Consider the following 56860-nt stretch of genomic DNA (forward strand, 5'->3'; position numbering starts at 1 on the left):
ATTTTGCACGCGAGTTGATGCTTTCAGAACAACCGACGCTGTGGACATGCAAGGCGATCGCGCATGCGCGAGATGGTTCCATCCGAAATGCTGAAGAACGAGTTCCGGTGCTGCTTGGACTGCCTGCGATGGATACACCACGGAAATGGAAGCCCGGGGATGTCTTCTTCATGCTGGATTCTGCCTGGGAGAAGCCTGAGCGTTTCGATGGAACCATCAAATCCGTCCATGATGCCGGGGGGCGCGTGAGTGCTTTCGTACACGATTTAATTCCATTGCGATATCCGCATTATTGTGTTGACTACATGCCGACGGTATTCGGGCACTGGTTGAGATATGTTGTATCAAATTGTGATCTCATCGTTTGCAACTCGAAGGCGACGGCAGATGATCTATGTGCCTGGATAGAGGAGACTGGCATTGGGGGCAGCAGCTGCCCGCGTATCGAATCCGTGCAGCTCGGATGTGATTTACGGGAGCCTGCTGTTGACTCCTTCGTGAATGAAAATGTCAAACATGCCATGGAGGGCCAGCACAGGGCTTTTGTCATGGTCGGCACAATAGAACCACGGAAAGGCTACGACACTGCGCTGGATGCCTTTGATCTTGCTTGGAATTCTGGTGCGGATGTCCGCTTGGTGATTTTTGGAAAGCAGGGATGGAATACCGAAAACATTCGCGATCGTATTCGGAAGCACAGGGAATTTGGTAAACGCCTGTTTTGGTTTGAAAAGGCCAGCGATGGCGATTTGACCCATGGCTATCGAAATGCGGCATGTCTGATCCAAGCGTCACACTGTGAGGGCTTTGGACTGCCAATCGTGGAGGCAGCGCAATGGCGAGTGCCTCTGATCTTGTCAGATATTCCGGTATTTAGAGAATTGGCTGGTAGGGGAGCCCGTTACTTCACTCCGGGTAGCTCAGACGCACTATTTAGGCTTCTGGCTGACGATTCTCCTTGCGATATCGAAAATATCGTCAATGTCGATTGGTCATGGCAATCTGCCGCGCTGAAGTTGGGGAATTTTCTTCGTGGAAAATCGGCGCCATGAAATTCCGGATCACTACATACACGTTGACTGGGTGATAGTGATAGTGCATGTATTCCCTGAATAATATGGAGAAAATTAGTGAATGAAGTTTCTCAATTGGATGGATCCGTCTCATTTCTCACATCCCACTGGGGAGTTTGTGAGCTAATAAGTCGCGCGGAAGAATTTCATCTGCAGTTGATTCATCGGTCGCGCATACTAATGGTCAACCGCTTGCTACCACCTGCTGCAAGAATCTTGGACCTTGGCGGAGCTAATGCGCCCCTGTATCACATGGGGTATCAACATCCCTTCCAAGAACTCGTAATGGTTGACCTCCCGAAAGAAGAACGTCATGAGATGTACCGGGATATTGATGTAGCGGTTGACGCTCAAGGTCGTGTAAGCATTCACTACAGCGACATGACGCATCTACCTATGCTCCCTGACGAATCCTTTGATCTGGTGTGGTCAGGTCAATCGATCGAGCATGTGGACCTGCATGCGGGCGCCAATATGTGCAAAGAAGCGTTTAGATTGTTGAAGAGGGGAGGGTATTTTTGCTTGGACACGCCCAATCGGGCGCTCACAAAAATCCATACCAGTGATTGGCACGGCGGATTCATCCATCCGGAACACAAGCACGAATACACCAATGACGAATTGCGCTCACTTCTGGAGGCGACCGGGTTCGAAATTGAAGTGAATATGGGTGTTTGCGAGATGCCTAAAACAGTAGAGACGGGCAAGTTCCATTACACAGACTTTGTTGTCGGCAATCCGGTCACCCCGCAGCCTGAGGGCGCCTATTGCATTTATTTCGGTTGTGTCCGCCCTTATTAAAGGGTTCTTTGCGCCGCCGAGCATGAGTCGGCATGGGAACTATCAGGATAACGCGGTCACGGAGAGCTTCATCAGCGCATTGAAGAAGGAGCAGATCAAGCGGCGGATCTACCCGGACCGAGAGGCGGCAAGATCAGATGTGTTCGATCATATCGAGATATTCTACAACCTGATCAGGTGACATGGCTCCGCTGGCAACCTACCAATAGAGTTCGAAAGGCATTATGCCTAGAGCTGTTCCTGATTGTCTGTGGAACTCTGGGCGGTCCAAGTAGAAGTGGCATGCAGAATTTAAATGCAGATATGGGGCGGGACTAATTACGTATGACCAATGAGGACATGGCTATTAATACGCAATATGGATATAAGGCTGCTCGGGCTTCCAAGTTCAGTATGTTTAAAAAAACAGGCATTGACCTTTTTCTAGTTGCGGCTGTGTTTTGCCTGATTGGCATATGGTACGCCGGGCCAGCATTTTTTTCGCATTTTGCGGATGGGATTCCGGTGAGCTCTGCCGGGGGTGGCGTAGGCCATATGATCCCTGGCGATCAATATGAAATGTATTATCGCCATACATTGCCCTACTACAATATTCGCAATGGGCACAGTCTTTTTTATTCTGGTTATGAATATAACCTCGGGCAAACAAAAACGTTCGTCGACGGGATGATTTATTTGCCGTTTGCGTTATTGGTGTCAATGCTTGCTTTTATTGTTGGTCCCGTAGCTGCGGTAAATGCCGTCATTATTCTTAGTTTTACATTTTGCGCAATCAGCGGATTTCTACTCGGAAGAGCATTAACTGCAAGTCGTGTAGGCGGCTGGGTATGTGCGGCAATTGTCGCATTGCTCCCATTTAGGATTGGGTTCCTTTTTGGGGAAATGTTTTATGCGACTGATATGGCCTTTGTGCCCTTGGCATTATTTTTCTTCTGCAAGAATATGCAAACTAGGAAATGGGGTTATGCAGCAGCTTTCGCGCTAACGGTGCTTGCGCTTGCTACGTCGAATTTCGCGTTACTGTACTGGTTCCTGCTTTTTTTCTGCCCACTGTTCTTTTTAATGACCGTCCGCCTTGTGAGTCAGTCACGAGGAAACTGGAGAGCCTTGATTCCAAGCTTGTTGGCCGTTGCGTTGCCGTTCTCGATCATGGGGATTTATTTGCTTCATGTGAAGGCGGTTATGAACGAGAGCTCGTTAAAAACGGGCCAACACATCGAAGAAGTCAGAACTTATAGTCCGATCCTATCTGATTTTTTAAGCAAGTGGAATGGTAATGAGCGCACAATTTATCTTGGGATAGCATGTTTGCTCGGTATTGTTGGTTGGGGTCTTTGTTTACGCCAGTGGAACCAAGAGAAAGATTCAGTGGTTTCTCTGATGCGCAAATATCTAATGTTGATGTTCCCCCTTATCTATGTGTTGGCTTTTGGGACGACTTTTGGGGATCTTACTAAGATCCATCTTTACGAATGGATGTTCCACCATGTCCCATTTGCAAATGGATCCAGAACGCCCGGACGGCTAATGCCTTTGGTTGCTGTTTCATGCGCGCCTCTGGCAGGGTACGCAGTGGCTTGGTTTGCTGGGAAGCTTAAAGATCCGAGAGTTCGGGCGATAGTGGCGGTTGCTGCCATATCCATCATTGCTATCGATTTCAAATTTTCAAATGCAACAATGACTACTCTGGATAGCAATAATCGAGCTTATGCAGTAATTGGGAATAACGCAGATAGCTCGACTGTGCTCGGGATACCCGTACAGTTCAATGCTGATCATTATCTGAATACAACATATATGTATTACGGATTGGTTAATAACTTGAGAATGGTGAACGGACATAGTTCGACATATCCGCCAGGCTGGGAGAAATTCGAAGCTATTGCTGATCCCTTGAACGAAGGCGCTGCGAGCCGTGAGGTACTGCATGAAATGACGAGGCGCGGAATCGGATATCTCGCTGTGCACATGACCGCGAACGAGCCAAAGGCCATGCCTTTAGTAACGGCGATGTTTGATAGGAATCCAGCGTTGTCGCTGTTAGCGCAGGACAGGGGTATTTACATTTATAAAATTAAAGATCCCAGCTTGGCTCCGATTGCAATTGAGCCGGGTAATGTTGCGGAGGCCCTTGCTGCTGACCCTGAGGCAAATAAAGCAACGCCTGATGTGCAAGAGCTTTCAGGTTGGTATGGTCGGGAAGAATATCCAAATCAGGCGCCGTTCCAGTGGATGCATGGCATCAAATCCATTGTACTGGTGCGTACCAAGCAGGGTAGGCAGCCCCAACACCTGAAATTTTCGTATAAGTGCCCCACTGGACAATTAACGGTGGAAGGGCAGGGTATTTCGGTTCAACAGGACGCCAAGAATCAAGAAGGGTGGACGAATGTAGTGGTTTCTGTTCCACTGGGCAAAACAACCGTATTAGGGCTAACAGCCGCCACTTTATATACAGTTGCGACAGACGAGCGGAAGTTCGGATGCATGGTCAGAGAATTCAGCATCAACTAATTTTTTTAAAAAAGAATTTATCGTGATGGTGGACCACTCAGCATATAAATTTTTTACGTAGGGCGTTCATCGAGTGCAACTCATCACTGCATAGGTATACGGGACACGCAAGAGGTCATGCCTTGCTTGGATATTCTTGGCGCTGAAGCGCTCGGATACGAGATCCATATAACCTTCACAGGTTCGTACATTTTGACCACGGTCGCGACGGATAAGTTCGTGCGCGACCCATGCTTGTCCGGAAACGAACACGGGGTCTACTGTAATAAGGCGTCCCCCATGGGCAAGTCGATCATACAAGCTATTGATTAGCCCATATGCAGCTGCATCATCTAGATGGTGAAGCACCCCGAAAGCAATGGCGACCTGGCATGGTGGAATATCTGATGACCCCATGGTCGTCACGTCGGCGCACTGGAATTGTCCGCGAGCAGCAAACCTGCGCTTGGCCGAGTCAATATAGTGCTGCGACAAATCAAAACCGTAATATCTGATGTTCTCAGGTAAGAACTTCAATATTTCGGCCGTTCCGCAACCAATATCTACTACCACATCTCCAGGTTGGGCGCGAATATAATCTTCGCATACTACTTTGCGGGCGTGGGTAACGCCTAGCATTCCTTGTAGCGCGTCATAAGCCCAAGGCATGGAAAGAATGGAACGTATACCAGTTGTGATCTGCGCCATGATGGTATCCCCTAAAGCTAGATGGTCAATAGCATGAAATAGTGTTCATTTGATGCGCATCACCCATCTTGAAAGTAGAAAAGTCATTGGGAGGGTGATGAGAACACTAAAGGCCAGCCCCAATGACTCACGGATGTGCAGCGACTCAACGGCTAGTTTGATCAGAACGTATCCGATCGCGAACTGCAGCACGTAAACCATGGGGAAAAGTAAAGCTGATTTCCTATTCAACGGCTCATTAAATACCAACGTAGCGTTTGAATAATACGCAAGCGCGATACCGATTACGTACGAGGCTACGTATGCTGTTTGGTAAGTGAACCAAAGCAGCATCAATAGATATGCGCCATAACTCAACACCGCACATAAAACGCGTGCTATCGCGAATTTAGTAAATTCCCCCATGGATTCGCTTGTGTTTTCGGGAGAAGACTTGTATTCAGGAATGGGTTTCATATCTTATGGCGTCCTGCACGACGTACATGGGCCTCCGGTTGGTGACGCTCATCAAGCGCCCGATGTACTCGCCAAGCATGCCCAAGATAACCAGCTGTATTCCGCATGCGAACAATATGACCGACATCAATGACGCATAACCTGGATTTGTGATGTTTCCGGTAATTCGCTCGTAGATGACATACAGGAGATATAGGAAGCCGGCGGAAGCCAGTGCTGCGCCGCCATAGCTAGCCATACGTAGGGGGAGGCTGGAGAAAGTAATGAAAATATTAAGCGCATGAGAAACAAGTTTGCGCAGAGTATATGAGCTTTCACCATGCTCACGTTCACCATGAGCCACAGTGACTGTACCCGCACTGGCCGTAAGCCATGAGAGCATGCCGTCGATATAGGGACGACTCAGGTCGAATTCCGAGAGTCGTTGTGCCAGGTCTTTATGAATTGCCCGGAATGACGTGTAGGCTTCATTCATATCTGGGAACGATTTCTTGAGCGACCAACGCATGATTTCGGAGCTGATATTCCGATACCAAGCATGTGTGCGTTTCGGAAACACTCCGTAAACGAGTGGCTGCTGTTGGTTACAGGATTCTATAAGTCCCGGGATGGCTTCTGGCGGATGCTCGAGGTCTTCGTCCATGGTGATTATGCAGGTGCCACGGGCATTTGCGATGCCGCACATGGTTGCGGCGTGTTGTCCAAAATTGCGTCCGAGACGCAGTCCGACTACGCGTGTGTCTTCATTTGCGAGGCTTGTGATTATTCCCCACGATGCTGGATTTCCTCGATCATCGATCAAGATCAATTCAAAGGATTTTCCAGAAGCGTCCATCACGGCAGCGACGCGCTTGTGTAGTTCCTTCAGCGTGACAGTCGCTGAATAAACTGGGACAACGATTGAGACATCAATAGCCATAGTATTTCTCAATGACGTGCGCGGCATATTGATTGTCGAAATTGACTCCGGCAGCACCAGCTACCGAGAGACTAATCGCACAGTCAACTTGAAGCGGGCTGCCCTTGTCTACCAGGGAGTGAATTGCTTTGCGACCCATGGATTGCTCAAATAGAGCAATGATTTTCGGCATGGGGAGCGAATAAGGGGAAGCCACAGCAATTACGCGCTCTTTCAATGGTGTGCTACGAATTAACTCGCGACTTATTGCCACGATATCATCCACGTCAATTAGATTTCGTTCTGCCTTGGCCCATACGGAGAAGTGGGTTCCCTCCCGTATGCATTTTGCCAAGAAATTTGTAAGCGTGTTGGGGTTTGGGGTCCGCCCAACCACCTGTGGCAATCGCAATACGAGATTTTTTGAGGAGGCTTCCAAGACCATCGCCTCCATCTTGCGCTTGTGTGACAGGTAAGCGTTGTCAGCATCTGGCGAGTTAACCAAGGCACAGCTACTGAAATAAACTAACGGTGCGGTATCGCATAATGCGGTTTCAAGGAGCTGCATTTCCCGATAAAACGCGGCAGGATCTGTTTCCGACGAATTGGATACGCCGCAGGCAAAGATCAGAACTGAGGAGTCAGCGCCAAAATCTTGTGAAAATGCGGTTGCTAGGAGGCCATTTCCTCGAATCATTGCGCACGCCTAGTTTTCTATATGACAGAGGTATGGGCTAGTGCGAGCAATAGGCAACTAACTCACCACTGCAAGTATCCCCAGCGCCCGATGCTTGGGGCTGGGGACGGCCTCATTGCTGAGGGGTACTATTTCAACAGTTCGCTAGTGTCCGACTCTGCAACTGACTGTGCATCATCGCGCCAACCCGCGCCTTCCTGCACGAGTGCAAAACGCAGCTTGCGACCTTGCATGCGCGGATCAACAGGCACATTAACGGTGACAGTAGCTGTTTCGCCAGCGGGGATAAGGGGGAGGTCAGCGCGCGAGAAGTCACGAATCCCTCCATCAGTATCGACTGAACCCGATGTGCCGATGACGGCGATGCCAATATGAATAGGATGCTTGCCAACGCTATACAGAGCCGCCGTCCCCGAGTTCTGAACTTTGAATTGGTAAACCAGCGACTTCTTGTCCGCAGATAGGGTGGGTTGGCCCGTCAGAGTGACTTTGCCCTTGAACGCTTCGGCCGCAAGTGGCGAATTAATTGCGTTCGGGTCAGTAGAGGCAGGCTCTGTAGTGGCCGGCTGAGGAGGCTTGTCTGCACCTATACCGGGATTATTTGCAGGCCCCGAGCACGCCCCGAGCAAGATTGAAGCTGTGAATGCAAGCAGATATATTTTTGGAGCATGCATGTGCTGTTTCATTAGTGATATCTCTTTCGAAGGAAATTGGGGGGTGACAGATAGATAAGGCCGGCTTTAATGGGCATTATCATAAAAAACCGTCGTTAATTTGTGGACGAGGCTAGCATACCTGCGAGTTCCGGCAGGATCTGGAACAAATCCCCCACCAGTCCCACGTCCGTGATCTCGAAGATCGGCGCATCGCCATCCTTGTTGATCGCAACGATCGTGCCTGCATCCTTGATGCCGGTCAGGTGCTGGATCGCTCCGGAAATGCCGATCGCAACATACAGGTCGGGCGCGATGATCTTGCCGGTCTGGCCAACCTGCAGCTCATTCGGGACATAACCGGCATCGACCGCGGCGCGCGAGGCGCCGACCGCTGCACCGAGCTTGTCGGCGAGGTCGTAGATGATCTTGAAGTTCTCGGCGCTGCCAACACCGCGACCACCCGAGACCACGCGCTTGGCGCTCTGCAGGTCGGGACGATCGGATTTGCCCGCCGCCAGTTCGACGAAGCGGGTATGCGTCGGCAATGCGGCGCTCACGCTGACGGCTTCGACTGCTGCGCCGCCACCCGTGGCGGCTTCCGGCCACGAGGCGGTGCGCACGGTGGCCACCACGATGTGATCGGCCGGCGCCTCGACGGTGACGATGGCATTGCCGGCATACATCGGGCGTTTGAAGGTAGTCGGGCTTTCGACGGCCATCAGGTCGGAAACCTGGCCGACACCGAGCAGGGCGGCGACGCAGGGCATCAGGTCCTTGCCGAAGGTGGTGCTCGGTCCGAACACATGGCTGTAGTTCTTCGCGATCTCGACGATCTGCGGCGCCAGCACCTGGGCGATGGCGTGCGCATTGGCGGCGTTGGCGCTGGTCAGCACCTTGGTGACACCAGCGATCTGCGCGGCTGCGGTGGCGACGGCGTCCGGCGCATCGGACAGCACCAGCACGTCGATGGCCTCCGGCTTCAGGGCCAGTGCGGCCGACACGGTCTTGGCGGTGGCGGCGTTGAGCTTGCCGTTGAGGTGTTCGGCGATGACGAGAACCTTGGACATCACAGCAACCCCTTCTGCTTGAGCGCGGCGACCAGTTCGGCCGCATCCTTGACCATCACCCCGCGCTGGCGCTGGGCGGGTGGCGCGTAGTGGGTGGCCTTGGGTGCATCGCCACGTTCGATGGCGAGATCGGCCAGCGGAATCGTTTCCAGTGGCTTGCTCTTGGCCTTCATGATGTCCGGCAGTTTGATGAAGCGCGGCTCGTTCAAGCGCAGGTCGGTGGTGACCACGGCCGGCAGGTCGACTTCGATGGTTTCGAGGCCGGCATCGACTTCGCGGGTGACGGTGGCCTTGCCGCCATCCACCACCAGCTTGCTGGCGAAGGTCGCCTGCGGGCGGCCCCACAGGGTGGCGAGCATCTGGCCGGTCTGGCTGGCGTCGTCGTCGATCGCCTGCTTGCCCATCAGGACCAGGTCGGGCTGTTCCTTCTCGATCAACTTGAGGAAGGCGCGGGCGGCGGCCAGCGGCGAGACGGCGTCATCGGCGACCACGTGGATGGCGCGGTTGGCGCCCATGGCCAGGCCATTGCGCAGGTGCGGCTGGGCATCGGCGGGGGCAATGGTCGCGACCACCACTTCGCTGGCCTTGCCGGCATCGCGCAGGCGCAGGGCCTCTTCCAGCGCGATATCGTCGAAGGGGTTGGCGGACAGCTTGACGCCATCGGTGACGACGCCGGAGCCATCGGGTTTGACCTGCACACGGACGTTGGCGTCCACCACACGCTTGTAACCGACCAGAATCTTCATCGGATCTCGGGTTCCAGAGTGGCCCGCAGGCCCAATCCTGCGATTTTACCCGGTTCGCCTGTCGTGGCGGAGTCGTGTCGTGTCAGTTCACATGGCGTAACGGCATTTTTTGGTGAATCGGGTACCCTTTTGCGATTCATAACCAAGGGGTCGGCATGCTTCATCCGGTCATTCTCAGCGGTGGCAGTGGTTCGCGGCTGTGGCCGCTTTCGCGCCAGAACCAGCCCAAGCAATTCCTTGCACTGGTGGGCGATCACTCCCTGTTCCAGGAGACGGTGCAGCGAGCCAGCCGGCTCGATGGTGTGCAGCCGCCGGTCACGGTGTGTAGCGAAGATCACCGCTTCATGGTCGGCGAGCAGCTGCAGGAAATCGGGGTCGCCAACGGCGGCATCCTGTTGGAACCAGTGGCACGCAACACCGCGCCTGCAATCGCGCTGGCTGCACTGCATGTGCTGGCCAGCGACGCTGATGGTTTGTTGCTGGTGATGCCGGCAGATCATTTGATCGAGGACGAAGCCGCGTTCCGCAATGCCGTGACCGCGGCGCGCGCACTGGCGGAGGGCGATTGGCTGGTGACTTTCGGCATTCATCCCGAATACCCCGAAACCGGGTACGGCTATATCCGACGGGGCGATGCGCTGAATGGCGCCGGCTACCGCGTGCAGAGCTTCGTCGAGAAGCCGGACCAGCCCACCGCCGAGCGCTATCTCGCCGAGGGCACTTATTCCTGGAATTCGGGTATGTTCCTGTTCGCGGCGCGCCGTTACATGGAAGAGCTCGAACGCCACGCTCCGCAAATCGCTGCCGCAGCTCGCCAGGCCTATGCGACTGCCCAGCGCGATCTCGATTTCACCCGCGTCGACAAGGACGCCTTCGCCGCCAGTCCCAGCGACTCCATCGACTATGCGGTGATGGAGAAAACGGATCACGCGGCCGTCGTGCCGGTGAGTTGTGGCTGGAGTGACATCGGCTCATGGTCTTCTTTGTGGTCGGTGGCCGAGCGCGATGAAGATGGAAACCGTTACGACGGTGACGTGATCTCAATCGACACCAAGGGCAGCCTGGTGCGTGCTTCGGAGCGACGCATGATCGCGACCATCGGTGTCGAGGACTTGGTCATCATCGATACGCCAGATGCCACACTGGTGGCTCGCAAGGATCGCGTGCAGGACGTCAAGGCCATTGTCGATCAACTCAAGGCCGCCGGTCGCCAGGAACACCTGTTCCATCGCAAGGTTTATCGGCCGTGGGGCAATTACGATTCAATCGATATGGGGGATCGCTTCCAGGTCAAGCGGATCGCAGTGAAGCCGGGGGGAACGCTTAGCTTGCAGAAGCACCACAAGCGTGCCGAGCACTGGATCGTGGTGTCGGGCGTGGCTGAGGTGACTTGCGACGACAAGGTGTTCGATCTGCATGAGAACGAAAGCACGTACATTCCACTGGGCAGCGTGCACCGGCTGCGCAATCGTGGCACCGAGCTGGTGGAGTTGATTGAAGTGCAGTCCGGGGCATATCTGGGTGAGGACGATATCGTTCGCCTGGAAGACGTCTACGGCCGTTCCTGAGCGCGACTTAAGACATGGAAACAATGGAATCGAAGGCGTTCAAGGCATACGACATCCGTGGTCGCGTGCCTGACGAGTTGAACGAATCGCTGGCTTCCCGCATTGGGGTTGCGATGGCGGGACAGTTGCGGCAGGGACCTGTTGTGTTGGGGCGCGATGTGCGCGGCAGCAGTGCTGGCCTGCAATCTGCGCTTGCCAACGGACTTCAAATGGCCGGGCGCGAGGTCATTGATATTGGTCTATGCGGCACCGAGGAGGTGTATTTCCAGACCGATCATTTGGGCGCGGCTGGTGGTGTCATGGTGACTGCGAGTCACAATCCGATCGATTACAACGGGATGAAACTGGTGCGAGAAGGCGCACGCCCGATCAGCGGGGATTCCGGGCTTTTGGCGATCCGGGATCAGGCATTGGCTGCGACGTCCACACCAATGCCTACGCCGGGCGCCGCGATGCGAGTGATGGACGACAAGTCGGCCTATTTCGAGCATTTGCTCGGATACATCGACGTTCGGCAACTGAAGCCGCTGAAGATCGTCACCAATGCGGGAAATGGTGGTGCGGGGCTGGTCATCGACGGATTGGCATCGCGCCTGCCGTTTGATTTCATCCGCATCCAGCATGAACCCGACGGCACCTTCCCGCACGGTATCCCCAACCCGCTGTTGCCGGAAAGCCGGCAAGCGACGATCGATGCTGTGCGCGCGCATCGCGCTGATCTCGGTATCGCATGGGACGGCGATTTTGATCGCTGTTTCTTCTTCGACGGCGACGGTCGTTTTATCGAAGGCTATTACTTGGTCGGCTTGCTGGCGAAGGCACTGTTGGAGCGCTCGCCGGGTGGCAAGGTGATCCATGACCCGCGCCTGGTGTGGAACACGATCGAGATGGTGCAGGAGGCTGGCGGAATTCCAGTGATGTCCAAGACCGGCCACGCCTTCATCAAGGAGCGCATGCGTTCCGAGAATGCGATCTATGGTGGCGAAATGAGCGCGCACCATTATTTTCGCGATTTCGCCTATTGCGATTCCGGAATGATCCCGTGGCTGCTGGTGGCATCACTGATGTCGACCTCAGGCCTGTCGTTGGCAGAAATGATGGAGGCACGCATGCAGCGCTTCCCCTGTAGCGGTGAGATCAATTTCAAGGTGGTGGATGCACCAGCGGCAGTGCATGCGGTGGTTGCGCATTATGCAGCGCTCTCGCCCCAAATCGATCACACCGATGGCGTCTCTGCCGACTTCGGCGGTTGGCGCTACAACCTGCGCAGTTCCAATACCGAACCACTGCTGCGCCTGAACGTGGAGTCGCGCGGTGATGCGGCGCTGGTAGCAGAACGCGTTGGCGAGATTGGCGAGTTGTTGAAATCCTTCCAGGCCTGAGACCTATGAGCCATCCTAAAACCGGCAACACCTGGCTTGTCACCGGCGGCGCCGGCTTCATCGGCGGCAATTTCGTGCTGGAGGCCGTGCGGAGCGGCGTCAAGATCATCAATCTCGATGCCCTGACTTATGCCGGCAACCTCGATACGCTGAAGTCGCTGGATGGCAATCCGAACCATGTCTTCGTCCACGGCGACATTGGCGACCGTGAACTGGTGACAAAACTGCTGGCCGAGCATCGTCCGGATGCAGTGGTGAACTTCGCGGCGGAAAGCCATGTCGATCGTTCTATCGACGGCCCCGCGGCCTTCATCCATACCAATGTGGTCGGCACGCTTGTTTTGCTGGAAGCGGTGCGCGACTACTGGAAGTCGCTGGAAGGTGCTGCGCGCGATGACTTCCGCTTCTACCACGTCTCCACCGACGAGGTCTACGGCACGCTCGGCGACACAGGCCTGTTCACCGAAGAAACGGCCTACGCACCGAACTCGCCGTATTCGGCATCGAAGGCAGCCTCCGACCATCTGGTGCGTGCGTTCCACCACACCTACGGACTGCCGGTGCTGACGACGAATTGTTCGAACAACTACGGGCCGTATCACTTTCCGGAAAAACTCATTCCGCTGGTAATCGCCAAGGCGCTGGCGGGTGAACCGCTGCCGATCTATGGCGATGGCGAGCAAGTGCGCGACTGGTTGTATGTCGGTGATCACTGCGCCGCGATCCGCGCGGTGTTGGCCGAGGGCAAGGTTGGCGAAACCTACAACGTCGGCGGCAATGCCGAGAAGCAGAACATCGAGGTAGTGAAGACCATCTGCGCGTTGCTCGATCAGCGCAAACCGAAGTCCGACGGTTCGAAGTACGAATCGCAGATCACGTATGTGAAGGATCGTCCCGGCCATGATCGCCGTTATGCCATTGATGCATCGAAATTGAAGCGCGAACTTGGCTGGGAGCCGGCGCATACCTTCGAACAGGGCATCGCTAATACTGTCGATTGGTATCTTGCCAACCAGCCGTGGGTGAATCGCGTGCTCGACGGCAGTTATCGTCTCGAACGCATCGGCCAGGGCTGAGGAGATCGCTGACATGCAACGCAAGGGCATCATCCTCGCCGGTGGTTCTGGCACGCGGCTGTATCCGATCACGCAGGCGATCAGCAAGCAGCTGCTGCCGGTGTACGACAAGCCGATGATCTACTACCCGCTCAGCGTGTTGATGCTGGCGGGCATCCGCGAAGTGTTGATCATCAACACCCCGCACGAGCAGGCCTTGTTCAAGGCGCTGTTGGGCGATGGTTCGCAATGGGGCATGCAGCTGGAATACGCAGCGCAGCCGAGCCCGGATGGGTTGGCGCAGGCCTTCACCATCGGTCGCGACTTCCTTGCCGGTGCGCCGAGTTGCCTGGTGCTGGGCGACAACATCTTCCACGGACCTGGGTTGACGGCGATGCTCAAACGCGCCGATTCGCGTGATAACGGCGCGACGGTGTTCGGCTACTGGGTGCGGGATCCGGAACGCTATGGCGTCGCCGAGTTCGATGGCGATGGCAAGGTGGTCGGACTGGAGGAAAAGCCGGCGAAACCGCGCTCCAACTATGCGGTGACAGGACTGTATTTCTACGATGGACGCGCGCCGGACTTCGCGGCGGCGTTGAAGCCATCGCTACGCGGAGAGTACGAGATCACAGATCTCAACAAGTGCTATCTCGATGAAGAATCACTGCACCTTGAACGCCTTGGCCGCGGTTATGCCTGGTTGGATACGGGAACACACGGCTCCCTGCTTGAGGCCGCTAACTACATAGAGACGATCGAGGCGCGCCAAGGCTTGCGCGTGGCCTGCCCGGAAGAGATCGCCTACAACAACCATTGGATCGATCGCGACCAGTTGTTCGCCTTGGCAAAGCCGCTGGCCAAGAATGGTTACGGCCAATACCTGATGGCGTTGCCGGAACGAGGCTACGTGCCGTGAAGGTGATCGAAACCGATCTGCCTGGTTGCCTGGTATTCGAGCCGCGCGTGTTTGGCGACGATCGCGGCTACTTCTATGAATCCTTCAACACCGACAAACTGACGCCGTTGGGTCTCGACCTGAAGTGGAAGCAGGGCAACGTCTCGTCATCGGTAAAAGGTGTGTTGCGCGGCCTGCACTATCAGTGGCCGAAGCCGCAGGGCAAGTTGGTCTCGGTAGTGGAAGGCGAAGTGTGGGATGTCGCGGTGGACATCCGTCGTGGTTCGCCGACTTTCGGCAAGTGGACCGCAGCCGTGCTGAGCGCCGACAACAAACGACATTTCTGGATTCCGCCGGGATTCGCGCATGGGTTTGCGGTGCTGAGCGAGCGTGCCGTGTTTACCTATCTCTGCACCGAAACCTATGATGCCGCCGCCGATGCCAATATCCGCTGGGCTGATCCTGATCTTGCGATCGATTGGCCTGTCAGCGACCCCTCGTTGTCGCCGAGGGATGCGGTTGCCCCGTTGCTGAAGGACATCGCGCTGGATCGCCTGCCCACCCATCAGGGATGAAGATGAGTATTCTGTTGGTCGGCGGCAACGGACAGGTCGGGCACGAATTGCGCCGCAGTCTTGCGACGTTGGGCGATGTGGCCGTGACCACGCGTACCGGACAATTGGATGGTAGTGATGCGTTGGCCTGCGATCTTTCGCAGCCGGGGGCGCTCACGAATGTTGTTGGTCAGGTTGCGCCGGACATCGTGGTGAATGCCGCAGCCTACACCGCAGTTGACAAGGCCGAGAATGAATCGGAACTCGCATTTCGCATCAACGCGGGCGCAGTGGAGGAACTGGCGAAGGTATGCGCGACGCGCGGCATTCCATTGATCCACTATTCCACCGACTATGTGTTCGACGGACTGGGCGAGCGCCCGTATCAGCCGGATGATGCAACGTCGCCACTTGGGGTATATGGCGCAAGCAAACTGGCGGGTGAGGAGGCGATTCGTGCCTCAGGGGCGAAACATCTGATCCTGCGTACGGCCTGGGTCTATGGCTTGCATGGCCACAACTTCCTCAAGACGATGTTGCGTGTCGGCGCCGAGCGCGATGAACTGCGCGTGGTGTCCGACCAGATCGGCTCCCCAACTCCAGCATGGCTGATCGCCGATGTCACCGCGAAAATCCTGAAGCAGGGGATTGGCGCAGGTGGAGTGCATCATCTGGTGACGGCCGGGCAAACCAGCTGGCAGGGCTTCGCGGAAGCGATCTTCGATGAGGCGGTTGCTGCCAGAAAACTGGCGCGCAAGCCTGTCGTCCACGCGATTCCGACCAGCGATTACTCTACGCCTGCGCGCAGGCCGCCATGGTCGGTATTGGATACTGGCAGTGTTCGCCAAGCATATGAGGTCGTGCTGCCGGACTGGCGCGAGGCGCTGCGTCGAACCTTCGTGCTTGAATGACACAGACGCCATGCCTGACACAATGGGCAACAGTTCTGCTACACAACCTCGATGTCGATACAGAAACCGGATGTCGCGTTTTCCTCAATAAACCAAGCCACGCCTTCTTGCACCAGCGAGACGGCGAGACGGTAGATTCCGGGTTCGTCGGGAGCACGGACGAGTAATGGTGCTATCACAGTCTGTCCACCTTGAACATCATCTGGCAGGATGCTTCGGAGTCCGTCCGGGACAAGCAGCTCACTTGTCGGTGAATACCACCGATACGTTGGAGAAATCCGCCCATAGTACCCGCAAGCTCGCCAGTCTTCCTGGCCGGTATTTCTAATACGCAATTGCAAGATCGAGTCGGTAGCGGCTGGCAATACATGTGCGGAAGAAAGCAATTGAATCGACGCGGAAAAATCGGTCAAAGGCGGATTCATGCGTCCGAACGAGCGCACAATCGTCCCATCTGAATGCGACGAACTGCGTCGTGGTTCTGGGCTACCTTCAGTCGCGGCAAGGTCGAAATCGGAATCGAGCATGAAACGGCCTTCGAAATAATCCGTGGCCATGTCATATACCTCGAAGCGAGCCGCATTTTCGAGCCAGTGGTAGCAGCCATCATGGTGGGACAGGTCTTTTATCAGCGATGCGTCGATGCTGTATTGGCCGCGGCCGAAACGGTTAAGCATTGAAAAGCTGGCCAGATATCTACCCGGCTCAAGTTCAATAGCATCACCGAGCAGTCGGGAATTCGTGCCGAACAACAGCGCATTGCGTTCATCGCGGATGCCGATGCCGATCGTGACGTTTTCGACCGGCTCATGCACGGCCATTTCGATTTCGATCAAAAGATGTTCGCCGCATAGCATCTCCGGTGCGCCGGTGATTCCTCCCTTCACACCAACTCGCATCACTTCGCATCGCTTGTCGCCGAAGTTCCTTGGTTCTCGGCTTTGTCGAGGCGAATAAGAATGTTCAATATACGTGCCCGGAACTACCTGGTCGCTGTCGATACGCGCCTCGGTCGTAGTACGGTAAGAGGCAAGCGCAATGTAGCGTCGACGATCTTGTTGAAAACGTCGGCGCGCGTACTCGTACAGTTCGATTTCCGGCGCTAGTATGGATTCCACTTGTCGGCGTTGTGTCGTGCTCAGATCTTTGACTGAGGCGCGTTTCCAAGTCTGATTCGCTCGTTCCAAGGGTTTTTGTGACCAACCCATCGCGGCAGCGAGCATGCAGGCAGTGTCGTCCAGATCTTCCTGGATTCCGATCAAATCGAATTTGTCGAGCGCTGACTTGGCTGCAGCAAGTTTTTGGGAAATATCCAGATTGGAATCCGATTCTTTTGCCCCAATCGGATAGAGCATCGATAATTGCAGCGCAACGGCATCTTGGCGCTTGTGTTCGATTGCGTCGATGTATGAGTCCAAGTCAGCGAGTCGCAACCGCGCATCTCGTGGTTGATCTGGGCTCTGGTGCTTACCGTAAAACAGGTCTGAGAGGAACCGATCGACTGGGTCACGCAACACGGTCAGAGCATAGAAATCATGGGGTAAATCATCGCCCTGATGGAATACCACATGTCCGCTTAGGATTTGCTTGTGCTCCCACTGAAGCAATGCATCGGAAAGCCTCACCCCGCCCAACAAAGGCGTTATTTGCGACGCCCCGACTTGGGCGATTAAGTATTCTCGGATTGCTGTTCCGCCAGTCTTGGGAATGTGAAGATGAAAAATCTTTTTTGAATTCAACATGTATGGAGTTCGGTAGACAAGTCTTTTATTTCTTTCAAGTATCTTTCATAATTCTTGCTGAAATATAAACTTAACCTGAATTGCTTCATAGGTCTTTCAGCGTGGTAGCAATCAAACGATATGGATACCACCGATCGCGGTGGCGCATTCATAATGTGAATGGCCTAACCCTTGCAGGTAGGGGCACGTATTGGCGTAAGGACACGACTTGACTGCGAAATTGGTTCTGAATCGCCTCGAAGCCGACAGCATCCGCATCCTGCGTGAGGTCGCGGCCTGTTTCCGCAACCCGGTATTGCTGTATTCGGTCGGCAAGGACAGTTCCGTCCTGATGCATCTGCTGCGCAAGGCGTTTTGGCCGGCCCGCCCGCCGATCCCGCTACTGCACGTCGATACTGGTTGGAAGTTCGCTGAAATGATCGCCTTCCGTGATCGCCGGGTCGCGGAGGAAGGCTTGACGCTGCATGTGCACATCAACCCCGATGGTCTTGCGCAGGGGGTCGGGCCGATCAGCCACGGTGCGACAGTGCATACCGATATCATGAAGACGCAGGGACTCCGCCAGGCGCTGGAGCAGTTCGGCTTCGATGCCGCGATCGGCGGTGCGCGCCGCGACGAGGAAAAGTCGCGCGCCAAGGAACGGGTGTTCTCGTTCCGCAATGCGCAGCATCGTTGGGATCCGCGCCAGCAGCGACCGGAACTGTGGCATCTGTGGAATACCCGGCTTGGCTCCGGTGAAAGCGTGCGCGCGTTCCCGCTCTCCGACTGGACGGAACTCGACGTGTGGGACTACATCGCTCGTGAAGGCATCGAAGTGCCGTCGCTGTATTTCGCGCGCGAACGGCCGGTGGTCGAGCGCGATGGCGCATTGATCATGGTGGATGATGCGCGACTGCCGCTCGCCGCCGGAGAAACACCGGTCATGCGCAAGGTACGTTTCCGCACGCTCGGTTGCTATCCCCTGACCGGCGCGATCGACTCCGATGCCGAAACACTGGATGAAGTGATCGCCGAATTGCGCGCCTCACGGTTGTCGGAACGGCAGGGACGGATGATCGATCATGATCCCCCGGCGTCGATGGAACGCAAGAAGCGCGAGGGTTATTTCTGATGACGACGAATGTTCGCCCGTTGCTGCGCTTCATCACCTGCGGCAGTGTTGATGATGGCAAGAGCACGCTGATCGGTCGCCTGCTGCACGATACCGATTCCCTCACAGACGATCTGCGCAGCACGGCTGGAGGAACTCCCGATTTCGCTGCGCTGCTGGATGGCCTCGAGGACGAGCGCACGCAGGGCATCACCATCGACGTTGCTTACCGCCAATTCGCCACGCCGCATCGACGCTTCATCGTCGCCGATTGCCCCGGCCACGAGCAGTACACCCGCAACATGGCGACCGGCGCATCCACCGCCGATCTTGCCGTGGTGCTGGTCGATGCACGCAAGGGATTGTTGCCGCAGACGTTGCGTCACACCGCGATCGTCGCGATGTTCGGCGTGCGTCGCATCGTACTTGCGGTCAACAAGATGGACGCGGTGGAGTGGTCGCGCGATGTGTTTGAAAGCATCGTTTCCGCGTACCGCGAACATTTGCACCAACTCCACGCGGAACTGGAATTCGACGCGATCCCGCTGTCCGGCCTGACCGGCGACAACGTGGCCGAACCGTCGACGCGAATGCCGTGGTATTCCGGTCCGACGCTGTTGCAGACGCTGGAAGATGCCGTGATTGTTCCTGAAATCGGTGATGCGTTCCGCATGCCGGTGCAGTGGATGAATCGTCTGCCGGATGGACGCGGCTATGCTGGCACGTTGGTGGCGGGAACGGTTTGCATTGGCGACCGCGTGCGCGTCGAACCCGCGGGCACCGAAGCGGTCATCGCGCAGGTGTACGGACCGGATCGAGCATTGGAATCCGCGACGAATGGCGATGCGATCACGCTGGTACTCGATCGTGAACTCGATGTCGCGCGCGGTGATGTGCTGTGCGCCGCCGCTGTACCGGTGCCCACCAGCGACCAGTTCTCGACACGATTGCTGTGGATGGATGCTGAGCCATTGTTGCCAGGGCGTTCCTACACGATGCAGGTGGGCATGCGTAGCGCGCGCGCGACGCTCATGTCGATCAAGCATCGACTGGACGTGGAAACTGGCGCGCAGTTGTCGGCGACGCAAGTACGAATGAACGAAATCGCCTCCTGCGAGTGGCACCTCGACCATCCGATCGCGTTCGAGCCGTTCGTGGTGAATCGCGAGCTCGGTGGCTTCATCCTGGTCGATCGCCACAGCAATGCCACCGCCGGCGCGGGCGTGATCGATTTCGCGCTGCGACGTTCCGGCAATCTCCATTGGCAATCTTTGCTGGTGGATCGTGCATCACGTGCGCGCATCAAGGGCCATCGCGGGCGTTGCCTGTGGCTCACGGGCCTGTCGGGTGCGGGCAAATCGGCGATTGCAGATGCCGTCGAAGCGCAACTCAACCTGCGCGGCGTCCACACCTATCTGCTGGATGGCGACAACGTCCGCCATGGCCTCAATCGCGACCTCGGCTTCACCGCTGCCGATCGCGTCGAGAACATCCGTCGCGTCGCCGAAGTCGCACGGTTGATGGTGGATGCTGGCCTGGTGGTGCTGGTCAGTTTCATTTCGCCGTTCCGTGCCGAGCGCGAGATGGCGCGAGAACTGTTTGGGCCCGGTGAATTCCTGGAAATTTTCGTCGATACGCCGCTGGCGGTGGCGGAATCGCGCGATCCCAAAGGACTCTACGCCAAGGCGCGTGCCGGCAAGCTGCCAAATTTCACCGGCATCGATTCGCCCTACGAAGCGCCGAAACACGCAGAATTGCGCCTGGATACCAGTCGTCAGTCAGTGGCCGAATGCGCGCGGGAAGTACTGGATTTGCTGGATTGACCCTTGTCCATAAGTGCAACGGCCAGTGTCGTCGTGGCCCGCTACACTAACGGGGTTCCGCAATGGATTCCTGCCATGACCGTTTCCAAACTCCAACCGGATGCCAACACCGCACTGTCCGGCATCGTCGCCGACGGCCAGACCCTCGCGGTCGGCGGCTTCGGCCTGTGCGGCATCCCGGAGGCGCTGATCGCCGCGCTGCGTGATTCCGGCGTCAAGAATCTCACCGTCATTTCCAACAACGCTGGCGTCGATGGTTTCGGCCTTGGTCAGCTGCTGACGACGCGACAGATCAAGAAGATGATCTCGTCCTACGTCGGCGAGAACAAGGAATTCGAGCGCCAGTATCTCGGTGGCGAACTCGAACTCGAATTCAATCCGCAGGGCACGCTGGCTGAACGCCTGCGCGCCGGTGGCGCTGGTATCCCGGCGTTCTTCACCGCGACCGGCTACGGCACTGTGGTCGCGGATGGCAAGGAAACCCGTGAATTCGACGGCCGCCACTACGTGATGGAAACCGCGCTCAAGGCAGACGTTGCGCTGGTGAAGGCATGGAAGGCCGATCATGCCGGCAACCTGGTATTCCGCGAAACCGCGCGTAACTTCAATCCCGCCTGTGCGATGGCCGGCAAGACCTGCATCGTCGAAGTGGAAGAACTGGTGGAAACCGGCAGCATCGATCCCGATCATGTCCATCTGCCCGGCATCTATGTCGATCGCATCGTCGTCAACACGCATCCCGAGAAGCGCATCGAACAACGCACCGTGCGTGCCGCAGCGGAGAACAAGTAATGGCCTGGACCCGCGATGAAATGGCGCAGCGCGCCGCGCAGGAATTGACCGACGGCGCCTACGTGAATCTCGGCATCGGCCTGCCGACGCTGGTGGCGAACTACATTCCCGATGGCATGAATGTGTGGTTGCAGAGCGAGAACGGCCTGCTCGGCATCGGCCCATTCCCGACCGAAGACGACATCGATGCCGACCTGATCAACGCCGGCAAGCAGACCGTCACCGCGGTAGCCGGCGCGAGTTTCTTCGGCAGCCACGATTCCTTCGCGATGATCCGCGGTGGCCACATCGATCTCGCCATCCTCGGCGCGATGGAAGTGACCGACAAGGGCGACCTTGCCAACTGGATGGTGCCCGGCAAGATGGTCAAGGGCATGGGCGGCGCGATGGATCTCGTCGCCGGCGTGCGCAAGGTCGTGGTGTTGATGGAACACACCACCAAGACCGGCGAGCCGAAGATCATCCCGCAATGCACGCTGCCGCTGACCGGCCTCGGCGTGGTCAACCGCATCATCACCGAACTCGGCGTGTTCGACGTGACGCCGCAGGGGTTGAAGCTGGTGGAGCTGGCCTCGGGCGTCAGTGTGGATGAGGTGAGGCAGAAGACGGGTGTGGCGGTGCATTGAGGGGCGCGTCGATCCAACGAAAGGCATCGTCTGCTGGTGGCGTTGATTTATTGTGAAAGAAGCTTCGAAAGCGCAGTTTTCGCGAGATCAGGAGAGTAGTGCTCTGCTACGTTGAGTGCACCCGCGCGTGAGAAGTGTTCCCACATTTCTGCGTCGTCATAGACCCGAGCGACCGCGTGCGCGAAGGATTCCGCATCGTCGCCGACCAGCACATCCCCTCCATCCGTCAGATGCATTCCTTCGATGGCGATGGATGTTGCGACGACCGGAATGCCATGGCTCATCGCGGTGTTGATCTTCCCCTTTACTCCGGCGCCGATGCGCAGTGGTGCCACCGAGACTCGGCACCCGGACAGATAGGGTTCCAGGTTGGGAACATGACCGTGGAAGACAATGCCATGCGTTGAGAACTGCGCCAGTTCGCGGTCTTCTATGGCGCCAACGACATGAAGTTCGATGTCAGGCAAGCGTGCTCGGATTGCAGGGAAGAGTTCGCAGGCGAGCCAAGCCAGCGCATCACGATTTGGGGCATGCTGGGTGCCGCCGATGAACAGCAAGCCCGAACGATGGTTGCTGCTGGGGATGCGATCGCGTGGCAGTGGAACATGGATGTTGCCGAGGATCGCTATCTTGACGTCATGCGCGAATCCAGCCAAAGCCGCGCCTTCTATCTCACTGACGACAATGGTGGTGTCTGCCAGAGATGCCGCCCCGACTTCCATCCGTCGGATGCGCGCGGCGGTGGCATTGGCCTGCGGATTACCTTCGATCTCCAATCGGCGTCGTTCGCGCACGAAATGCAGGTCGACGGTATCGAACAGGATGCGGACGCCGGGAGCGAGTGCCTTGATCAGCGGTGCATGCTTGAGTACGGTCTGGAATCGCGATAACCAGACAGCACCAAGTGATTCACGGTGCGCAGCCAGCCAGCGCGGCAAATTTCCGATGCTGTCGACGCAGAATTCAACGCCGCCTACCACTATTTTCCCGGATTGCGCGGGCGGGATCGTGTCCGCGATGAAGGTGACCGACCAACCCATCTCGCCAAGCAGGCGGATGATTTCGACGAGGCGTACCGATCCGGAATCCAGTGACGGATCCGGAAGTGCACGATCGATGATCAGGATCTGTTTTTCACTTGACGAATGCGTCGCTTCGGGCGATGCGGAGCCACGTGCGAGGGTCAAAGCCTTCCGGGTGATGCGTGCCGCTTCCGCAGGATTTCCGGATCGTAACGCGGCTAACGCGAGTCCCGCCCATTCGCGATGTATGCGCGCTTGCCAGCGAATGATTGCGGAAGCGTAATTCACAAATTCTGGTAATTCGGCCCGCTACCGCCTTCCGGCGTGACCCAGGTGATGATCTGGTACGGATCCTTGATGTCGCAGGTCTTGCAGTGCACGCAATTCGCGGAATTGATCTGCAGGCGCTTGCCGCGCGGCATTGCTGCGTCCGCGACCATTTCGTAGACGCCGGCCGGGCAGAAGCGCGTGCACGGGTTGTCGAAATCCTCCGCGCAGGACGTCGCGCAGATGTTGGTGTCGCTGACCTTGAGGTGGACCGGTTGGTCCTCGTCATGCGAGGTCGATGCGAAGAACACGCTTTGCAGGCGATCGCGCGGTGGCAGCGTGCAATCGCCGTAGCCGAGTCGTGTCTGATCCGCAGCAATCGTTTCGCCGGAGGCGACCTTGTCGAGCGTGTTCCAGTCGGCGTGGTTTTTCAGCGTCCACGGCGATAGGCCGCGCGTCAGCGTTTCCCAGCCGGCGTTCGCCAAGCCTAGCCACAAACCTTTATGGAATCCCGGGCGGATGTTGCGCACCTGCTTCAGCTCCGCCATCACCGGTGACTCGCGCAACTTCGCATCCCAACCCGTTGCGGATTTCGTCGCGACCACGTGTTCGGCGGCAAGCATGCCCGCACGCATCGCCTGGTGGGTGCCCTTGATCTTCGGCACATTGAGCAGGCCGGCACTATCGCCGACCAGCATGGCGCCGGGCATCTCCACCTTCGGCAGCGATTGGTAACCGCCTTCGACAATCGCGCGCGCACCGGTCGAAAGGATGTTGCCGCCTTCCAGCAACGGTTTGATGTGCGGATGGTTCTTGAATTGCTGGAACGCTTCGAACGGCGACAGCAACGCATCCTCATAGTCCAGGCCAACCACGAAGCCGATCGCGACGCGATCGTTGTCGAGGTGATAGAGGAAACTGCCGCCGTAGGTCGCGTTGTCCATCGGCCAGCCGATGCTGTGCACGGTCTTCCCTGGCGTGGTGCGGCCGGGCGGCAACTGCCACAGTTCCTTCATGCCGATGCCGTAGGTCTGCGCATCGCACTCCGCATCCAGCGCGAACTTGGCGATGAGTTGTTTCGACAGATGGCCGCGGCAGCCTTCGGCGAGCACGGTGATCGGCGCGACGATGTCGATGCCGGCGGTGTAACCCGCCTTGTGCGAACCGTCCTTGGCCACGCCCATGTCGCCGATGCGCACGCCGCGTACCGCGCCGGCGTCATCGAACAACGGTTCGCTGGCGGCGAAGCCCGGATAGATCTCCACGCCCAGCGCTTCGGCCTGCGGTGCCAGCCATGCGCACAACGCGCCGAGCGAGACGATGAAGTTGCCGTGGTTGTGCATCTGCGGCGGGACGATCGGCGATTTGATCGCGCGCTTGCCGTCGGGCAGGTACCAGAACTCGTCTTCGGTGACCGGCACGCAGATCGGCGGCGGCGCCTCGCGCCAGCCCGGGAGCAGGGCATCGAGCGGGGCGGGTTCGATCACCGCGCCGGAGAGGATTTGCGCGCCGATGGTCGAGGCCTTCTCGATCACGCAGACCGAGGTCTCTGGATTGAGTTGCTTGAGGCGGATGGCGAAGGACAGGCCGGCTGGGCCGGCGCCGACCACGACGACGTCGTACTCCATTACATCGCGCTCGATCTCGCTCATGCCGTGTTCCTCGTCGATATGACTGCGATTGTCCGGGTTTCACGCCGATGCGGCAAACTCGGGCCATGGCCGACCCCGTGCCCGATCCCGATGTGCTGCTGGAACGCGGCTGGTTGCCGCCGGAGGCTGCGGATCGCCTATGCGTGACGCTGCTGGGCGAGCTGCCATGGTCGGTGCATCGCATCCGCATGTTCGGGCGCTGGGTGGATTCGCCGCGCCTGAGTTGCTGGCTGGGCGATCCCGGCACCGATTACGCCTATTCGGGCGGACATTTCGAACCACTGCCGTGGCCGCCGATCCTGGCGGAATTGCGCGATCGACTGGCGATCGAACTCGGCGCACCGTTCAACAGCGCGTTGGCCAATCTCTATCGCGACGGTAACGACTACGTCGGCTGGCATCGCGACAACGAGCGCGAGCTCGGGGCGCATCCGTTCATTGCTTCGATCAGTCTTGGCGCATCACGGCGTTTCGTGTTGCGCGCGAATGACGATGCGCAGCGTCAGATGGAATGGACGCTTGAACATGGCGATCTGCTGGTGATGGCGGGCAGCACGCAGCAGTACTGGAAACACGCATTGCCGAAGAGCGCGAAGGTGAAGCAGCCGCGCATCAATCTCACGTTTCGCGTGGTGCGGCCGTAAGAGCATCGCCCGGCTGTGCGCCTTTCAAGTCTCTGAAAAGCAACAACACGCGCGCGGCCACGCCAGCCAGCGCGTGCTTTAGCGCCGATTCGCCATCGCACCCAGCGCCCAGCCAGCGATATCCGCGCTGTCCTTCGCCAACGCCTGCTGGAATGCCTGCGCCACCGCCGGAACCGCAGCCGATGAAGCCGGCGCTTCCGCATGGAACAACCGATAGGCGATCACGCTGCCATCGTTGGAGACCACGCGTGCAGCGATTTCCACCACTGCGTTCGGCGTGGCACCACCGGCGTAATCGGAATCGAAACGGCGAATGTCCATCGCCAGATTGAAATCGCCGTTGATGTCGCCGCCACGCACGGCCACGCCCTTGAGGCGACCACTGTCCTCCAGCACCTGCAGCACCGATCGCTGCACCATTTCCGGCGGCGGTTCCGCCCAGACGGCGCCGTGATACACCTGCAATTCGCCCGGTGTCGGCCGCACCACGATGCGCGGATCGGCCAGCATGCGTTCCGCCGTCGGCCGCGCGATCACCAGTTGCGTGCGCACTTGCGGCCACGACGGCTCGGGCGCAACGTGCGATAGCGCGCTATGGATCGTCATGTCCTGTTGCTTGGGCAGGATGCTGCAGCCGCCGAGCATGGCCAATGCGGCAATGGCGGATAGGAAGCGCAGGCGCTTCATTCGTATGGACTTCATTTCGGCGTGAACTCCTTCGTCTGCTGGCGACCCAGGATGTAACCAGCCGGATTGCGGTTGAGGCCGTCGGCGACGCCACGCAGATCGCGTGTCAGCGCGCGCAACTCTTCCAGCGTCGGCGCCAGTTGCTGCAGGCCGTCGCGGGTGAAGCCGCGCAACGGCGCGCGATTTTCATCGATCAGCGCATTGGCGTTCTGGCCCGCCGATTGCAGCGAGGCGATGGTCTTGTCGAGCTTGTCCATCGTCGCCGGCAACTTGTCGATCACCCCGCGATCCACCTTGTCGAGGGCGCCATTGGCGGTCTTGAGCGTGGCGCGCAGATCGTCGCTGGCGAGGCGTGCGTTCACCAGCAGCTTGCCGATGTCCTCGCGCTGCGCGGCGATGCTGTCGGTGGTGGACTTGAGGTTTTCCAGCGTCGCGGAAATACGCTTGATGTTGTCTTCGCTCAGCATCTCGTCGAGGCGCGTCACCAGCTTGCTGGCGGTATCGGCGATGTTCTGCAGTGTCGATGGTTCGGTCTGGATGAGTGGAATCTCGTCGCTTTCGCTCGGCAGCAGTGCTGCGGCTTGCGGCGAACCGCCCGAGAGCTGGATGAACGGGCTGCCGGTGATGCCCTGCTGCGACAGTTTGGCGCGGGTATCGACCTTGATCGGTGCGTCGGCACTGAGCTTCAGCAACGCGCGCACCCGGCGCGGATCGCGAGGATCAAGCTTGAGGCGTTCCACCGTGCCGACGCTGATGCCGTTGTACTGCACCGACGATCCCTCGCTGAGGCCAGTCACTGCCTCGTTGAAGATCACTTCGTAGCGGTTCCAGTTGCGGTCGGAGGCGAATTTCGCCGCCCACAGGCCGAACAGCAGCAAGCCCACCGAGACTATCAGCGTGAAGGCACCAATGAGAACGTAATTGGCTTTGGTTTCCATCGTTTAACCAACAGTATGGTCGGTGAGGTTGCGCAAATGGATAGTTTGCGCCGCGCGCGCCCGTGGGCCGTGAAAATATTCCTGCACCCACGGTTGATCGTAGCGTTCCACTTCCGACAGCGGTGCGTTGATCAGCACCTTGCGGTCGGCGAGTACCGCGACACGATCGCAGATGGCATACAGGGTATCGAGATCGTGGGTGATGAGGAACACCGTCAGCCCGAGTGCGTGTTTGAGGGTGAGGATGAGTTCATCAAACTGCGAGGCGCCAATGGGATCAAGGCCGGCAGTGGGTTCATCCAGAAAGAGGATGGGTGGATCGAGCGCCAACGCCCGTGCCAGCCCGGCGCGCTTGCGCATGCCGCCCGACAACTGCGATGGCAACTTGGCGACGGCATCGGCAGGCAGGCCCGCGAGCTTGACCTTGAGCAGCGCGAGTTCCTTGCGGATGCGCGGATCGAGATCGGGATGATGTTCCTTCAGCGGCACTTCGACGTTCTCGCCGACGGTCAGCGATGAAAACAGCGCGCCATCCTGGAACAGCACGCCGGTATTGCGTTCGATGGCGTGGCGATCGGCACTGCTGCCGAAGGGATTGTGGCCGAGCACGCGCACGCTGCCGGCAGCGGGTTCGTTGAGGCCGAGGATCGTGCGCATCAGCACCGACTTGCCGGTGCCCGATCCGCCAACGATGCCCTGGATTTCGCCAGTGCGAACGTCGAGGTCGAGGTCGTCATGCACGACCTGCGCACCGAAACGGTTCACCAATCCGCGCACGCGAATCGCGAGACCGGCATCGTCGTCGTGGTGTTCGGTGGTGGTGCGATGCTTCTCCATCAGAATCCCATGTACATGAACCACATCGCGGCCAGTGCATCCAGCACGATCACCAGCGCGATCGATTGCACCACGCTGGCGGTGGTGCGTTCGCCCACCGATTGCGCGGTGCCTTCCACCTGCAGGCCTTGCAGGCAACCGATCAGGGCGATGATCATCGCGAAGAACGGCGCCTTGGTGATGCCGACCACGAAGTGGCGAACCTCGATCGTGCTCTCCATGCGCGACATCCACGCCTGCATCGGGATGTCGAGGCTGATCGCGCCGACCGCCATGCCGCCGGCCAGGCCCGCCAGCATTGCCAGGAAGGTGAGCAGCGGCAACATCACCAGCAGCGCGATCACGCGCGGGATCACCAGTACGTCGACCGGATCGAGGCCGAGCGTGCGCATCGCGTCGACTTCCTCGCGACTGACCATCGCGCCGATTTGCGCGGCAAACGCGCTGGCGGTGCGACCGGCCAGCAGGATCGCCGTCAGCAGCACGGCGAACTCGCGCAGGAAGGAGATGTCGACCAGTTCCACCACGAAGATGGTCGCGCCGAAATCCTTGAGCACATTGGCGCCGAGGAAGGCGATCACCGCACCGACCAGGAAGTTGAGCAGCAGGATCAGCGGCACCGCGTCGAGGCCGACCTGCTCCATCTGGAACACCACCGAGGTCAAGCGGATCCGCTGCGGCTGGCCGACCAGGCGCACCATCTTCGCCAGCGTTTCGCCGAGGAAAGCGACCAGGGTGACGATCTGTTGCCAGTTGCGCACCACGCTGCGACCCATGCGATCGAGCGCGGCGAGGACGCCGTAATCGCGCGGTGGTTCAGGGCGGTCGTCCGAGACTTCGCGGATCGCTTCGATCAGCGCGGCTTGGTTGTCATTGAAGCGGATCGCGTCTTCGCCGATGTTGGCGATGCGCGCCAGATGCAACAGCGCCAGAGCGCCCAGCGAATCCAGCGTGACGACGGCGCTGGCATCGATCGTGCGTGCCGGACCCGGCGTGGTGTCCTTGGTCAACGCGATGATCGTGTCGACGTGGCGCAGCGTCCAATCGCCGCCAAGCAACAGTGTGGCGCCGTCGCGGCGCAAGGTGGGGCGGGCAGTGGAATCCGGATCGGCCATGGTGTCGGGGAGCGGCAATCCTGCAAGCCTACCGCGTCGTTGCTGAGCGTTGTGTTGCGACATGCGATCCTATGCCGATGCCGTCGATTCCCGCCCATGCCGCACCGTTCCAGGCCCGTGTCGATTTTCTCGTCGCGCTGGCCACGCATCTCCACACCTGCGGCACCACCGCGCAACGCCTCGAAGGCGCGGTGCTGGGCATGGCGCGGCGGTTGAAGGTGGAATGTGAACCGTGGTCGAACCCGACCGGGATGATCCTGTCGTTCCGCGATCCCGCGCAGACGAGTCCGCTCACCGAAACGCGCGTGGTGCGGCTGAGTCCGGGCGATACCGATCTCTACCGGCTCAGTGAAACCGATCGCATCGCCGAGGAAGTGATCGACGGTCGCATCGATCCGAAGAAGGGCTACGAGGAACTGCGCGCACTGGATGCACGACGCAAGCCGCAGCGGTTCTGGACGATGGTGGCGAGTTTCGGGTTGATCTCGCTGGCGATCGCCGCGGTGTTGCGCTTGCCGTGGCTGGATATCGCCACCGCCGGCGTCGCCGGGATGTTGATCGGCGGCTGGATGAATTACACCAACCGCCGCAGCGCGCTGAAGGAAAGCTCGGAGGCGATGGCCGGCATCCTCGCCGCGCTGGTGGCGATCCTGGTCGCGGCCTACGTCGGGCCGCTCAATCTCAACACCGTCATCATCGCGTCGCTGGTGGTGCTGCTGCCGGGCATGGCGTTCACCAACGCCATCAACGAACTCACCAGCCAGCATCTGGTGTCGGGCACGGCGCGTTTCGCCGGTGCGTTGACGCTGATCCTCAAGCTCACCATCGGCGTGATGATCGCGTTCGCCTGCACGGAGGCACTCGGTATCGATCCGCAGATCCGCTACGCGCGACCGCAGCCGGACTGGGTGGAATACGCCGGATTACTGCTCGCTGCGGCAACCTTCAGCGTGGTCTTCCGTGCCGATCGTCGCGATGTCCCGGTGGTGATGGCGGCGGCGATCGCCGGTTACCTGATTTCGCGTTTTGCCGGACAGGCGGGCGATGGCGTCGCCGGAACCTTCCTCGCCGCGTTCGCGATGACCGCCATCGGCAATGCCTGGGCGCGCCACTACAACCGACCGGGCGCGATCGTGCGACTGCCGGGCATCATCATGCTGGTGCCGGGAAGCGCCAGCCTGCGCGGCCTGATGACGATGGTGCAGGAACAGAACGCATCGACCGGGCAGGCGGCGCTGCTGACGGTGCTCAACATCCTCGGCGCGCTGGTCGCCGGCCTGCTGTTCGGCAACCTGGTGATTTCGGCGCGTCGCAATCTCTGACGCACCACCTGCCTCAACCGGTCTGGAAGTCCTTGCTGGAACCAGGAGGTGGTGGCGGTGCCACGGCCATCGCCAGCATGGGCGGTGGCGGCAGCTTCTTCTTGGCGGTAGCCGCCTTGTTGCCAGCGGCTTTCTTGGCTGCAGCTTTCTTCGGTGCAGCCTTTTTTGCGGTCTTCTTCGTGGTCATGTCGCGTCCTTGGTCATGAGCTGGCGGAGAAGAATTCTCGCTCGTCAGGCACCGAGCCTGACGAGCAGTGCGTCACGGTCCAGCGACTCCGCTTCGCTGGCGCGACGGTGACGATACTCGAATTGGCCGGCAGCGAGGCCGCGCTCCGACACCACCACCCGATGCGGGATGCCGATCAGCTCCATGTCGGCGAACATCGAGCCGGGGCGCAGGCCGCGATCGTCCAGCAGGGTGTCGATGCCGCGTTGCTGCAATTCCTCGTACAAGGCTTCGGCGGCGGCAGTGACGGCGGGGTCGTTCTTGGGGTTGATCATGCACACCGCGACCGTCCACGGCGCCATCGTGTCGGGCCAGATGATGCCGGCGTCGTCGTGGTTCTGCTCGATCGCCGCGGCAACAATGCGCGAGACGCCGACGCCGTAGCAGCCCATCAGCGGATGCACGGCGCGGCCATTGGCGTCGAGCACGGTAGCGTTCATCGCCTGCGAATACTTGTCACCCAATGCGAAGACGTGGCCGACCTCGATGCCGCGGGCGATGCCGAGCGTGCCGTGACCGTCGGGCGAGGGATCGCCGGCAATGACATTGCGGATGTCGGCGACTTCCGCTTCCGCCAGGTCGCGGCTCCAGTTGACGCCGGCGATGTGGAAGCCGGGCTTGTTGGCGCCGACCACGAAATCGGCCATCGCCGCCACGCTGCGATCAGCAATCACGCGGATCGGCTTCTTCGCGTTGAGCGGGCCAAGGAAGCCGGGTTCGCTGCCGAGGTGTTCCATGATCTCGTCTTCGGTCGCCATGCGGTATTCGCCGAGGCCAGCCAGTTTCGTCAACTTGATCTCGTTGACGGCGTGATCGCCGCGCACCAGCGCCAGCACGAATTGATCGTTGCCATCGGCATCGACACCCATCACCGCGACCGACTTCACCGTGCGTTGCAGCGGAATGCCCATCAGCGCGGCGACGTCCTCGCAGGTCTTCTGAGTTGGCGTGGCGATGTCGCGCAATGCTTCCGTCGCGGCCGGACGCGCGCCCGGCGAAACCGCTTCGGCCAGTTCGACATTGGCGGCGTAATCGGAACCATCCGACCACGCCAGCGCGTCTTCGCCGGAGTTGGCCAGTACGTGGAATTCGTGCGAGGCAGTGCCGCCGATCGCGCCGGTATCGGCGAACACCGCGCGGAACTTCAAGCCGAGGCGGGTGAAGATGCGGGTGTAAGCGTCGTACATCGTGCGATAGCCTGCATCCAGTGATGCGGCATCGAGGTGGAAGGAATAGGCATCCTTCATCACGAATTCGCGCGCGCGCATCACCCCGAAGCGCGGACGGATTTCGTCGCGGAACTTGGTGCTGATCTGGTAGAGATTGATCGGCAGCTGCTTGTAGCTGGTCAGCTCGTTGCGCGCGAACTCGGTCACCGCTTCCTCGGCGGTGGGGCTGAAGCAGTATTCCTGCTCCTTGCGATCCTTGATCTTCAGCAGTTGTCCGCCGAACTTCTGCCAGCGCCCGGTTTCCTCCCACAAATCCATGGGCTGGATCAGCGGCAGCGCCATCTCGATCGCGCCGGCGCGGTTCATCTCCTCGCGGACGATGCCTTCGACCTTGCGCATCACCCGCAGTCCCAGCGGCGACCAGGTGTAGAGGCCAGCAGCGAGCTTGCGAATCATCCCGGCCTTCAGCATCAGGCGATGGCTGATGATCTCGGCCTCGGCGGGGGTTTCTTTCTCGGTCCTGAGGTGGAATTGCGACAGGCGCATTTGCGCGATTTCCCGAACGACAACCGTGGATTGTGCCATGCAGCAGCCAGACAGGCTTCCGCAGGGGCGATACACTGCCGCGGATGACTGACAAGACCCCGTCGCCCGCGCGCCGCAGCGTCTACCTGCTGCCCAACCTGTTCACCACCGGAGCACTGTTCTCCGGCTTTTACTCGATCATTGCCTCGTCGCAGGGGCTGGTGGAGCACGCCTGCATCGCCATCTTCATCGCCGCCATCCTCGATGGGCTGGATGGCCGCGTCGCGCGCCTGACCAATACCCAGAGCGAATTTGGCGTGCAGTACGACTCGCTGTCCGACCTGATCAGTTTCGGCATGGCGCCGGCGCTGCTGGTCTACCACTGGTCGCTGGAATCGCTGCGCGACCAGGGCGCGACCGCCGGCAAGCTCGGCTGGCTGGCGGCCTTCCTCTACGCGGCCTGTGCGGCGCTGCGGCTGGCGCGCTTCAACAGCCAGGTCGGCAGCGTCGACAAGCGCTGGTTCATCGGGCTCGCCAGCCCGGCGGCGGCGGCGGTGCTGGCGAGCTTCGTGTGGACATTCCACGGACTGGGCTGGACCGATGGTGATGAATTGAGCCTGCCGATCCTGGCGCTGACGGTGATCGTCGCGCTGCTGATGGTGAGCCGCGTGCGCTACACCAGCTTCAAGGGCAGTAGTGACGGGCCGCGCTCGGAGCGTGTGCCGTTCGTGGTACTGGTGCTGGTGGTGATCGCGTTGATCGCGCTGGCACTGGCGCCTGCGCGCACCTTGCTATGTGTCTTCGGACTGTATGCATTGTCGGGGCCGGTGATGCTGTTGAAGCGGCGCCGGCCGGGAGCGACTGCATGAGTTGGGATGCCTTCCAGCGCGAAGCGTTGGCGGAACTCGGGATCGAGGTCTATGCGCTGGGCGGCACGTCCGCCGCGCCTGAGCTGATCGATGCGCCTGTCGCGAATTCGTCCGCGCAAACCGCCGATGTGTTGTTGCGTCACCTGTTGAAGGCGGCGGGCGGCGATGCGCGCGAACAGGACGTGCTGGCGTTGGCGCAGCCGTTGTCGGGATTGCGCGGCAATGCCGCCGCCAAGCGCGCGTTGTGGCCATTGCTGAGGGGAATGCGACGGCTGTGAGCGCGGTGACGACGCCACCGCCGATGCCGGCAGGCCGTTTGCGCCCGATCCGCGAGAGTGATCTCGATGCGGTGATGGCGGTGGAGGAACGCGGGTATCCGCATCCGTGGTCGCGCGCAGTGTTCCGCGATTGCCTGCGCGCCGGGTATTCGGCATGGATGCTGGAAGACGGTGTCGGCGAGGTGCTCGGTTACGGCGTGCTGAGCCACGCGCTCGACGAATGCCATTTGCTGAATCTGTGCGTCGATCCGCGGGTGCAGTCGCGCGGGGTGGGGCGATCGTTGTTGATGTCGCTGCTGCAATTGGCACGTGCGCGCGGCGCGCGACAGATGTTCCTGGAAGTACGGCCGTCGAACACGCGTGCGGTCGCGCTGTACCACGACATCGGCTTCAACGAGATCGGGCGGCGCCCGCGCTATTACCCCGCCGCAAATGGTCAGCGCGAAGACGCGATCGTGATGGCGATGGAGTTGTTGGATTAGCACGCGCGTGGCCCGCGGGCGGCCCGCCCACTGCGCGGGACGCCGTAAATACGTCCATGTAGGCTCGACTCGGCATCCTGCCTCGTATGCCCGCGCATCGGGCAGGCCACCCACTGGCCGCGCGCGTGTTGTGGCTTTTAGAAAGAGCGAAAAACTCGCCACCGGCGGCGCCAGCGCGGTTCGTCCGTATGGCCGACCATTCCGCAGCATGGATGCTGCGGCTGAGCCTACATGGATGTATTCACGGCGTGTCGGCCATATGGACAACCGACGCAGGCGCACAGCCGGGCGATGAATCACCCCAACCGCGCGCGCTGTCCCGCCAACGCATCACGCTGCGAGGTCCACTCGACCAGACGCTGGCGCTCCTGCTCCACCACTTGCGCCGGTGCCTTGCCCTCAAACGCTGCGAGCTTGTTCTGCGACTTCGTCAGCTCCGCTTCGACGCGCTTGAGCTCCTTGTCGAGGCGCACGCGTTCGGCATCGAGATCGACCAGCCCTTCCAGCGGCACGAACAGATCGAGATCGCCGACGCGTGCAGTCGCCGCAGCTGGCGGTTCACCAGTGAGTGGCTCGATGTGATCGATGCGGGCGAGGAAACGCAACGCCGCATCGAAGCACGACAAACGGGCAGCATCGCCATCGCTTCCGCCGCGCACCAGCAACGAAACTTGCTTCGCCGGCGAGATCGCGAGTTCGCTGCGGACGCGCCGCAATGCCGTCACCATCGACTTCAGCCACTCGATATCGTCACTGGCCTGGCCGAACGCGGTGGCATCGAAATCGGGTGCCTGCGGATATGGCTGGATCATGATGCTGCCGGACTTGCCGAGCTTCGGTGCGACCGACTGCCACAGCTCCTCGCTGACGAACGGCACCAGCGGATGCAGCAGGCACAACAGACGTTCCAGCACGAACAGCAGCGTGTGGCGGGTGGAATCGGCCGCGGCCTTGTCATCGCCATTGAGCGCCGGCTTCGACAATTCCACGAACCAGTCACAGAACTGGTTCCAGGCGAATTCGTACAGCGTCTGCGCCAGCAGGTCGAAGCGGTAGTTGGCGAAATGCTCGGCTGCCTCGGCGCTGGTCTTCGCCAGTTGCGCGAGGATCCACTGTTCGGCATCGGTCCGCGGCTGCGGCGCACCTTCGAAACGCACATCGTCGCCGACGTTCATCAGCACAAAGCGCGTGGCGTTCCACAACTTGTTGCAGAAATTCCGGTAGCCATCGGCACGCGCCAGATCGAACTTGATGTCACGGCCGGGGCCGGCCAGCGCGCACATGGTGAAACGCAATGCGTCGGCGCCGTGCGCGGCGATGCCGTCGGGGAATTCCTTGCGCGTGGCCTTCTCGATCTTCGGCGCGTCCTGCGGCTTCAGCAGTCCGCTGGTGCGCTTGGCGACCAGCGTGTCGGCGCTGATGCCGTCGATGATGTCGATCGGATCAAGCACATTGCCCTTCGACTTCGACATTTTCTGGCCGTCCTTGTCGCGGACGAGGCCGGTGATGTAGACGTCGCGGAACGGCACTTCACCGGTCAGCGCGTCGGTCATCATGATCATCCGCGCAACCCAGAAGAAGATGATGTCGAAGCCGGTCACCAGCACATTGGTCGGCAAGTGCTGGTCGAAGCCACGCTCCTGCATCGCCGCAGCATTCGGCCAGCCCATGGTGCTGATTGGCCAGATTGCCGAGGAGAACCACGTTTCCAGCACGTCGTTGTCCTGGCGCAATTCCGGTGCGGTGCCACCGTGTTTCGCGGCGGCCTGCACGCGTGCTTCGGCTTCGTCGCGCGCGACATAAATATGGCCGGCATCGTCGAACCATGCCGGGATGCGATGACCCCACCATAGCTGGCGACTGATCGTCCAATCCTGGATGTTCTCCATCCAGTGGCGATAGGTGTTGATCCAGTTCGGCGGCACGAACTTCACCGAGCCGTTCTCGACCAGTTCGAGTCCGCGCTTGGCAAGATCGTCCATCTTCACGAACCACTGGTCGGTGAGATAGGGCTCGATCACCTGGCCGCTGCGATCGCCACGCGGCACCTGCAGGCGATGCGGTTTGGTTTCGACCAGATGACCCTGTGCTTCGAGATCGGCGAGCACGATCTTGCGCGCGGCATTGCGGTCGAGGCTGCGATATTGTTCCGGCGCGTTGTCGTTGATGCTGGCGATATCGGTGAAGATGTTGATCAACGGCAGATGGTGGCGCTGGCCGACGGCATAGTCGTTGAAGTCGTGCGCGGGCGTGACCTTGACCACGCCAGTGCCGAATTCGCGATCGACGTAATCGTCGGCGATTACCGGGATCTCGCGGCCCCCCAGCGGCAGGCGCACGCGCTTGCCGACCAGCGCGCTGTAGCGCTCATCTTCCGGATGCACCATTACCGCGGTATCGCCGAGCATGGTTTCCGGGCGCGTGGTCGCGACGACGACGTGGTCGGGTTGGCCCGGTTCGGGATCGATCACGTCATAGCGGATCGACCACAGGTGGCCGTTCTCTTCCTCGCTTACCACTTCGAGGTCGGACACCGCGGTCTGCAGCACCGGATCCCAGTTCACCAGGCGCTGGCCGCGATAGATCAGGCCGCGCTCGAACAGGCGCACGAAGGTTTCGATCACCGCGCCCGAGGGACCGTCGTCCATCGTGAAGGTCTTGCGCGACCAGTCGCCGGACGCGCCGAGGCGACGCATTTGCCGCTCGATGGTGTCGCCGGATTGTTCCTTCCATTCCCACACTTTCTCGATGAATTTTTCGCGTCCCAGCGAGTCGCGCGTGTCGCCTGTACCTGCGATGGCGAGATTGCGCGAGACCACCATTTCGGTGGCGATGCCGGCGTGGTCGCTGCCGACCTGCCACAGCGTGCGGAAGCCGCGCATGCGGTGATAGCGCACCAGCGCGTCCATCAACGAATGCTGGAAGGCGTGGCCCATGTGCAGCGTGCCGGTAACGTTCGGCGGTGGCAGCAGGATGGTGTAGGGCGCACCGTCGCCGTGCGGCGCGAACATGCCGGAAGCTTCCCACTGCTGGTACAGGCGGGTTTCGATGTCGGCGGGTTGGTAGCTCTGGGCGAGAGTGGTCATGCGATTCGGGGACGCGAAAGTGTGTGGATTGGATCAGCTGCGCAGCGCGCGACGGATCTTCTGGTCGGTGTGGTACTGGCTGACGGCGTAGGCGGCCCAGATCGCGGCCGGCACCCAGCCGATCAGGGTGATCTGCAGGATCAGGCAGACGATGCCCGCGAACGGACGCCCGATGGTGAAGAAGGCGAACCAGGGCAGCAGCAGGGCGATCAGCAGGCGCATCGGGAGTCTCTTGGTTTGGAGCGGGCGAACGACATGTCCGTCCGCTTACATGTCGTGCTTTTTCACGTCGAAGCCGCGCGACTGGTAGTGCTTCCAGCGTTCGCGCAGCGGTGCGCGCGCGGCCGGATCGGCGGGCACGACTTCCAGCACGCGATCGAACGTGCCTTCGACCGCGGCATCACGCAGGTTGATCACCAGCGGACGCAACGCGGCATCGCTGCCGGGCGCGGCGATCAGCACCACCGCTTCATCCTCGTCATCGTCGCTGCCGGCGATCTGGTGCGGGATGTAGGCGTCGGGATCGAACGACCACAGCAGGTCGTCGAGCGCTTCGGCCTGCGCGCCATCGCGCGCCAGCACCAGGGTGTAGAGATTGGCGTCGAAGGCCTTGCGGGCGAGCTCGCACACCAGCAGCAGCGGTTCCTCGCGGAAGCGCGGCTTGTCGATCAGATAGAAGTCGGCGCGCGCCATCAGGCGGCCGATTGATCCAGCAGCCACTGGCTCAGCAGGCCGACCGGGCGGCCGGTGGCCATGCCCATCTTGCCATCGCCATTGGCGACGCCGGCGATGTCCATGTGCACCCAGCGCTGGCCTTCGGTGAAGCGCGACAGGAAGCAGCCGGCGGTGATCGCGCCGCCCCAGCGACCGCCGATGTTGTAGACGTCGGCGAAGGCGGAATCGAGCTGGGTCTGGTATTCGTCCCACAACGGCAACTGCCAGCCGCGGTCGAACACGGTTTCGCCGGCAGCCAGCAGTTCCTGCGCCAGGTCGTCGCTGTCCTTGGTCATCACGCCGCTGGCGTACTTGCCAAGCGCGACCATGCAAGCGCCGGTGAGCGTGGCGACGTCGATCAGCGCCTGCGGTTCGAAGCGCTGCGCATAGGTCAGCGCATCGCACAGGATCAGGCGACCTTCGGCGTCGGTGTTGCCGACTTCAATCGTCTTGCCCGACATGCTGGTGATGACATCGGACGGACGATAGGCATCACCGTCGATTGCGTTCTCGACTGCCGCGGCGATCACCACCAGATTGATCGGCAATTGCATGCCGACCGCCGACACGAAGGCGCCGAGCACGCTGGCCGCGCCGCACATGTCGTACTTCATTTCCTCAATGCCGCCTTGCGTCTTCAGATTGACGCCGCCGGTATCGAAGGTGATGCCCTTGCCGACCAGCACAAACGGCTTGGCATCGCCGCCGTTGGAATACTTCAGCACGGCCAGCTTGGGACGATTGGCCGAACCGCGCGCGACCGCCAGCAGCGAGCCCATCCCGAGCGCCTGCATCGCGGCATCGTCCAGCACTTCGCAGGTCACGTTGTCGAAACGCTTGGCGAACGATTGCGCCTGTTCGGCGACGTAGGCGGGATTGCACACGTTCGGCGGCAGGTTGCCGAGTTCGCGGGCGAAGGCGACGCCACCGGCGGTCGCGATGCCCTGGGCCAGTGCGCTGGCATCGCTGCCCTGGATGGCGAGGTGTTCGAGTCCGCTTTCCTCGCGCTTCTTGTTGTCCTTGCCGAGGGTGGCGACATAGCGGTAGCAGGCATGGTCGGCGGTGATCACGGCCTGGCGGATCGCCCAGGCGGCATCGCGGCCCTGCACCGGCACTTCGCCGAGGGTGAGCAGGGCGTGTTTGATCGGGCCGGTGCGCAGGGCGCGGGCGGCATCGGCCACGGCCTTGAGGAATTGCGGGGTGGCGAACTTGTCGGCATCTCCCAACCCGATCACCAGCACGCGCGGCGCAGTGACGCCGGGGATGTCGTGGAGCAGGGCGCTGGCGCCGGTCTTGCCGGAGAGGTCGCCGCGCTCGGCCAGTGCCGACAGGCGGCCGCTGCTGGCGCGATCCACGGCCTGGCCGCTGACGCTGAGGGCCTTGTCGGCGAACAGCCCGACGATCAGGCAATCGGTCTCGGCGTGAAGGGGGTCGGAGTGGTTCAGGGCAAATTCGAGGGCCATCAACGAGATTCCTAACAGACTTACGTACAATCCCCCATCCCCCGCGGGGACGGTCCCAGGACTGCATCACGTGAACCCGTTAGTTTAGCGGTAACAGGCCCAACTGCCCCGAATGAAGACGCTCGACAAGTACCTGGTGCGTGAATTCCTGCAGTCAGTGTTCGCCGCGCTGGTGGTGTTGCTGATGGTGATGGTTGGCGCGGCCTTCATGGACGTGCTGCGCGACATTGCCACTGGCCGCATGCCGGCGGGGATGATGTTCGCCCAGCTCGGGCTGGTGATGATCGGCTGGATGCCGCTGATCCTGCCACTGGCGCTGATGCTGGGCCTGCTGCTGGCGATGAGCCGCCTCTATCGCGATGCCGAGATGCCGGTGCTGGCCTCGGTGGGCGTGGGGCCGCGCCGTTTGCTGGGGCCGCTGCTGGCGGTGATCGCGCCGATGGTGGTGGTGATCGCGCTGTGCTCGTTGTGGCTGGCGCCGTGGTCGGATCGCTACGGCCGCGCGATGGTGAAGGAAGCCAACCGCAACATGCTGATCGCCGGGCTGGAACCGGGCAAGTTCACCCAGCTGCCGGGCAGCGATGGCGTGGTCTATGTCGGCGACATGACCGCCGACGGCAGCCGTTTCCGCCGGGTGTTCATCTACCGCGAAAAGAAGGGCCGGATGGACGTGACGACCTCCAGCGACGGCACGATCTGGCTGGATGGCAGCCGTGCGCGTTATCTGCGCCTGACCGACGGCTTCGAGGTGGAAGGGCCGCTGGGCCCGGGCGCGCTCGACTACCGCCTGCTGCATTACAAGACCAATGACGTGAAGATGCCGGATCGCGACAACGGTGACGTCGACGATCATATCCAGGGCCAGCCGACCGCGACGCTGCTCGCCGCCCCGACGCGCGAGGCCAAGGCCGAGCTGCATTGGCGCATCGCGCCGCCGCTGGTGGCGTTGGCGCTGGCGTTGCTGGCGATCCCGCTGTCGCGCAGCCCACCGCGCCAGGCGCGCTACGGTCGCATCGTTACTGGCGTGATCGGCTACCTGGTGGCCGTGCAACTGATGCTGCTGGGCAAGCAATGGCTGGGGAACGGCAAGATTCCGATCACGCTCGGCCTGTGGTGGCTGGTGATCCCGCTGCTGGCGCTGGCCTTCTGGTTCTACTTCCGTGACGGTCGCCCGGGGAAATTGCGCCGATGATGCCGTTCCCGAAAATCCACGATCTCTACATCGGCCGCACCGTGCTGAGCTACGTGCTGGCCGCATGGCTCGTCGTCGTCGGCATGGATTTCATGATCGGTGGCGTGCTCACCGAAATGGGCAATGTCGGCAAGGGCGCGTTCACCGCGATGGATGCGGTGATCGTCAGCCTCTACACGTTGCCGTACCGGTTGTATTTCCATTTCCCGACCGCAGCGGTGATCGGTTCGCTGCTGGCGCTCGGGCAACTGGCGGCCACGTCCGAACTGACGGTGATGCGTGCGCTTGGCCTGTCGCGCCGGCGCATCAGCCTCGCGGTCGCGATGGTGATCGGGTTGATCACGCTGGCGATGATGATCAACGTCGAGACCATCTCGCCGTGGGCGCAGGGTCGCGCCGACGCATATCGCACCGCGCGCAAGACCAACAACACGGTGATGCTGCAGTTCAAGGGCGTGTGGGCGCGCGAAGGCGATACCTTCATCAGCGCGACCGAAGGGCAAAACCGCAGCGATGGCAAGGATCGCTGGCTGGAATTGCGCGGCATGCGCCTGTACGAATTCGAATCGAATGGACGCTTGAAGTCGATCGCCTACGTCCAGAGTGGCGAACACCGTCCGAATGGCTGGGTGCTGATCGGCGTCGATCGCATCAATTTCTCCGATGCCTCGGTACAGAAGAGCCATGTCGACCGGGAGCAATGGGCGTCGACGCTGGACGACACTGCGCTGGCGAGTACGGTGAGTCGCCCGCGCTTCATGAGTACGCGCGACCTCAAGCAGGCGCTGGACTACCGCGAGCGCAACCAGCTCGACCCGGGCGAGATCGAGGAGCACTACTGGGCGCACTGGTTTTATCCGATCAACGTGCTGGCGTTGTGCCTCGCCGCGATCCCGTTCGCATTCGGCACGTTGCGCAGCGGCGGCCTCGGCAAGCGGCTGTTCCTCGGTATCGTCTTCGCGATCGGTTTCATGATGCTGCAGACACAGATGGCGCGACTGGCCGGCGCCTTCAAGCTCGATTTCCGCCTTGCCTACCTGATTCCGGTCGCGGTGATGCTGGGAATTTCCTGGCTATTGTTCCGCCGCCGGTCGAGTTGATTTCGGGCTCAGCTATTCCGCGGCGCCATCACGTTGCACATCGCGCACGAAACGCGTGCCGCTGGCGCGGTCATGCCATGTGAGCCGATCGCGATCGAACAGCGCCCACCAGAAGCCGATTCCCGCCAATCCCAGCGACACGCAACCGACTGCATAACGCAGCCACAGCGCACGCAGCGATGCCGGGCCGCCGGAAACGGCATCGACATACACCCGCCACGGCTTCATGCCGATGGTCTGTCCGCCGCGGCGCCAACTCACGGTGGCGTACACCCCGGTGACGGCGAACATCAGCAACGTCTCCAGCCAGCCGGCCCAGGTGCCGTTTTGCACGGCTTCACCGCGATTGATCGCCAGCATCACGATGATGACCAGGAACCACAGCGCCAGCGCCGGGAACAAGTCGTAGGTCAGGCATAGCAGGCGCCAGCCGAGCAGGGCGCGAGGGCGTGGCAATGGATCGGGTGCATTCATCGCTGCAAGGATAAAGGGTAGTCTGCGCGGCATGAGTGCACGGACTCCCGCCGAACGCCGCATGGCCGCGCTGCGCCTGCCGGATGCGGCCGACGCCGACCTCGCCGCGATCGAAAGCTGCCTGGAATCCGCCTGGGCCGAACACGGCTTGGCGCGAGCGACGTTGGAGAGTTATCGGCGCGATCTCGCAGGTGCCGCGCGCTGGTGTGCGACGCAGCGCCAACGCTTGATCGACGCCGGTCGCAGCGATCTCTATGGATTGCTGGCATGGCGCAGCGAGCAGCGCTATTCGCCACGCAGCACCGCGCGTCTGCTGTCGGCGTTGCGGATGTTCTACGCCGAACGCATCCGTCGCGGCGAACGTGCGGACGATCCGGTCGCGCTGCTCGACAGTCCGCGCTTGCCGCGCAGCCTGCCCAAGGCGCTGGCGGAAGGGCAGATCGAAGCACTGCTGGCGACCCCGGACATCGCCGCAACCGAAGGTTTGCGCGATCGCGCCATGCTGGAACTGATGTACGCCTGCGGTTTGCGCGTGAGTGAACTGGTCGATCTCCCGGCCACCGCGATCAACCTGCGCCAGGGCGTGTCGCGCGTGCGCGGCAAGGGCAACAAGGAACGACTGGTGCCGCTGGGCGAGGAGGCGCAGCACTGGCTGGAGAAATACCTGCAGGAAGCGCGGCCGAAACTGGCCGGACGCCGCACCCTGGAGGCGCTGTTCCTCACCGCGAAAGGCGAGCCGCTGACACGCCAGGCGTTCTGGACATTGGTGAAACGCTACGCCGCACTGGCCGGGATCGATCCGGCGCGGGTGAGTCCGCATGCGCTGCGCCACAGCTTCGCCACCCATCTGCTCAACCACGGTGCCGATCTGCGCGCGTTGCAGATGCTGCTTGGCCACAGCGCGCTTTCGACCACCCAGATCTACACGTTGGTGGCGCGCGAACAACTGAAATCCCTGCATGCCCGCCATCATCCGCGCGGATAGCTGTTCAGGGTGATGTGAGGGATTCCCGGCGATCCATGCGAAAATGCCGCGATAACCGCTCTAGCAGGATCCGATGAACATGCGCCTTTTGTTCGCCACCGCGATGGTGATCGCCAGTCTGACCGCCTGCGCCAAGCCCATTGCTGCGGAAACCGCCAAGGCCGCTGCGGCGAAGCCGGCGCCGCTGCCCGTCGCCGATGCCATTGCCAAACCGGCTGCGGGCTCGCCCGAGGCGCGCGCCATTGACGCCCTGCACAAGGTGAACCCCGATCTGAAGGTCGATCATGCAGCTGCGGCACCGTTGCCGGGCTTTCGCGAGCTGATCGTCGCCGGCCAGACGCTGTATGTCTCCGACGATGGCCGCTACGTGCTGCAGGGCAATCTCTACGATGTCGCCGCGAAGAAGGACGTGAGCCAAAGCGCGATGGCGACGCTGCGCCGCGAGGAGCTGGCCAAGGTGCCGGCGTCCCAGCGCATCGTGTTTGCGCCGGCCAAGCCGAAATACACGGTGAGCGTGTTCACCGACATCCAGTGCGGCTACTGCCAGAAACTGCATAGCCAGATCGCCCAGTACAACGCGCAGGGCATCGCCATCGAGTATCTCGCCTTCCCGCGCATGGGCCTGGCCAGCGACGATTTCAGTCAGATGGAAGCGGTGTGGTGCTCGGCTGATCGCGGCAAGGCGTTGACCGAGGCCAAGAACGGCCGTCGCATCAACGCGCCCCGCTGCACCAATCCGGTGGCGATGGAATACAACCTCGGCCAGCGTCTCGGCCTGGCCGGCACCCCGATGATCGTCGCGCCCAATGGCATGGCGGCACCCGGCTACCTCGACCCGACCCGGCTGCGCCAGTGGCTGGATGCGATGGCCACGCAGTAAGAACGGATCCGAATGGCAGGCCTCCGCTACAATAGGGGGCCACCTGCCACGGTTTTCCCGGACATGATCGTGCTCGAGGGCCTGCCGGCCCTGTCGCCGTTCCGTCGCGAACGGCTGGAAGCCCGCCTTCGCGCCATCGCCCCCCAACTCGGGATCACTGCAAGCTGGTTCACCTACTGGGTGCAGCCACGGGATGGCGCCACGCCGGGCTCTGACAAGCTCGACCTCGCCAAACTGGGCCGCATCTTGCAGGCCGATGCGACACAGCGCGCGCGCGCCGAAGGTTCCGTCTCGCGCTATGTCAGTCCGCGCCTCGGCACCATCTCGCCGTGGGCGAGCAAGGCTGGCGAACTGCTGCAGGGCGCCGGCTTGCCAGTGCAGCGGGTCGAACGCGGTATCCGCCTCGATGTCAGCGGCTGGCCGGCCGATGCCGCGACGCAGGCGGCGCTGGCGAAGGTGTTGCACGATCCGATGACGCAATCGCTGCTCGATGATGTCGATGGCGCCGCGCATCTGTTCGAGACGCATCCGCGCGCTGCGCTGGAACGCGTGCCGCTGAACGATCTCGCTATTGCCAATCGCCGCCTTGGCCTCGCCTTGGCCGATGACGAAGTCGAATACCTGCAACAGCGTTATGGCGAGTTGCAGCGTGATCCCGCCGACGTCGAACTGATGATGTTCGCGCAGGCCAATTCCGAACACTGCCGCCACAAGATCTTCAACGCCAGCTGGACGCTGGATGGTGATGCGCAGGAACGCTCGTTGTTCGGCATGATCAAGAACACCCACCAGCGTACGCCGCAACACACGTTGTCGGCGTACAGCGACAACGCTGCCGTGGTGGCAGGCTACCCGACGCGGCGCCTGCAACCCGATCCGGTCACGCACGATTGGGCGCTGAAGCCGGAGCAGGAGTCGGCGTTCGCGATCAAGGTCGAGACGCACAACCATCCCACCGCGATCTCGCCGTATGCGGGTGCGTCCACCGGTTCCGGTGGCGAAATCCGTGACGAAGGCGCGACCGGACGCGGCGGCAAGCCCAAGGCTGGCCTCTGCGGTTTCAGCGTATCGGCGCTGCGCATTCCCGGCATGACGCAGCCGTGGGAGCTCGATGTCAATAAGAACCAGCGCGTGTTGAATCCGCGCATGGCCAGCGCGTTCCAGATCATGCAGGAAGGACCGATCGGTGCGGCGGCGTTCAACAACGAATTCGGCCGCCCGAATCTGGCAGGTTATTTCCGCAGTTTCGAAGTGGTGCAACCCGACGGCCTGGTGCGCGCCTACGACAAGCCGATCATGCTCGCCGGTGGTCTCGGTGCGATCGATCCTGCATTGGTGGAGAAGCGGCGCCTGCAGCCGGGCGACGCGGTGATCGTGCTTGGCGGTCCGGCGATGCTGATCGGTCTTGGCGGTGGCGCGGCAAGTTCGCTGGCGTCGGGCCAGAGCTCCGAGGAACTCGATTTCGCCTCGGTGCAGCGCGACAACCCGGAGATGGAACGTCGTGCGCAGGAAGTGATCGACGCCTGCGTGGCGCTGGCCGAACGCAACCCGATCCGCAGCATCCACGATGTCGGCGCCGGCGGTTTGTCGAACGCGATTCCCGAATTGCTGCACGATTCCAGTGTTGGTGGCGTGATCGATCTGGCTGCGGTGCCCAGTGATGACCCCACGCTGTCGCCGATGCAACTGTGGTGCAACGAATCGCAGGAACGCTACGTGCTCGGGATTGCGCCCGATCGTGTCGCCGAATTTACCGCGCTGTGCCAGCGCGAGCGCTGCCCGTTCGCGGTGGTCGGTCACGCGACCGCAGAAGAACGCTTGGTGGTGGGATATGGCGCGACGGTCGAATCGATCGCGCTGCCGAAAGATGGCGCGCCCGCCATCGATTTGCCGATGGACGTACTGTTCGGCAAGGCACCGAAAATGCATCGCGATGCCGAATCGCCGACGAGCCTGCGCTGGCCGGAGCTGAAGACCGCCGCGCTGTCCTTGCGTGATGCCGGTCTGCGCGTGCTCGCCCATCCCACGGTCGCGTCGAAATCCTTCCTCGTCACGATTGGCGATCGCAGCGTTGGTGGCCTCACCGCGCGCGACCAGATGGTCGGGCCATGGCAGTTGCCGGTGGCCGATGTCGCGATCACGCTCGCCGGTTACGACGGCCACGCCGGCGAAGCGATGGCGATCGGCGAACGCACGCCGCTGGCACTGCTCGACGCCGCCGCGAGCGCGCGCATGGCGGTCGGCGAAGCCATCACCAATCTCTGCGCCGCACCGCTCGACGCGCTTGAACGCATCAAACTCTCGGCCAACTGGATGGCCGCCGCCGGCACGCCCGGCGAAGATGCGCGCCTGTACGAAGCGGTGCAGGCGGTCGGCATGGAACTGTGTCCGGCACTGGGCTTGAGCATTCCGGTCGGCAAGGATTCGTTGTCGATGCAGGCGCAGTGGCAGGCCGATGGCGAAACGCACAAATCTGTCTCGCCGGTGTCGCTGGTCGTCACCGCGTTCGCGCCGGTGCATGATGTGCGCCAGCAACTCACGCCGCTGCTGTCGCGCGAGGCCGATACCGAACTGTGGCTGATCGGTCTCGGTGCCGGCCAACGCCGTCTCGGTGGTTCGATCCTCGAGCAATGCTTCAATGCCTTCGGCGGCGACGTCCCCGATCTCGATGATCCCGAATTGCTGCGCGGCTTCTTCGAGCTGATGCGCGATGCGCGCGAGGCCGGCCTGTTGCTGGCCTACCACGACCGTTCCGACGGCGGCGCCTTCGCGACGCTGTGCGAAATGGCGTTCGCTTCGCACCTCGGACTCGATATCGTGCTCGACGGCTGGGCGCAGGCGCACGACGACGATCCGTTCGAAGTGCTGTTCAACGAGGAGCTCGGCGCGGTGGTGCAGATCCGCAGCGAGGATCGCGCCGAATTCGCCGACCTCGTCGCCAGGCATGGCCTGATCGAATGCGCACAACGCATCGCCAAGCCGACCACCGCCGACGACATCCGCGTCCTCGACGATGGCAAGGTCGTCGCCGAATGGCATTGGCACGAACTGTTCGACGCCTGGTGGTCGGTCACGCACGCCATGCAGCGCATGCGCGACAACCCGGAATCGGCTGATCAGGAACGCGAGCTTGTGCGTCGTTTCGATGCGCCGGGTCTCGCACCGAAGCTGGCGTTCGATCCCGAAGACGACATCGCTGCCGCGCTGATCGCCAGTGGCAAGCGTCCGCGCGTCGCCATCCTGCGCGAGCAGGGCGTGAACGGGCAGGTGGAGATGGCGGCGGCATTCATGCGTGCCGGCTTCGATGCCCAGGACGTGCACATGAGCGACCTGATCGAAGGCCGCGCCACGCTCGATGATTTCGTCGGCCTCGCTGCTTGCGGTGGTTTCAGCTACGGCGACGTGCTCGGTGCCGGTCGCGGCTGGGCGACATCAATCCTCGAACGGCCGGCCTTACGCGCGATGTTCGAACGTTTCTTCGCGCGCTCCGACACCTTCACCCTTGGCGTGTGCAACGGTTGCCAGATGCTGGCGCAATTGCGCGACATCATTCCCGGCGCCGCGCATTTCCCCGAGTTGCTGCGCAACGCCAGCGAACAATACGAAGCGCGCCTGTCGCAAGTGGTGGTGCCGGAGTCGCCATCGATCCTGCTGCGCGGCATGGCCGGTTCGCGCATCCCGGTGGTGGTGGCGCACGGCGAAGGTCGCATGCAGTTCGCCAATGCCGATGCGCAGGCGAACATAGCGGTCGCCGCGCGGTATGTCGATGGCGACGGCGAAGTCGCGATGCAGTATCCGGCGAATCCCAACGGATCGCCCGACGGCATCGCCGGCGTCTGCAGCGACGATGGTCGCGTCACCATCCTGATGCCGCATCCCGAGCGCACGCTGGCTGCCGCCAACTTCAGCTGGCATCCCGACAGTTGGGGTGATACCTCGCCGTGGGCGCGGATGTTCCGCAACGCGCGCACCTGGGTGGGATGAGCAACCTGCCGATCATCCTGTTGCCCGTTGGCCCGGATGATGTGGCGCTGGATGCCTGTCTCGCCGCGCTCGATGCCGCGACACCGGCGCGCGCGCGCGTCTGGTTGATCGACGACGCCCAGGCTGGTCCGCGCAGCGCACGCGTGATCGAGCACTGGATCGCGCAGACTGCGCTGCAGCCCGATTACACACGACGCAGCCGCTCGATCGGCGAAAGCGCGCATATCGCCGAAGCGCTCGATATCTGCGGCGATGCCGATGTCGTCGTGCTCGCCGGCGATGCCGTGCCGGTGCCGGGCTGGCTCAACCAGTTGCAAGCCTGTTTCGCCCGCGATGGCTCGATCGGCACGGCGACGCCGTGGAGCAATCTCGGCGAAATCGCCTCGTGGCCGCGCTTGGGCGATCTCAACCCCTTGCCCGACGAACCATTGCGGCTCGCCAGCGCATTGCGCGCGATGGCGCCGGTGCATCCGGAATTGCCGGCGGCGGTGAGTCATGCGGTGTTGTTGCGTGGTCGTGCGTTGCGCAAGGCCGGCGGGATCGATCACGCCAGTTACGGGTCGTGGTCCGCGGCGCTGGCCGATCTCTCGCTGCGGCTGGCCGGGTTCGGCTGGCGCAATGTCCTGTGCGAAACCGCCTTCGTCGGTCGTCTTGCCGAAGGCGAATTGCAGGATGGCGACCAGGACGCGCTCGCGGTGCGCTGGCCGGACTGGTATCCGCGGATGGCGGCGATGTTGATGAGCGATCCGCTGCATGAATTGCGCGAGCAGTTGGCGCAACGCGTGGCCAGCGCCGAACCGTTGCCGCCGCAAACGGAGTTGTTCGAATGAGCGACGACGGCATCGCCGCGATCGTGGTCAGTCATCGCAGCATCGATACCATCGATGCCTGTCTCGATCATCTGCGCGCCGCACGCGACGTCGTGCAAATCCGCGTGATCGACAACCGCTCCGATGACGGCACCATGGAGCGCGTGCAACGTCACGCCGCTGCCGATTCGCGCGTGCATTTCGTCGCCAATCCCGACAATCCCGGCTTCGCGGTCGCCTGCAATCAGGGGGCGAACAACAGCGACGCACCGTGGCTGGCCTTCGTCAATCCCGACCTGATGGTGCCGGTGGATGCGTTGGCACGCTTGCGCGACGATGCACGATTGCTCGGCGAGGCGCTGGTCGGTGCCGATCTGGTCGATGAAGCCGGCGATCATGACCCTGCCGCACGTCGTCGCGATCCCGATTTCGCCGCGATGCTGCGCATGCCGGCGATGCGCAATCTCGCCATTCCATCGGATGGCGAACCGCTGCAGCGCGTCGCCGCGATTTCCGGCGCATTGATGCTGATGCCGCGCACGTTGTTCGAACGCATCGGCGGTTTCGATCCTGCCTACCGCCTGCACGCCGAGGATCTCGACCTGTGCCGACGTGCGCACGAAGCCGGCGCGATCGTCGCGATCGACAACAGCGTCGTCGTCACCCATCTGCGTGGCGTGTCGTCGCGCTCGCGGCCCGTTTTCGTCGAATGGCACAAGCATCGCGGCCTGTGGCGCTATTTCCGCAAGTTCGATGCCGCCCATCATCGTCCACTGACGCGGCTGGCGGTGTTCGCGATGATCTGGGCGCGGTTTCCGATTGCGACGCTGCGGGCGTTGGCCCGCAGCTAGCGTCCGACTTCAACGATACCGGTTGATCGCATCACGCAATTCGCGTGCCGCGCGTGCTGCGGCTTCGGCGTAGTCAGCACCCATCGACGCGTAAAGAATGCCGCGCGAGGAATTGATCATCAGGCCAGTGCCGTCGCTGGTGCGGCCGTTTTTCACCACCGCCTCGACATCGCCGCCCTGGGCGCCGACACCGGGAATCAACAGCGGCATGTCGCCGACGATGGCGCGGATCACCTTCAGTTCTTCCGGAAAGGTCGCGCCAACCACCAGCGCGCAATTGTTCGCGCCATTCCATTCGCCGGCAATCGCGCGAGCGATACGCTGATACAGCGGCTCGCCACCACCGTTTCCATCGGAAACGATGAGCTCCTGGAAATCGCGTGCGCCGGGATTGGAGGTGTGGCAGAGGAACACGCAGCCCTTGCCGTCGCGCTGCAGGAACGGTAGCGCGGAATCGCGGCCCATGTAGGGATTGAGCGTGACGGCATCGGCGCCGAAACGATCGAAGGCCTCGACGGCGTATTGCTCGGCGGTGCTGCCGATGTCGCCGCGCTTGGCATCGAGGATCACCGGGACGTCGGGATGTTCGGCATTGATGTGCGCGATCAGTCGCTGCAATGCCGCTTCGCCACCGTTGTGCGCGGCGAAGTAGGCGATCTGCGGCTTGAAGGCACAGGCATATTCGGCGGTGGCATCGGCGATGTCGCGGCAGAACGCGAACAGCGCGTCGTCGTCATCGGCGTAGGCATCGGGGAACTTCGCCGGATCGGGGTCGAGACCGACACAGACCAGTGAGTTGGCCTGGGTCCAGCGGCTGCGGAGTTTGTCGGTGAAGCCCATGTCGATCTCCTTCTTCCTCATGCCGAAACGCCCACGTTGTCGTGGGCGTCCGTCGTTACTTCAACGCCTTGAACCGCAAACGATGCGGGCCGGCATCGTTGCCGAGGCGGCGCCTCTTGTCTTCCTCGTACTCGCGATAGTTGCCTTGGAAGAACTCGACGTGCGAATCGCCTTCGAAGGCGAGGATGTGGGTGGCGATGCGATCGAGGAACCAGCGATCATGCGAGATCACGAAGGTGTTGCCGGGGAATTCCAGCAACGCATCTTCCAGCGCACGCAGCGTTTCGATGTCGAGATCGTTCGACGGTTCGTCCAGCAGCAGCACGTTGCCACCCTGCAACAGCGTCTTCGCCATGTGCAGGCGGCCGCGTTCACCGCCCGAGAGCGTGCCGACCAGTTTCTGCTGGTCTTGTCCCTTGAAGTTGAAGCGGCCGATGTAGGCGCGTGACTGGATCTCGATGCCGTTGATGTTGAGGATGTCGAGGCCGCCGGACACTTCCTGGAACACGTTGTGGTTGCCGGTCAGCGCGTCGCGGCTCTGGTCGACGTAGGCCAGCTTCACCGTCGAACCCATGTCGATCTCGCCGGAATCCGGCTTCTCCTGCCCGGTGATCATCTTGAACAGCGTCGACTTGCCGGCGCCGTTCGGGCCGATGATGCCGACGATCGCGCCCGATGGCACGGTGAAGCTGAGATCGTCGATCAGCAGGCGATCGCCAAACTTCTTCGAGACATTCTTGAACTCGACCACCTTGTTGCCGAGGCGCTCGCCCGGCGGAATGAAGATTTCATTGGTCTCGTTGCGCTTCTGGTAATCGACGGCCTGCAGTTCCTCGATGCGCGCAAGACGCGCCTTGCCCTTGGAACGGCCGCCCTTGGCGTTCTGGCGCGCCCATTCCAGTTCCTTCTGGATCGCCTTCTGGCGCGACTTCTCCTGGTTGTCTTCCTGCTTCAGGCGTTCGTCCTTCTGCACCAGCCAGTCGGTGTAGTTGCCCTTCCACGGAATGCCGCGGCCGCGATCGAGTTCGAGGATCCACTCGGCGGCGTTGTCGAGGAAGTAGCGATCATGCGTCACTGCGACCACGGTGCCGGTGTAGCGGGCGAGGAACTGTTCCAGCCATTCCACCGATTCGGCGTCGAGATGGTTGGTCGGTTCGTCAAGCAGCAGCATGTCCGGCTTCTGCAGCAGCAGGCGGCACAGCGCGACGCGGCGCTTTTCGCCACCCGAGAGCTTGCCGATCACCGCTTCCCACGGCGGCAGGCGCAGCGCATCGGCGGCGACTTCCAGCTGGTTTTCCAAGGTGTGGGCATCGCCGGCGGCGAGGATCGCTTCGAGGCGTTCCTGTTGCTTCGCCAGCGCATCGAAATCGGCACCTTCCTCGGCGTAGGCGGCGTAGATCTGGTCGAGCGCGGCCTGCGCCTGCAGCACTTCACCCACGCCTTCCTCGACCGCCTGACGCACGGTCATCTCGGGGTCGAGCTGCGGTTCCTGGGCGAGATAACCGACCTTGATGCCGGCCTGCGGGCGCGCCTCGCCGGAGAAGTCGGTATCGACCCCGGCCATGATCTTCAGCACCGTCGACTTGCCGGCACCGTTCAGGCCGAGCAGACCGATCTTGGCGCCCGGGAAGAACGACAGCGAGATGTCCTTGATGATCTGGCGCTTGGGCGGAACGGTCTTGGAAACGCCGTTCATGGTGTAGATGTACTGCGACATGCGGGCTCCGGCACCCGGCAGGGCACCCTGTATTTGTGGATGATGTCGCCAATTATACCGGTGCCTATCCACAACCTGAATGCGGTGCTTTCCGGCAGCTAAACGGACACGACGATGCACTTTCTTTCCTCAGGCGAACGCGCATATTGGCGTCGAACTACACGCGACCGGGAGGTCGTCATGAAAGGCACGATGAAGGGTACGGTTTTGTTTCTTGCCTTGTCCTTGTCGGCGATTCCGTTCGCCGCATCGGCTCAGGACTGGCGTGGTGATCACGGTCATGACCGCGGCCATGATCGCGGGCAGGGACAGCAACAGCCGCAACAACCGCCGCAGCAGGTGCAACAACCACGACAGTGGTCGGGCAACGCCGGCGGGCCGCAACGCGACGGTCGTGGCGACAACCGCGGCTGGGGCGATCGCGGCGGCGGCAATTCCGGCAATAACAACAATGGCAACTGGCAACGTGGCGGCTACACGCAGCGCCCGCCGATGCCGCCGCCCCCACGTGGCGATTACAGCTACAACCGTGGCCGCGGCGACTATGGCCGCGACTATCGCTACGCACCGCCACCGCGGGTGGCCTACGGCCAGGGCTATGGTCGTCGCTATTACAGCGCCGGCTATGGATATCAACCGCAACCGGTATGGACGGTCGGCAACCCGTACTACGGCGACAACTACGCCCCCACCTACGCGGTCGACGACTACAACGACTACAGCCTGTACGATCCGCCGCGCGGCTACGCTTGGCGTCGCGACGATTTCGGCCACTACCTGCTGGTCGCGATCACCAGCGGCATCATCGCCGACCTGTTGTTCGGCCACTGAGCGATCCTGCAGCGCAACCAAAGGCACGCCTCCGGGCGTGCCTTTCTTGTTGGGCGAATGGAAAAATGTCCGGCAAGTGGGTACGGACCTGAATGGCAGTCATGGCAATCGCACGGAGCCAATTCCTGTTCAGCTTTCTTGCGTAAATTGATAGTCGTGCAAGGTGCACGTCCCGATGGGAGACATACGATGAAAACTATCCTCAAGCTTGCCCCGGCGTTGGCCGTTGCATTGGGATTTGCATCCCTGCCGGCCATGGCGAAGGATCACGGCCAGGGCGCGCCGTACGCCTATGGCTACGGTGACGATCAGGATCACGGGCGTGGTCACGATCGTGGTGACGATGACGACCAGGGCCGTGGTTACTACCGTGGCGATGACCGCGGGCGCGGTCATGACCGTTATGACGACCGCGATCGCCGCTATCACAAGAACGGCCACTGGGACAATGGCCGCCGCGGCCCGCCGCCGTGGGCGCGTGGCCACGATTACCGCAGCTACGGCTACAACAATGTCTATGTCGTCCCCTACAACGACTATCGGCCGTACGGCCTGTACGCACCGCGTCGAGGTTACCGTTGGGTGCGCGATGATGGTGGCAATTTCCTGATGGTCGCGATCGCCAGCGGTATCATCGCCGACGTCCTGCTGCACCATTGAGGTCGAGGCGGGGACGCCCGGCATCATTCCCGGGCATCGCCGCAACGGACAGGGCCGGTCGCATGCGACCGGCCCTTCTTGCTGGTGCACGTCCGGACTGACGGGGGTGGCGGGCTACAATCGGCAGATTGCTTTCCCAGCCTCGGAGCCCCCATGTTTTCCCGCGACAGCCGCATCGAAAGCTACGATCCCGAACTTGCCGCCGCCATTGCCGGCGAGAATCGCCGTCAGGAAGACCATGTCGAGCTGATCGCCAGCGAGAACTACGCCAGCCCGCTGGTGATGGAAGCGCAGGGCAGCCAGCTCACCAACAAGTACGCCGAAGGCTATCCGGGCAAGCGCTATTACGGCGGCTGCGAATACGTCGACATCGCCGAGCAGCTGGCGATCGACCGCCTGAAGCAGTTGTTCGATGCCGACTACGCCAACGTCCAGCCGCATTCCGGCAGCCAGGCCAACCAGGCCGTCTACCTCGCCCTGCTCAATCCCGGTGACACCATTCTTGGAATGTCGCTGGCGCATGGCGGACACCTCACCCATGGCGCCAAGGTCAATATCAGCGGCAAGCTATTCAACGCGGTGCAGTACGGCGTCAACGATGACGGCCTGATCGATTACGACGAAGTCGAGCGCCTCGCCGTCGAGCACAAGCCGAAGATGCTGGTCGGTGGGTTCTCCGCGTATTCGCAGGTGGTCGACTGGGCGCGGATGCGCGCGATCGCCGACAAGGTCGGCGCGATCCTCTTCGTCGACATGGCGCACGTCGCCGGCCTGATCGCCGCCGGCGTGTATCCCACCCCGGTGCCGCACGCACACGTGGTCACTTCGACCACGCACAAGACGCTGCGCGGTCCGCGCGGCGGCATCATCGTGTCGAGCAAGCAGGGTGCCGGCGACGCCTTCGACGACATCACCAAGAAGTTGCAGTCGATCGTGTTCCCGGGCATCCAGGGTGGTCCGCTGATGCACGTGATCGCCGCCAAGGCCGTGGCCTTCAAGGAAGCGCTCGATCCCTCCTTCAAGGAATACCAGCAGCAGGTGGTGAAGAACGCGCAGGCGATGGCGAAGACGATCATCGCACGCGGCTACAAGATCGTCTCCGGCGGCACCGACAATCACCTGATGCTGATCGACATGATCGGCAAGGGCGTGACCGGCAAGGCGGCCGAGGAAGCGCTGGGTCGTGCCCACATCACCGTCAACAAGAACGCGGTGCCGAACGATCCGCAGAAGCCGTTCGTGACCTCGGGCCTGCGTATCGGCACCCCGGCGGTAACCACGCGCGGCTACAAGGAAGCGGAATGCGTGGCGCTGGCGGAATGGATCTGCGACGTGCTCGACAATCCGAAGAACGACGATGTGATCGCCGGTGTGCGCGCCAATGTCGAACTGCAGTGCAAGCAGTTTCCGGTCTACGGCTGACGGATGCACTGCCCGTATTGCCAGCACTCCGATACCCGCGTGATCGATTCGCGCGTGTCCGACGACGGCACGACGATTCGTCGTCGTCGCGAGTGCGAGGCCTGCGGGGAACGCTTTTCCACGCTTGAAACCATCGAACTGAAACTGCCGGCGATCGTCAAGTCCGACGGTCGCCGCGAGAACTTCGACGCGCGCAAACTGCGCCAGGGATTCGATCGCGCGTTGCACAAGCGTCCGGTCTCCGAGGAACAGATCGAGGTCGGGGTGCGTGCGGTCATCCATCATTTGCGGATGACCACCGAGCGCGAACTGCAGTCGCGTCGCGTCGGTGAATTCGTGATGGCGGAACTGCGCAAGCTCGACCAGGTCGCCTTCGTACGTTTCGCCTCGGTGTACCGCAAGTTCGAGGATGCCGCCGATTTCCGCGAGGAACTTGATCGCCTCGAACACGATCTCGCCGGCGAAGGGCAGTTGCCGCTACTTGGCGGTGACGTGGTGTCGATCGACAAGAACAAGAAGCGTTGAACGCGACGATGGGGGACACTCCGTCCGCGTTCACCGTCTTCGACCACGCGATGATGGCGCGGGCATTGCGTCTGGCCGAACGCGGCGCCTTCACCTCCCGGCCGAACCCGATGGTCGGTTGCGTGATCGTGCAGGAACAGGAAGTGGTCGGCGAAGGCTGGCACGAACGCGCCGGCGAAGCGCACGCCGAAGTGATGGCACTGCGCGATGCCGGTGGCCGCGCTTACGGCGCGACGGCATACGTGACGCTGGAGCCGTGTGCACACACCGGACGCACGCCGCCGTGCACCGAGGCACTGATCGGGGCTGGCATTGCGCGCGTGGTCGCGGCGATGCGCGATCCGTTCCCGAAGGTCGATGGCGCCGGATTCGCGCGCTTGCAGGAGGCGGGCATCCAAGTGGCGTCCGGGTTGATGGAAGCGCAGGCGCGCCAGCTCAATCGCGCGTTCTTCTCGCGCGTCGAGCGTGGACGCCCATGGCTGCGGATCAAGCAGGGCATCAGCCTCGATGGGCGCACGGCGCTGGCCAGCGGCGAATCGAAATGGATCACCAGTCCGCAATCGCGCGCGGATGTGCAGCGCTGGCGCGCGCGTTGCGGCGCATTGTTGACCGGCGCCGGCACCGTGCTCGCCGACGATCCGCACCTGACCGTGCGCCTGCCCGCAGGCGTGCCGTTCACGCCGCCGTTGCGGGTGGTACTCGATCCGGGTCTCGCAACGATCGCACGCGGGCATGTGCGTGATGATGCCGCGCCGACGCTTTATATCCATGCGCCGGATGCCAAGCCGTCGCGCGAATTCTCCGCGCAGCGCATTGCGGTCGCGACCGATGGCCGTAATCTCGACTTGCTGGCGGTGCTGCAGGAACTGGCGCGGCGCGAGATCAACGAGGTGCAAGTCGAGGCCGGCGCCACGCTCGCCGGCGCCTTTCTCAGTGCGGGATTGGTGGACGAATTGCTGTTCTACGTCGCGCCGGTGTTGCTGGGCGATCGTGCGCGACCGATGTTCGATGGCCTGCCGATCCAGGCGATGGTCGATCGTTACGAACTGGAAGTCTGCGACGAGCGTCGGGTCGGGCCCGATCTGCGCTTGCTGTTGCGGCCACGGCTGGGCTGATTCGGACGCCACGATTCGCCGGGACGTGGGATCATTGCACCATGCCCACGTTTTCCGACCATTTCTCCGCGGTCGCGGCCGATTACGCCGCTGCGCGCCCGGAATATCCGCCGGCATTGTTCGACTGGATCGCTTCGATCGCC

General features: G+C 61.4%; 54 protein-coding genes and 1 pseudogene (2 of these 55 running past the window's edge). 32 read left to right on the plus strand and 23 right to left on the minus strand.

Features of this window, described 5'->3' with window-relative positions; translation table 11 throughout:
• The 4 genes and pseudogenes from Lysil_RS04240 to Lysil_RS04255 all read left to right on the plus strand — a co-directional run.
• On the plus strand, positions 1–1052 hold the final stretch of the coding sequence (locus Lysil_RS04240) for a glycosyltransferase (protein ID WP_103074285.1). It extends 2656 nt beyond the left edge of the window; the window shows 1052 of its 3708 coding nt (coding positions 2657–3708); its start codon lies beyond the left edge, outside the window; it ends in the stop codon at positions 1050–1052.
• Between the two features lie 78 nt (positions 1053–1130).
• On the plus strand, positions 1131–1874 hold the full coding sequence (locus tag Lysil_RS04245; RefSeq protein WP_129588354.1) for a class I SAM-dependent methyltransferase: 744 nt from the start codon (positions 1131–1133) through the stop codon (positions 1872–1874).
• Positions 1875–1890: 16 nt separating this feature from the next.
• A pseudogene (locus Lysil_RS04250) lies at positions 1891–2055 on the plus strand (IS3 family transposase); the annotation flags it as partial.
• A gap of 158 nt (positions 2056–2213) precedes the next feature.
• The gene (locus tag Lysil_RS04255) at positions 2214–4388 is read left to right on the plus strand and encodes a hypothetical protein (protein WP_129588355.1); all 2175 of its coding nucleotides are present in this window, start codon (positions 2214–2216) and stop codon (positions 4386–4388) included.
• A 66-nt stretch (positions 4389–4454) separates the two neighbouring features.
• Here the strand turns inward: Lysil_RS04255 and Lysil_RS04260 are convergent, their stop codons facing one another.
• From Lysil_RS04260 to Lysil_RS04280, 7 genes are all read right to left on the minus strand, one after another.
• On the minus strand, positions 4455–5075 hold the full coding sequence (locus tag Lysil_RS04260; protein ID WP_103074288.1) for a class I SAM-dependent methyltransferase: 621 nt from the start codon (positions 5073–5075) through the stop codon (positions 4455–4457).
• Between the two features lie 45 nt (positions 5076–5120).
• On the minus strand, positions 5121–5531 hold the full coding sequence (locus Lysil_RS04265) for a GtrA family protein (RefSeq protein WP_103074289.1): 411 nt from the start codon (positions 5529–5531) through the stop codon (positions 5121–5123).
• Positions 5515–6450 carry a glycosyltransferase family 2 protein gene (locus Lysil_RS04270; protein WP_165782380.1) on the minus strand — a complete coding sequence of 312 codons (936 nt, stop codon included), beginning with the start codon at positions 6448–6450 and terminating at the stop codon, positions 5515–5517. Before Lysil_RS04270 ends, Lysil_RS04265 begins: the two co-directional genes overlap by 17 nt.
• Complete coding sequence (locus tag Lysil_RS13130; RefSeq protein WP_129588356.1) at positions 6440–7126, minus strand: NAD-dependent epimerase/dehydratase family protein; 687 nt, start codon at positions 7124–7126, stop codon at positions 6440–6442. The genes Lysil_RS04270 and Lysil_RS13130 overlap by 11 nt, the downstream gene beginning before the upstream one ends.
• A gap of 128 nt (positions 7127–7254) precedes the next feature.
• Positions 7255–7812: a hypothetical protein gene (locus Lysil_RS13135; protein ID WP_129588357.1), complete on the minus strand. Its 558-nt coding sequence runs from the start codon at positions 7810–7812 to the stop codon at positions 7255–7257.
• 83 nt (positions 7813–7895) lie between these two features.
• Positions 7896–8849, minus strand: coding sequence for an electron transfer flavoprotein subunit alpha/FixB family protein (locus Lysil_RS04275; protein WP_103074291.1), 954 nt, complete (start codon positions 8847–8849; stop codon positions 7896–7898).
• Positions 8849–9595 carry an electron transfer flavoprotein subunit beta/FixA family protein gene (locus Lysil_RS04280; RefSeq protein WP_103074292.1) on the minus strand — a complete coding sequence of 249 codons (747 nt, stop codon included), beginning with the start codon at positions 9593–9595 and terminating at the stop codon, positions 8849–8851. Before Lysil_RS04280 ends, Lysil_RS04275 begins: the two co-directional genes overlap by 1 nt.
• A 155-nt stretch (positions 9596–9750) precedes the next feature.
• Here Lysil_RS04280 and Lysil_RS04285 point away from each other — a divergent pair, with 155 nt between their 5' ends.
• The 6 genes from Lysil_RS04285 to rfbD are packed head-to-tail and all read left to right on the plus strand — an operon-like array spanning position 9751 to position 15963.
• Positions 9751–11163 carry a mannose-1-phosphate guanylyltransferase/mannose-6-phosphate isomerase gene (locus tag Lysil_RS04285; RefSeq protein ID WP_103074293.1) on the plus strand — a complete coding sequence of 471 codons (1413 nt, stop codon included), beginning with the start codon at positions 9751–9753 and terminating at the stop codon, positions 11161–11163.
• A 23-nt stretch (positions 11164–11186) separates the two neighbouring features.
• Positions 11187–12545 (plus strand): phosphohexomutase domain-containing protein, encoded by a 1359-nt coding sequence (locus Lysil_RS04290; protein WP_103074294.1) that lies wholly within the window; start codon positions 11187–11189, stop codon positions 12543–12545.
• 5 nt (positions 12546–12550) lie between these two features.
• Positions 12551–13621: a dTDP-glucose 4,6-dehydratase gene (gene rfbB / locus Lysil_RS04295; protein ID WP_103074295.1), complete on the plus strand. Its 1071-nt coding sequence runs from the start codon at positions 12551–12553 to the stop codon at positions 13619–13621.
• A gap of 13 nt (positions 13622–13634) precedes the next feature.
• Positions 13635–14519, plus strand: a complete 885-nt coding sequence (rfbA, locus tag Lysil_RS04300) for a glucose-1-phosphate thymidylyltransferase RfbA (protein WP_103074296.1) — start codon at positions 13635–13637, stop codon at positions 14517–14519.
• Positions 14516–15073 carry a dTDP-4-dehydrorhamnose 3,5-epimerase gene (gene rfbC, locus Lysil_RS04305; protein ID WP_103074297.1) on the plus strand — a complete coding sequence of 186 codons (558 nt, stop codon included), beginning with the start codon at positions 14516–14518 and terminating at the stop codon, positions 15071–15073. Before rfbA ends, rfbC begins: the two co-directional genes overlap by 4 nt.
• 2 nt (positions 15074–15075) lie before the next feature.
• Entirely contained in the window at positions 15076–15963 is an 888-nt protein-coding gene (gene rfbD, locus Lysil_RS04310) for a dTDP-4-dehydrorhamnose reductase (protein WP_103074982.1), read from the plus strand.
• 38 nt (positions 15964–16001) lie between these two features.
• Here the strand turns inward: rfbD and Lysil_RS04315 are convergent, their stop codons facing one another.
• Positions 16002–17705 (minus strand): Wzt carbohydrate-binding domain-containing protein, encoded by a 1704-nt coding sequence (locus Lysil_RS04315; RefSeq protein WP_103074298.1) that lies wholly within the window; start codon positions 17703–17705, stop codon positions 16002–16004.
• 208 nt (positions 17706–17913) lie between these two features.
• Between Lysil_RS04315 and cysD the strand changes: the two genes are divergently transcribed.
• The 4 genes from cysD to Lysil_RS04335 all read left to right on the plus strand — a co-directional run bounded on the left by cysD (position 17914) and on the right by Lysil_RS04335 (position 22036).
• Positions 17914–18816 (plus strand): sulfate adenylyltransferase subunit CysD, encoded by a 903-nt coding sequence (gene cysD / locus Lysil_RS04320; protein WP_103074299.1) that lies wholly within the window; start codon positions 17914–17916, stop codon positions 18814–18816.
• On the plus strand, positions 18816–20618 hold the full coding sequence (gene cysC / locus Lysil_RS04325) for an adenylyl-sulfate kinase (RefSeq protein WP_103074300.1): 1803 nt from the start codon (positions 18816–18818) through the stop codon (positions 20616–20618). The genes cysD and cysC overlap by 1 nt, the downstream gene beginning before the upstream one ends.
• Before the next feature lie 75 nt (positions 20619–20693).
• Positions 20694–21410 (plus strand): CoA transferase subunit A, encoded by a 717-nt coding sequence (locus Lysil_RS04330; RefSeq protein WP_103074301.1) that lies wholly within the window; start codon positions 20694–20696, stop codon positions 21408–21410.
• Positions 21410–22036 carry a CoA transferase subunit B gene (locus Lysil_RS04335; RefSeq protein WP_103074302.1) on the plus strand — a complete coding sequence of 209 codons (627 nt, stop codon included), beginning with the start codon at positions 21410–21412 and terminating at the stop codon, positions 22034–22036. The genes Lysil_RS04330 and Lysil_RS04335 overlap by 1 nt, the downstream gene beginning before the upstream one ends.
• A 47-nt stretch (positions 22037–22083) precedes the next feature.
• Here the strand turns inward: Lysil_RS04335 and Lysil_RS04340 are convergent, their stop codons facing one another.
• On the minus strand, positions 22084–23346 hold the full coding sequence (locus Lysil_RS04340) for a glycosyltransferase (RefSeq protein ID WP_129588358.1): 1263 nt from the start codon (positions 23344–23346) through the stop codon (positions 22084–22086).
• The gene (locus Lysil_RS04345; RefSeq protein ID WP_103074304.1) at positions 23343–24977 is read right to left on the minus strand and encodes an electron transfer flavoprotein-ubiquinone oxidoreductase; all 1635 of its coding nucleotides are present in this window, start codon (positions 24975–24977) and stop codon (positions 23343–23345) included. Before Lysil_RS04345 ends, Lysil_RS04340 begins: the two co-directional genes overlap by 4 nt.
• 65 nt (positions 24978–25042) lie before the next feature.
• On the opposite strand from Lysil_RS04345, the gene Lysil_RS04350 reads away from it, so the two are divergent.
• On the plus strand, positions 25043–25621 hold the full coding sequence (locus Lysil_RS04350) for an alpha-ketoglutarate-dependent dioxygenase AlkB family protein (protein WP_103074305.1): 579 nt from the start codon (positions 25043–25045) through the stop codon (positions 25619–25621).
• Between the two features lie 78 nt (positions 25622–25699).
• Here Lysil_RS04350 and Lysil_RS04355 read toward each other — a convergent pair whose 3' ends face one another.
• The 4 genes from Lysil_RS04355 to Lysil_RS04370 are packed head-to-tail and all read right to left on the minus strand — an operon-like array spanning position 25700 to position 29198.
• Positions 25700–26323: an ABC-type transport auxiliary lipoprotein family protein gene (locus tag Lysil_RS04355; protein WP_103074306.1), complete on the minus strand. Its 624-nt coding sequence runs from the start codon at positions 26321–26323 to the stop codon at positions 25700–25702.
• Complete coding sequence (locus Lysil_RS04360; protein WP_103074307.1) at positions 26320–27246, minus strand: MlaD family protein; 927 nt, start codon at positions 27244–27246, stop codon at positions 26320–26322. The genes Lysil_RS04355 and Lysil_RS04360 overlap by 4 nt, the downstream gene beginning before the upstream one ends.
• Positions 27247–27249: 3 nt before the next feature.
• A complete protein-coding gene (locus Lysil_RS04365; protein ID WP_103074308.1) occupies positions 27250–28083 on the minus strand; it encodes an ABC transporter ATP-binding protein in 834 nt (277 codons plus the stop codon).
• The gene (locus tag Lysil_RS04370) at positions 28083–29198 is read right to left on the minus strand and encodes an MlaE family ABC transporter permease (RefSeq protein ID WP_103074309.1); all 1116 of its coding nucleotides are present in this window, start codon (positions 29196–29198) and stop codon (positions 28083–28085) included. The genes Lysil_RS04365 and Lysil_RS04370 overlap by 1 nt, the downstream gene beginning before the upstream one ends.
• 77 nt (positions 29199–29275) lie before the next feature.
• Between Lysil_RS04370 and Lysil_RS04375 the strand changes: the two genes are divergently transcribed.
• On the plus strand, positions 29276–30520 hold the full coding sequence (locus tag Lysil_RS04375) for a threonine/serine exporter family protein (protein WP_425477116.1): 1245 nt from the start codon (positions 29276–29278) through the stop codon (positions 30518–30520).
• A 13-nt stretch (positions 30521–30533) separates the two neighbouring features.
• On the opposite strand, the gene Lysil_RS13360 is transcribed toward Lysil_RS04375, so the two are convergent.
• Together Lysil_RS13360 and Lysil_RS04380 are read right to left on the minus strand one after the other, a co-directional pair.
• Positions 30534–30707, minus strand: a complete 174-nt coding sequence (locus Lysil_RS13360; protein ID WP_165782322.1) for a hypothetical protein — start codon at positions 30705–30707, stop codon at positions 30534–30536.
• A 44-nt stretch (positions 30708–30751) separates the two neighbouring features.
• Positions 30752–32461 carry a proline--tRNA ligase gene (locus Lysil_RS04380; protein ID WP_103074311.1) on the minus strand — a complete coding sequence of 570 codons (1710 nt, stop codon included), beginning with the start codon at positions 32459–32461 and terminating at the stop codon, positions 30752–30754.
• Positions 32462–32544: 83 nt separating this feature from the next.
• Between Lysil_RS04380 and pssA the strand changes: the two genes are divergently transcribed.
• The 3 genes from pssA to rimI are packed head-to-tail and all read left to right on the plus strand — an operon-like array spanning position 32545 to position 34069.
• Positions 32545–33309 (plus strand): CDP-diacylglycerol--serine O-phosphatidyltransferase, encoded by a 765-nt coding sequence (pssA, locus tag Lysil_RS04385; RefSeq protein ID WP_103074312.1) that lies wholly within the window; start codon positions 32545–32547, stop codon positions 33307–33309.
• Positions 33306–33587: a hypothetical protein gene (locus tag Lysil_RS13685; protein WP_103074313.1), complete on the plus strand. Its 282-nt coding sequence runs from the start codon at positions 33306–33308 to the stop codon at positions 33585–33587. Before pssA ends, Lysil_RS13685 begins: the two co-directional genes overlap by 4 nt.
• Positions 33584–34069: a ribosomal protein S18-alanine N-acetyltransferase gene (rimI, locus tag Lysil_RS04395; protein ID WP_425477118.1), complete on the plus strand. Its 486-nt coding sequence runs from the start codon at positions 33584–33586 to the stop codon at positions 34067–34069. Before Lysil_RS13685 ends, rimI begins: the two co-directional genes overlap by 4 nt.
• Positions 34070–34365: 296 nt before the next feature.
• Here rimI and Lysil_RS04400 read toward each other — a convergent pair whose 3' ends face one another.
• Genes Lysil_RS04400 through Lysil_RS04415 form a run of 4 tightly spaced genes read right to left on the minus strand, consistent with a single transcriptional unit; the run spans position 34366 to position 39332 of the window.
• Entirely contained in the window at positions 34366–37155 is a 2790-nt protein-coding gene (locus Lysil_RS04400) for a valine--tRNA ligase (RefSeq protein ID WP_103074314.1), read from the minus strand.
• A gap of 33 nt (positions 37156–37188) precedes the next feature.
• Positions 37189–37377 carry a YqaE/Pmp3 family membrane protein gene (locus Lysil_RS04405; RefSeq protein ID WP_103074315.1) on the minus strand — a complete coding sequence of 63 codons (189 nt, stop codon included), beginning with the start codon at positions 37375–37377 and terminating at the stop codon, positions 37189–37191.
• Positions 37378–37422: 45 nt separating this feature from the next.
• Complete coding sequence (locus tag Lysil_RS04410; RefSeq protein ID WP_103074316.1) at positions 37423–37848, minus strand: DNA polymerase III subunit chi; 426 nt, start codon at positions 37846–37848, stop codon at positions 37423–37425.
• Positions 37848–39332, minus strand: coding sequence for a leucyl aminopeptidase (locus Lysil_RS04415; protein WP_103074317.1), 1485 nt, complete (start codon positions 39330–39332; stop codon positions 37848–37850). The genes Lysil_RS04410 and Lysil_RS04415 overlap by 1 nt, the downstream gene beginning before the upstream one ends.
• 112 nt (positions 39333–39444) lie before the next feature.
• On the opposite strand from Lysil_RS04415, the gene lptF reads away from it, so the two are divergent.
• Both lptF and lptG read left to right on the plus strand, forming a co-directional pair.
• The gene (lptF, locus tag Lysil_RS04420) at positions 39445–40524 is read left to right on the plus strand and encodes an LPS export ABC transporter permease LptF (RefSeq protein WP_103074318.1); all 1080 of its coding nucleotides are present in this window, start codon (positions 39445–39447) and stop codon (positions 40522–40524) included.
• The gene (gene lptG / locus Lysil_RS04425) at positions 40521–41624 is read left to right on the plus strand and encodes an LPS export ABC transporter permease LptG (RefSeq protein ID WP_103074319.1); all 1104 of its coding nucleotides are present in this window, start codon (positions 40521–40523) and stop codon (positions 41622–41624) included. The genes lptF and lptG overlap by 4 nt, the downstream gene beginning before the upstream one ends.
• Before the next feature lie 12 nt (positions 41625–41636).
• Here lptG and Lysil_RS04430 read toward each other — a convergent pair whose 3' ends face one another.
• Positions 41637–42098 (minus strand): RDD family protein, encoded by a 462-nt coding sequence (locus Lysil_RS04430; RefSeq protein ID WP_103074320.1) that lies wholly within the window; start codon positions 42096–42098, stop codon positions 41637–41639.
• Positions 42099–42129: 31 nt separating this feature from the next.
• Between Lysil_RS04430 and xerD the strand changes: the two genes are divergently transcribed.
• The 5 genes from xerD to Lysil_RS04455 all read left to right on the plus strand — a co-directional run bounded on the left by xerD (position 42130) and on the right by Lysil_RS04455 (position 49607).
• Entirely contained in the window at positions 42130–43083 is a 954-nt protein-coding gene (gene xerD / locus Lysil_RS04435) for a site-specific tyrosine recombinase XerD (protein WP_103074321.1), read from the plus strand.
• Between the two features lie 79 nt (positions 43084–43162).
• On the plus strand, positions 43163–43963 hold the full coding sequence (locus Lysil_RS04440) for a thioredoxin fold domain-containing protein (protein WP_103074984.1): 801 nt from the start codon (positions 43163–43165) through the stop codon (positions 43961–43963).
• A 63-nt stretch (positions 43964–44026) separates the two neighbouring features.
• Positions 44027–47947, plus strand: a complete 3921-nt coding sequence (gene purL / locus Lysil_RS04445) for a phosphoribosylformylglycinamidine synthase (protein ID WP_103074322.1) — start codon at positions 44027–44029, stop codon at positions 47945–47947.
• Positions 47944–48777, plus strand: coding sequence for a glycosyltransferase (locus tag Lysil_RS04450; protein WP_103074985.1), 834 nt, complete (start codon positions 47944–47946; stop codon positions 48775–48777). Before purL ends, Lysil_RS04450 begins: the two co-directional genes overlap by 4 nt.
• Positions 48774–49607, plus strand: coding sequence for a glycosyltransferase family 2 protein (locus Lysil_RS04455; RefSeq protein ID WP_103074323.1), 834 nt, complete (start codon positions 48774–48776; stop codon positions 49605–49607). Before Lysil_RS04450 ends, Lysil_RS04455 begins: the two co-directional genes overlap by 4 nt.
• 9 nt (positions 49608–49616) lie before the next feature.
• On the opposite strand, the gene pyrF is transcribed toward Lysil_RS04455, so the two are convergent.
• Together pyrF and ettA are read right to left on the minus strand one after the other, a co-directional pair.
• Positions 49617–50447 (minus strand): orotidine-5'-phosphate decarboxylase, encoded by an 831-nt coding sequence (gene pyrF, locus Lysil_RS04460; protein ID WP_103074986.1) that lies wholly within the window; start codon positions 50445–50447, stop codon positions 49617–49619.
• A gap of 55 nt (positions 50448–50502) precedes the next feature.
• Entirely contained in the window at positions 50503–52164 is a 1662-nt protein-coding gene (gene ettA / locus Lysil_RS04465) for an energy-dependent translational throttle protein EttA (RefSeq protein ID WP_103074324.1), read from the minus strand.
• Between the two features lie 180 nt (positions 52165–52344).
• Between ettA and Lysil_RS04470 the strand changes: the two genes are divergently transcribed.
• The 6 genes from Lysil_RS04470 to Lysil_RS04495 all read left to right on the plus strand — a co-directional run.
• Positions 52345–52995: an RcnB family protein gene (locus Lysil_RS04470; RefSeq protein WP_165782381.1), complete on the plus strand. Its 651-nt coding sequence runs from the start codon at positions 52345–52347 to the stop codon at positions 52993–52995.
• 189 nt (positions 52996–53184) lie between these two features.
• The gene (locus tag Lysil_RS04475) at positions 53185–53655 is read left to right on the plus strand and encodes an RcnB family protein (protein ID WP_240600087.1); all 471 of its coding nucleotides are present in this window, start codon (positions 53185–53187) and stop codon (positions 53653–53655) included.
• Positions 53656–53808: 153 nt separating this feature from the next.
• On the plus strand, positions 53809–55077 hold the full coding sequence (gene glyA / locus Lysil_RS04480) for a serine hydroxymethyltransferase (protein ID WP_103074327.1): 1269 nt from the start codon (positions 53809–53811) through the stop codon (positions 55075–55077).
• A gap of 3 nt (positions 55078–55080) precedes the next feature.
• The gene (gene nrdR / locus Lysil_RS04485) at positions 55081–55602 is read left to right on the plus strand and encodes a transcriptional regulator NrdR (protein ID WP_103074328.1); all 522 of its coding nucleotides are present in this window, start codon (positions 55081–55083) and stop codon (positions 55600–55602) included.
• Between the two features lie 8 nt (positions 55603–55610).
• Complete coding sequence (gene ribD / locus Lysil_RS04490; RefSeq protein WP_103074329.1) at positions 55611–56717, plus strand: bifunctional diaminohydroxyphosphoribosylaminopyrimidine deaminase/5-amino-6-(5-phosphoribosylamino)uracil reductase RibD; 1107 nt, start codon at positions 55611–55613, stop codon at positions 56715–56717.
• A 41-nt stretch (positions 56718–56758) separates the two neighbouring features.
• Positions 56759–56860 carry the 5' portion of a class I SAM-dependent methyltransferase gene (locus Lysil_RS04495; protein WP_103074330.1) on the plus strand. The gene runs 660 nt beyond the window's last position, so 102 of the gene's 762 nt are visible here — the first part of the coding sequence; it begins with the start codon at positions 56759–56761; the stop codon falls past the right edge of the window.

The sequence above is a fragment of the Solilutibacter silvestris genome, assembly GCF_002895945.1.
GTDB classification, from domain to species: domain Bacteria; phylum Pseudomonadota; class Gammaproteobacteria; order Xanthomonadales; family Xanthomonadaceae; genus Solilutibacter; species Solilutibacter silvestris.

Coding starts and splice junctions, on each gene's coding strand:
- rfbA (WP_103074296.1), top strand. CDS start 13,635: ATGCAACGCAAGGGCATCATCCTCGCCGGTGGTTCTGGCACGCGGCTG.
- Lysil_RS04255 (WP_129588355.1), top strand. CDS start 2,214: ATGGCTATTAATACGCAATATGGATATAAGGCTGCTCGGGCTTCCAAG.
- Lysil_RS04260 (WP_103074288.1), bottom strand. CDS start 5,075: ATGGCGCAGATCACAACTGGTATACGTTCCATTCTTTCCATGCCTTGG.
- Lysil_RS04365 (WP_103074308.1), bottom strand. CDS start 28,083: ATGGAGAAGCATCGCACCACCACCGAACACCACGACGACGATGCCGGT.
- rfbB (WP_103074295.1), top strand. CDS start 12,551: ATGAGCCATCCTAAAACCGGCAACACCTGGCTTGTCACCGGCGGCGCC.
- Lysil_RS04370 (WP_103074309.1), bottom strand. CDS start 29,198: ATGGCCGATCCGGATTCCACTGCCCGCCCCACCTTGCGCCGCGACGGC.
- Lysil_RS04355 (WP_103074306.1), bottom strand. CDS start 26,323: ATGAAGTCCATACGAATGAAGCGCCTGCGCTTCCTATCCGCCATTGCC.
- pssA (WP_103074312.1), top strand. CDS start 32,545: ATGACTGACAAGACCCCGTCGCCCGCGCGCCGCAGCGTCTACCTGCTG.
- purL (WP_103074322.1), top strand. CDS start 44,027: ATGATCGTGCTCGAGGGCCTGCCGGCCCTGTCGCCGTTCCGTCGCGAA.
- lptF (WP_103074318.1), top strand. CDS start 39,445: ATGAAGACGCTCGACAAGTACCTGGTGCGTGAATTCCTGCAGTCAGTG.
- Lysil_RS04375 (WP_425477116.1), top strand. CDS start 29,276: ATGCCGTCGATTCCCGCCCATGCCGCACCGTTCCAGGCCCGTGTCGAT.
- cysC (WP_103074300.1), top strand. CDS start 18,816: ATGACGACGAATGTTCGCCCGTTGCTGCGCTTCATCACCTGCGGCAGT.
- Lysil_RS13360 (WP_165782322.1), bottom strand. CDS start 30,707: ATGACCACGAAGAAGACCGCAAAAAAGGCTGCACCGAAGAAAGCTGCA.
- xerD (WP_103074321.1), top strand. CDS start 42,130: ATGAGTGCACGGACTCCCGCCGAACGCCGCATGGCCGCGCTGCGCCTG.
- ettA (WP_103074324.1), bottom strand. CDS start 52,164: ATGTCGCAGTACATCTACACCATGAACGGCGTTTCCAAGACCGTTCCG.
- nrdR (WP_103074328.1), top strand. CDS start 55,081: ATGCACTGCCCGTATTGCCAGCACTCCGATACCCGCGTGATCGATTCG.
- Lysil_RS04290 (WP_103074294.1), top strand. CDS start 11,187: ATGGAATCGAAGGCGTTCAAGGCATACGACATCCGTGGTCGCGTGCCT.
- Lysil_RS04270 (WP_165782380.1), bottom strand. CDS start 6,450: ATGGCTATTGATGTCTCAATCGTTGTCCCAGTTTATTCAGCGACTGTC.
- Lysil_RS04335 (WP_103074302.1), top strand. CDS start 21,410: ATGGCCTGGACCCGCGATGAAATGGCGCAGCGCGCCGCGCAGGAATTG.
- Lysil_RS04280 (WP_103074292.1), bottom strand. CDS start 9,595: ATGAAGATTCTGGTCGGTTACAAGCGTGTGGTGGACGCCAACGTCCGT.
- Lysil_RS04315 (WP_103074298.1), bottom strand. CDS start 17,705: ATGTTGAATTCAAAAAAGATTTTTCATCTTCACATTCCCAAGACTGGC.
- Lysil_RS04330 (WP_103074301.1), top strand. CDS start 20,694: ATGACCGTTTCCAAACTCCAACCGGATGCCAACACCGCACTGTCCGGC.
- pyrF (WP_103074986.1), bottom strand. CDS start 50,447: ATGGGCTTCACCGACAAACTCCGCAGCCGCTGGACCCAGGCCAACTCA.
- Lysil_RS04350 (WP_103074305.1), top strand. CDS start 25,043: ATGGCCGACCCCGTGCCCGATCCCGATGTGCTGCTGGAACGCGGCTGG.
- Lysil_RS13135 (WP_129588357.1), bottom strand. CDS start 7,812: ATGAAACAGCACATGCATGCTCCAAAAATATATCTGCTTGCATTCACA.
- ribD (WP_103074329.1), top strand. CDS start 55,611: ATGGGGGACACTCCGTCCGCGTTCACCGTCTTCGACCACGCGATGATG.
- Lysil_RS04440 (WP_103074984.1), top strand. CDS start 43,163: ATGCGCCTTTTGTTCGCCACCGCGATGGTGATCGCCAGTCTGACCGCC.
- Lysil_RS04360 (WP_103074307.1), bottom strand. CDS start 27,246: ATGGAAACCAAAGCCAATTACGTTCTCATTGGTGCCTTCACGCTGATA.
- Lysil_RS04345 (WP_103074304.1), bottom strand. CDS start 24,977: ATGAGCGAGATCGAGCGCGATGTAATGGAGTACGACGTCGTCGTGGTC.
- glyA (WP_103074327.1), top strand. CDS start 53,809: ATGTTTTCCCGCGACAGCCGCATCGAAAGCTACGATCCCGAACTTGCC.
- Lysil_RS04430 (WP_103074320.1), bottom strand. CDS start 42,098: ATGAATGCACCCGATCCATTGCCACGCCCTCGCGCCCTGCTCGGCTGG.
- Lysil_RS04400 (WP_103074314.1), bottom strand. CDS start 37,155: ATGACCACTCTCGCCCAGAGCTACCAACCCGCCGACATCGAAACCCGC.
- Lysil_RS04470 (WP_165782381.1), top strand. CDS start 52,345: ATGAAAGGCACGATGAAGGGTACGGTTTTGTTTCTTGCCTTGTCCTTG.
- Lysil_RS04380 (WP_103074311.1), bottom strand. CDS start 32,461: ATGCGCCTGTCGCAATTCCACCTCAGGACCGAGAAAGAAACCCCCGCC.
- Lysil_RS04450 (WP_103074985.1), top strand. CDS start 47,944: ATGAGCAACCTGCCGATCATCCTGTTGCCCGTTGGCCCGGATGATGTG.
- Lysil_RS04415 (WP_103074317.1), bottom strand. CDS start 39,332: ATGGCCCTCGAATTTGCCCTGAACCACTCCGACCCCCTTCACGCCGAG.
- Lysil_RS04285 (WP_103074293.1), top strand. CDS start 9,751: ATGCTTCATCCGGTCATTCTCAGCGGTGGCAGTGGTTCGCGGCTGTGG.
- Lysil_RS13130 (WP_129588356.1), bottom strand. CDS start 7,126: ATGATTCGAGGAAATGGCCTCCTAGCAACCGCATTTTCACAAGATTTT.
- Lysil_RS04265 (WP_103074289.1), bottom strand. CDS start 5,531: ATGAAACCCATTCCTGAATACAAGTCTTCTCCCGAAAACACAAGCGAA.
- Lysil_RS04410 (WP_103074316.1), bottom strand. CDS start 37,848: ATGGCGCGCGCCGACTTCTATCTGATCGACAAGCCGCGCTTCCGCGAG.
- Lysil_RS04405 (WP_103074315.1), bottom strand. CDS start 37,377: ATGCGCCTGCTGATCGCCCTGCTGCTGCCCTGGTTCGCCTTCTTCACC.
- Lysil_RS04475 (WP_240600087.1), top strand. CDS start 53,185: ATGAAAACTATCCTCAAGCTTGCCCCGGCGTTGGCCGTTGCATTGGGA.
- rfbD (WP_103074982.1), top strand. CDS start 15,076: ATGAGTATTCTGTTGGTCGGCGGCAACGGACAGGTCGGGCACGAATTG.
- Lysil_RS04275 (WP_103074291.1), bottom strand. CDS start 8,849: ATGTCCAAGGTTCTCGTCATCGCCGAACACCTCAACGGCAAGCTCAAC.
- lptG (WP_103074319.1), top strand. CDS start 40,521: ATGATGCCGTTCCCGAAAATCCACGATCTCTACATCGGCCGCACCGTG.
- Lysil_RS13685 (WP_103074313.1), top strand. CDS start 33,306: ATGAGTTGGGATGCCTTCCAGCGCGAAGCGTTGGCGGAACTCGGGATC.
- Lysil_RS04455 (WP_103074323.1), top strand. CDS start 48,774: ATGAGCGACGACGGCATCGCCGCGATCGTGGTCAGTCATCGCAGCATC.